General features: G+C 42.9%; 61 protein-coding genes (1 of these 61 running past the window's edge). 46 read left to right on the forward strand and 15 right to left on the reverse strand.

The annotated features are described in order from the left end of the window. Positions 1–631: 631 nt before the first annotated feature. From lexA to NO992_RS21595, 5 genes are all read left to right on the forward strand, one after another. Positions 632–1,246, forward strand: a complete 615-nt coding sequence (lexA, locus tag NO992_RS21575) for a transcriptional repressor LexA (protein WP_010378434.1) — start codon at positions 632–634, stop codon at positions 1,244–1,246. 360 nt (positions 1,247–1,606) lie between these two features. Beyond that, on the forward strand, positions 1,607–2,749 hold the full coding sequence (coxB, locus tag NO992_RS21580; RefSeq protein WP_017219465.1) for a cytochrome c oxidase subunit II: 1,143 nt from the start codon (positions 1,607–1,609) through the stop codon (positions 2,747–2,749). Then, positions 2,749–4,323, forward strand: coding sequence for a cytochrome c oxidase subunit I (gene ctaD, locus NO992_RS21585; protein ID WP_017219464.1), 1,575 nt, complete (start codon positions 2,749–2,751; stop codon positions 4,321–4,323). The genes coxB and ctaD overlap by 1 nt, the downstream gene beginning before the upstream one ends. Continuing rightward, on the forward strand, positions 4,323–4,901 hold the full coding sequence (locus NO992_RS21590) for a cytochrome c oxidase assembly protein (protein ID WP_010378437.1): 579 nt from the start codon (positions 4,323–4,325) through the stop codon (positions 4,899–4,901). The genes ctaD and NO992_RS21590 overlap by 1 nt, the downstream gene beginning before the upstream one ends. Further along, a complete protein-coding gene (locus NO992_RS21595; RefSeq protein WP_371380418.1) occupies positions 4,891–5,766 on the forward strand; it encodes a cytochrome c oxidase subunit 3 in 876 nt (291 codons plus the stop codon). The genes NO992_RS21590 and NO992_RS21595 overlap by 11 nt, the downstream gene beginning before the upstream one ends. Here the strand turns inward: NO992_RS21595 and NO992_RS21600 are convergent. Continuing rightward, positions 5,672–5,968 carry a DUF2909 family protein gene (locus NO992_RS21600; protein WP_081629166.1) on the reverse strand — a complete coding sequence of 99 codons (297 nt, stop codon included), beginning with the start codon at positions 5,966–5,968 and terminating at the stop codon, positions 5,672–5,674. The genes NO992_RS21595 and NO992_RS21600 overlap by 95 nt on opposite strands. A 12-nt stretch (positions 5,969–5,980) precedes the next feature. Here NO992_RS21600 and NO992_RS21605 point away from each other — a divergent pair, with 12 nt between their 5' ends. The 13 genes from NO992_RS21605 to NO992_RS21665 all read left to right on the forward strand — a co-directional run bounded on the left by NO992_RS21605 (position 5,981) and on the right by NO992_RS21665 (position 18,321). Further along, positions 5,981–6,709, forward strand: a complete 729-nt coding sequence (locus NO992_RS21605; protein ID WP_253107694.1) for an SURF1 family protein — start codon at positions 5,981–5,983, stop codon at positions 6,707–6,709. Then, positions 6,702–7,193, forward strand: a complete 492-nt coding sequence (locus NO992_RS21610) for a hypothetical protein (RefSeq protein WP_010378440.1) — start codon at positions 6,702–6,704, stop codon at positions 7,191–7,193. The genes NO992_RS21605 and NO992_RS21610 overlap by 8 nt, the downstream gene beginning before the upstream one ends. 9 nt (positions 7,194–7,202) lie before the next feature. Continuing rightward, positions 7,203–8,216, forward strand: coding sequence for a heme A synthase (locus NO992_RS21615; RefSeq protein WP_017219460.1), 1,014 nt, complete (start codon positions 7,203–7,205; stop codon positions 8,214–8,216). Beyond that, positions 8,200–9,099, forward strand: coding sequence for a heme o synthase (gene cyoE / locus NO992_RS21620; protein WP_019647585.1), 900 nt, complete (start codon positions 8,200–8,202; stop codon positions 9,097–9,099). Before NO992_RS21615 ends, cyoE begins: the two co-directional genes overlap by 17 nt. Then, positions 9,096–9,689 carry an SCO family protein gene (locus NO992_RS21625; protein WP_010378443.1) on the forward strand — a complete coding sequence of 198 codons (594 nt, stop codon included), beginning with the start codon at positions 9,096–9,098 and terminating at the stop codon, positions 9,687–9,689. Before cyoE ends, NO992_RS21625 begins: the two co-directional genes overlap by 4 nt. Positions 9,690–9,844: 155 nt before the next feature. Further along, positions 9,845–10,117, forward strand: a complete 273-nt coding sequence (locus tag NO992_RS21630; RefSeq protein WP_371380422.1) for an STAS domain-containing protein — start codon at positions 9,845–9,847, stop codon at positions 10,115–10,117. A 9-nt stretch (positions 10,118–10,126) separates the two neighbouring features. Continuing rightward, complete coding sequence (locus NO992_RS21635) at positions 10,127–10,489, forward strand: response regulator (protein WP_010378447.1); 363 nt, start codon at positions 10,127–10,129, stop codon at positions 10,487–10,489. 18 nt (positions 10,490–10,507) lie between these two features. Next, positions 10,508–12,592, forward strand: coding sequence for a chemotaxis protein CheA (locus tag NO992_RS21640; RefSeq protein ID WP_010378448.1), 2,085 nt, complete (start codon positions 10,508–10,510; stop codon positions 12,590–12,592). Beyond that, a complete protein-coding gene (locus NO992_RS21645) occupies positions 12,589–13,110 on the forward strand; it encodes a chemotaxis protein CheW (RefSeq protein WP_039490862.1) in 522 nt (173 codons plus the stop codon). The genes NO992_RS21640 and NO992_RS21645 overlap by 4 nt, the downstream gene beginning before the upstream one ends. Before the next feature lies 1 nt (position 13,111). Beyond that, positions 13,112–15,799, forward strand: coding sequence for a methyl-accepting chemotaxis protein (locus NO992_RS21650; RefSeq protein ID WP_371380425.1), 2,688 nt, complete (start codon positions 13,112–13,114; stop codon positions 15,797–15,799). 52 nt (positions 15,800–15,851) lie between these two features. After that, entirely contained in the window at positions 15,852–16,682 is an 831-nt protein-coding gene (locus NO992_RS21655; RefSeq protein WP_010378455.1) for a protein-glutamate O-methyltransferase CheR, read from the forward strand. Beyond that, the gene (gene cheD, locus NO992_RS21660; RefSeq protein ID WP_010378457.1) at positions 16,669–17,283 is read left to right on the forward strand and encodes a chemoreceptor glutamine deamidase CheD; all 615 of its coding nucleotides are present in this window, start codon (positions 16,669–16,671) and stop codon (positions 17,281–17,283) included. Before NO992_RS21655 ends, cheD begins: the two co-directional genes overlap by 14 nt. A gap of 9 nt (positions 17,284–17,292) precedes the next feature. Continuing rightward, complete coding sequence (locus NO992_RS21665) at positions 17,293–18,321, forward strand: chemotaxis response regulator protein-glutamate methylesterase (RefSeq protein WP_017219453.1); 1,029 nt, start codon at positions 17,293–17,295, stop codon at positions 18,319–18,321. A gap of 33 nt (positions 18,322–18,354) precedes the next feature. Here NO992_RS21665 and NO992_RS21670 read toward each other — a convergent pair whose 3' ends face one another. Continuing rightward, positions 18,355–19,398 (reverse strand): polysaccharide deacetylase family protein, encoded by a 1,044-nt coding sequence (locus NO992_RS21670; protein WP_371380427.1) that lies wholly within the window; start codon positions 19,396–19,398, stop codon positions 18,355–18,357. On the opposite strand from NO992_RS21670, the gene dinF reads away from it, so the two are divergent. Next, on the forward strand, positions 19,363–20,694 hold the full coding sequence (gene dinF / locus NO992_RS21675) for an MATE family efflux transporter DinF (protein WP_371380456.1): 1,332 nt from the start codon (positions 19,363–19,365) through the stop codon (positions 20,692–20,694). The two genes, NO992_RS21670 and dinF, sit on opposite strands and share 36 nt — an antisense overlap. A gap of 10 nt (positions 20,695–20,704) precedes the next feature. Here the strand turns inward: dinF and NO992_RS21680 are convergent, their stop codons facing one another. Beyond that, the gene (locus tag NO992_RS21680; RefSeq protein ID WP_130125765.1) at positions 20,705–20,983 is read right to left on the reverse strand and encodes a hypothetical protein; all 279 of its coding nucleotides are present in this window, start codon (positions 20,981–20,983) and stop codon (positions 20,705–20,707) included. Further along, on the reverse strand, positions 20,983–21,558 hold the full coding sequence (gene nfuA / locus NO992_RS21685) for a Fe-S biogenesis protein NfuA (protein WP_010378467.1): 576 nt from the start codon (positions 21,556–21,558) through the stop codon (positions 20,983–20,985). Before nfuA ends, NO992_RS21680 begins: the two co-directional genes overlap by 1 nt. A gap of 145 nt (positions 21,559–21,703) precedes the next feature. On the opposite strand from nfuA, the gene NO992_RS21690 reads away from it, so the two are divergent. Beyond that, the gene (locus NO992_RS21690) at positions 21,704–24,229 is read left to right on the forward strand and encodes a M14 metallopeptidase family protein (protein ID WP_371380429.1); all 2,526 of its coding nucleotides are present in this window, start codon (positions 21,704–21,706) and stop codon (positions 24,227–24,229) included. Positions 24,230–24,293: 64 nt separating this feature from the next. On the opposite strand, the gene NO992_RS21695 is transcribed toward NO992_RS21690, so the two are convergent. Then, on the reverse strand, positions 24,294–24,965 hold the full coding sequence (locus tag NO992_RS21695; RefSeq protein WP_253107700.1) for a ComF family protein: 672 nt from the start codon (positions 24,963–24,965) through the stop codon (positions 24,294–24,296). Positions 24,966–25,022: 57 nt separating this feature from the next. Here NO992_RS21695 and bioH point away from each other — a divergent pair, with 57 nt between their 5' ends. The 3 genes from bioH (at position 25,023) to NO992_RS21710 (ending at position 27,051) form a co-directional block, all read left to right on the forward strand. Then, on the forward strand, positions 25,023–25,754 hold the full coding sequence (gene bioH / locus NO992_RS21700; protein WP_010378473.1) for a pimeloyl-ACP methyl ester esterase BioH: 732 nt from the start codon (positions 25,023–25,025) through the stop codon (positions 25,752–25,754). Positions 25,755–25,858: 104 nt separating this feature from the next. Continuing rightward, complete coding sequence (locus tag NO992_RS21705) at positions 25,859–26,167, forward strand: hypothetical protein (RefSeq protein WP_010378475.1); 309 nt, start codon at positions 25,859–25,861, stop codon at positions 26,165–26,167. After that, the gene (locus NO992_RS21710; RefSeq protein ID WP_099031833.1) at positions 26,167–27,051 is read left to right on the forward strand and encodes a putative metalloprotease CJM1_0395 family protein; all 885 of its coding nucleotides are present in this window, start codon (positions 26,167–26,169) and stop codon (positions 27,049–27,051) included. Before NO992_RS21705 ends, NO992_RS21710 begins: the two co-directional genes overlap by 1 nt. Before the next feature lie 116 nt (positions 27,052–27,167). On the opposite strand, the gene NO992_RS21715 is transcribed toward NO992_RS21710, so the two are convergent. Both NO992_RS21715 and greB read right to left on the reverse strand, forming a co-directional pair. Then, complete coding sequence (locus NO992_RS21715) at positions 27,168–29,480, reverse strand: Tex family protein (protein ID WP_371380432.1); 2,313 nt, start codon at positions 29,478–29,480, stop codon at positions 27,168–27,170. A gap of 83 nt (positions 29,481–29,563) precedes the next feature. After that, positions 29,564–30,049 carry a transcription elongation factor GreB gene (greB, locus tag NO992_RS21720; protein WP_010378480.1) on the reverse strand — a complete coding sequence of 162 codons (486 nt, stop codon included), beginning with the start codon at positions 30,047–30,049 and terminating at the stop codon, positions 29,564–29,566. A gap of 214 nt (positions 30,050–30,263) precedes the next feature. Here greB and ompR point away from each other — a divergent pair, with 214 nt between their 5' ends. Genes ompR through NO992_RS21735 form a run of 3 tightly spaced genes read left to right on the forward strand, consistent with a single transcriptional unit; the run spans position 30,264 to position 33,056 of the window. After that, entirely contained in the window at positions 30,264–30,983 is a 720-nt protein-coding gene (gene ompR / locus NO992_RS21725; protein ID WP_010378483.1) for a two-component system response regulator OmpR, read from the forward strand. Between the two features lie 5 nt (positions 30,984–30,988). Continuing rightward, positions 30,989–32,302: a two-component system sensor histidine kinase EnvZ gene (gene envZ / locus NO992_RS21730; protein ID WP_235368855.1), complete on the forward strand. Its 1,314-nt coding sequence runs from the start codon at positions 30,989–30,991 to the stop codon at positions 32,300–32,302. Between the two features lie 25 nt (positions 32,303–32,327). After that, positions 32,328–33,056, forward strand: coding sequence for a hypothetical protein (locus NO992_RS21735; protein ID WP_371380435.1), 729 nt, complete (start codon positions 32,328–32,330; stop codon positions 33,054–33,056). A 41-nt stretch (positions 33,057–33,097) separates the two neighbouring features. On the opposite strand, the gene NO992_RS21740 is transcribed toward NO992_RS21735, so the two are convergent. From NO992_RS21740 to hslR, 4 genes are all read right to left on the reverse strand, one after another. Further along, positions 33,098–33,292 carry a hypothetical protein gene (locus NO992_RS21740; RefSeq protein ID WP_010378488.1) on the reverse strand — a complete coding sequence of 65 codons (195 nt, stop codon included), beginning with the start codon at positions 33,290–33,292 and terminating at the stop codon, positions 33,098–33,100. A 160-nt stretch (positions 33,293–33,452) separates the two neighbouring features. Next, positions 33,453–34,991, reverse strand: coding sequence for a phosphoenolpyruvate carboxykinase (locus NO992_RS21745; protein WP_010378491.1), 1,539 nt, complete (start codon positions 34,989–34,991; stop codon positions 33,453–33,455). 263 nt (positions 34,992–35,254) lie between these two features. Then, positions 35,255–36,100: an Hsp33 family molecular chaperone HslO gene (hslO, locus tag NO992_RS21750; protein WP_253107704.1), complete on the reverse strand. Its 846-nt coding sequence runs from the start codon at positions 36,098–36,100 to the stop codon at positions 35,255–35,257. A gap of 11 nt (positions 36,101–36,111) precedes the next feature. Continuing rightward, positions 36,112–36,522 carry a ribosome-associated heat shock protein Hsp15 gene (hslR, locus tag NO992_RS21755; protein ID WP_010378496.1) on the reverse strand — a complete coding sequence of 137 codons (411 nt, stop codon included), beginning with the start codon at positions 36,520–36,522 and terminating at the stop codon, positions 36,112–36,114. A 276-nt stretch (positions 36,523–36,798) separates the two neighbouring features. Here hslR and gspC point away from each other — a divergent pair, with 276 nt between their 5' ends. The 13 genes from gspC (at position 36,799) to NO992_RS21820 (ending at position 48,788) form a co-directional block, all read left to right on the forward strand. Continuing rightward, complete coding sequence (gspC, locus tag NO992_RS21760; protein ID WP_010378497.1) at positions 36,799–37,683, forward strand: type II secretion system protein GspC; 885 nt, start codon at positions 36,799–36,801, stop codon at positions 37,681–37,683. Positions 37,684–37,710: 27 nt separating this feature from the next. Beyond that, positions 37,711–39,777 carry a type II secretion system secretin GspD gene (gene gspD / locus NO992_RS21765; protein WP_371380438.1) on the forward strand — a complete coding sequence of 689 codons (2,067 nt, stop codon included), beginning with the start codon at positions 37,711–37,713 and terminating at the stop codon, positions 39,775–39,777. 91 nt (positions 39,778–39,868) lie between these two features. Beyond that, entirely contained in the window at positions 39,869–41,356 is a 1,488-nt protein-coding gene (gspE, locus tag NO992_RS21770; RefSeq protein WP_171039519.1) for a type II secretion system ATPase GspE, read from the forward strand. Next, positions 41,356–42,582, forward strand: a complete 1,227-nt coding sequence (gene gspF, locus NO992_RS21775; RefSeq protein WP_010378505.1) for a type II secretion system inner membrane protein GspF — start codon at positions 41,356–41,358, stop codon at positions 42,580–42,582. Before gspE ends, gspF begins: the two co-directional genes overlap by 1 nt. 64 nt (positions 42,583–42,646) lie before the next feature. Continuing rightward, positions 42,647–43,072, forward strand: a complete 426-nt coding sequence (gspG, locus tag NO992_RS21780) for a type II secretion system major pseudopilin GspG (RefSeq protein ID WP_026001105.1) — start codon at positions 42,647–42,649, stop codon at positions 43,070–43,072. Between the two features lie 3 nt (positions 43,073–43,075). After that, on the forward strand, positions 43,076–43,669 hold the full coding sequence (locus tag NO992_RS21785) for a prepilin-type N-terminal cleavage/methylation domain-containing protein (protein ID WP_010604370.1): 594 nt from the start codon (positions 43,076–43,078) through the stop codon (positions 43,667–43,669). Further along, on the forward strand, positions 43,666–44,043 hold the full coding sequence (gspI, locus tag NO992_RS21790; protein ID WP_010378513.1) for a type II secretion system minor pseudopilin GspI: 378 nt from the start codon (positions 43,666–43,668) through the stop codon (positions 44,041–44,043). The genes NO992_RS21785 and gspI overlap by 4 nt, the downstream gene beginning before the upstream one ends. Then, complete coding sequence (gene gspJ, locus NO992_RS21795) at positions 44,043–44,681, forward strand: type II secretion system minor pseudopilin GspJ (protein ID WP_371380441.1); 639 nt, start codon at positions 44,043–44,045, stop codon at positions 44,679–44,681. Before gspI ends, gspJ begins: the two co-directional genes overlap by 1 nt. Further along, positions 44,678–45,679: a type II secretion system minor pseudopilin GspK gene (gspK, locus tag NO992_RS21800; RefSeq protein WP_017219433.1), complete on the forward strand. Its 1,002-nt coding sequence runs from the start codon at positions 44,678–44,680 to the stop codon at positions 45,677–45,679. Before gspJ ends, gspK begins: the two co-directional genes overlap by 4 nt. Beyond that, positions 45,676–46,881: a type II secretion system protein GspL gene (gene gspL, locus NO992_RS21805; protein ID WP_017219432.1), complete on the forward strand. Its 1,206-nt coding sequence runs from the start codon at positions 45,676–45,678 to the stop codon at positions 46,879–46,881. The genes gspK and gspL overlap by 4 nt, the downstream gene beginning before the upstream one ends. Continuing rightward, positions 46,878–47,351, forward strand: coding sequence for a type II secretion system protein GspM (gspM, locus tag NO992_RS21810; RefSeq protein WP_010378522.1), 474 nt, complete (start codon positions 46,878–46,880; stop codon positions 47,349–47,351). The genes gspL and gspM overlap by 4 nt, the downstream gene beginning before the upstream one ends. 2 nt (positions 47,352–47,353) lie before the next feature. Then, entirely contained in the window at positions 47,354–48,112 is a 759-nt protein-coding gene (locus NO992_RS21815) for a type II secretion system protein N (protein WP_371380444.1), read from the forward strand. Between the two features lie 106 nt (positions 48,113–48,218). Beyond that, a complete protein-coding gene (locus NO992_RS21820) occupies positions 48,219–48,788 on the forward strand; it encodes a UPF0149 family protein (RefSeq protein WP_253107706.1) in 570 nt (189 codons plus the stop codon). A gap of 11 nt (positions 48,789–48,799) precedes the next feature. Here the strand turns inward: NO992_RS21820 and NO992_RS21825 are convergent, their stop codons facing one another. Together NO992_RS21825 and NO992_RS21830 are read right to left on the reverse strand one after the other, a co-directional pair. Beyond that, a complete protein-coding gene (locus tag NO992_RS21825) occupies positions 48,800–49,003 on the reverse strand; it encodes a hypothetical protein (RefSeq protein WP_010604378.1) in 204 nt (67 codons plus the stop codon). Next, a complete protein-coding gene (locus NO992_RS21830; protein WP_026001103.1) occupies positions 49,003–49,362 on the reverse strand; it encodes a hypothetical protein in 360 nt (119 codons plus the stop codon). The genes NO992_RS21825 and NO992_RS21830 overlap by 1 nt, the downstream gene beginning before the upstream one ends. Positions 49,363–49,611: 249 nt before the next feature. On the opposite strand from NO992_RS21830, the gene ccoG reads away from it, so the two are divergent. From ccoG to NO992_RS21855, 5 genes are read left to right on the forward strand one after another with little or no spacing between them, the layout of a single operon-like run. After that, complete coding sequence (gene ccoG / locus NO992_RS21835; protein WP_371380446.1) at positions 49,612–51,069, forward strand: cytochrome c oxidase accessory protein CcoG; 1,458 nt, start codon at positions 49,612–49,614, stop codon at positions 51,067–51,069. A gap of 49 nt (positions 51,070–51,118) precedes the next feature. Continuing rightward, positions 51,119–52,093 carry a serine/threonine protein kinase gene (locus tag NO992_RS21840; protein WP_371380448.1) on the forward strand — a complete coding sequence of 325 codons (975 nt, stop codon included), beginning with the start codon at positions 51,119–51,121 and terminating at the stop codon, positions 52,091–52,093. A 16-nt stretch (positions 52,094–52,109) separates the two neighbouring features. Further along, on the forward strand, positions 52,110–52,733 hold the full coding sequence (locus tag NO992_RS21845; RefSeq protein ID WP_017219428.1) for a thiol:disulfide interchange protein DsbA/DsbL: 624 nt from the start codon (positions 52,110–52,112) through the stop codon (positions 52,731–52,733). Between the two features lie 18 nt (positions 52,734–52,751). Continuing rightward, complete coding sequence (locus NO992_RS21850) at positions 52,752–53,381, forward strand: thiol:disulfide interchange protein DsbA/DsbL (protein WP_017219427.1); 630 nt, start codon at positions 52,752–52,754, stop codon at positions 53,379–53,381. Positions 53,382–53,429: 48 nt separating this feature from the next. Next, the gene (locus tag NO992_RS21855) at positions 53,430–53,894 is read left to right on the forward strand and encodes a DUF523 domain-containing protein (protein WP_010378542.1); all 465 of its coding nucleotides are present in this window, start codon (positions 53,430–53,432) and stop codon (positions 53,892–53,894) included. A 3-nt stretch (positions 53,895–53,897) separates the two neighbouring features. On the opposite strand, the gene trmA is transcribed toward NO992_RS21855, so the two are convergent. Further along, positions 53,898–54,992 carry a tRNA (uridine(54)-C5)-methyltransferase TrmA gene (trmA, locus tag NO992_RS21860; RefSeq protein ID WP_371380451.1) on the reverse strand — a complete coding sequence of 365 codons (1,095 nt, stop codon included), beginning with the start codon at positions 54,990–54,992 and terminating at the stop codon, positions 53,898–53,900. Positions 54,993–55,156: 164 nt separating this feature from the next. On the opposite strand from trmA, the gene NO992_RS21865 reads away from it, so the two are divergent. Then, on the forward strand, positions 55,157–56,284 hold the full coding sequence (locus NO992_RS21865; RefSeq protein ID WP_371380453.1) for a DUF5610 domain-containing protein: 1,128 nt from the start codon (positions 55,157–55,159) through the stop codon (positions 56,282–56,284). Positions 56,285–56,347: 63 nt separating this feature from the next. Continuing rightward, positions 56,348–57,124, forward strand: coding sequence for a glutamate racemase (gene murI / locus NO992_RS21870; RefSeq protein WP_010378550.1), 777 nt, complete (start codon positions 56,348–56,350; stop codon positions 57,122–57,124). On the opposite strand, the gene NO992_RS21875 is transcribed toward murI, so the two are convergent. Then, a protein-coding gene (locus NO992_RS21875) for an RNA-binding protein (RefSeq protein ID WP_010378552.1) crosses the window boundary here: on the reverse strand, positions 57,125–57,470 show its 3' portion. 122 nt of this gene lie beyond the right edge of the window; 346 of the gene's 468 nt are visible here — the last part of the coding sequence; its start codon lies off the right edge, out of view; its stop codon occupies positions 57,125–57,127.

Genomic DNA, 57,470 nt, shown 5'->3' on the forward strand with positions numbered 1-57,470 from the left:
CGACGGGTTTTTTGCTGTTTGGGGTATAGAGATTTGAGAAATAGAAAACCTCGCAAGCAATTAAAACCTCGCGAGGTGAACTCGCTCCCACCACAGTATCAGCGCAGCGCAATATGGTAGGGGGTGGTTCACCCACCGATAGGTTGCAATGAAAGTTTCCAGCCGATGATAGTGTGGAGCAGCCATGTGACTCTTTATTTAAAAAATGAGAACATCCTACTTCGTAGCAAATCAGGGCTAAATAAGAGGTTGATGAAAGCGTTCATCCATGAACTTCATTGACATTCGAACATCCATGTACTTCAAAACCCGTTGCAGTAATGCGGCGGTTTTTTTGTTGTTTGGGGTATAGAGGTTTTTCTATACCTAAGTGAATGCACTCCCAGCACAGTATTAGCACAATGCAACATGGTAGGAGGTAGTTTATCAGCCCAAAATCTTAATAATCTATTTCTTATTGCTTAGGGTCGTAGGTTATGCTTTGAGGCACAGACTTCGCTTCTTGTTAAATGCTGCTCTAATAATGCTATCAGCAAGTACACTTAAAATATGTCGAATAAAGAAACATTTGCGATTTTTTTTGAGCTGTATATACTTACAGTAAATAAACCACTGTATGGAACACCAGTTAATGCGTCCTCTAACAAAACGACAAGAACAAATCTTTGAATTAATAAAAGTATTCATAAAAGATACTGGCATGCCTCCAACTCGTGCAGAAATAGCTGATGCTTTGGGTTTTAAGAGTGCAAATGCAGCGGAAGAACATCTTAAGGCGCTTGCGAAAAAGGGAGTTATCGAAATGGTCCCTGGTGCAAGCCGAGGGATTCGACTTGTAGAGGATGAATCCGAACAACTTGGTTTACCTATTATCGGTCGTGTTGCTGCTGGTGAGCCTATTCTGGCAGAGCAACATGTAGAAAGTCACTGTAATGTAGATGCGAGTTTTTTTAAACCTAATGCTGATTATCTTTTGAGAGTTAATGGTATGAGCATGAAGGATATTGGCATTATGGATGGTGATCTACTAGCTGTTCACAGTACTCAAGTGGCTGAAAATGGCCAAGTGATAGTGGCTCGTGTAGAAGAGGACGTGACAGTTAAACGTTTTGAAAAGAAAGGAAAGAAAGTCTTATTGCATGCTGAGAATGAAGAGTTTAATGCGATTGAAGTGGATCTTGAGCATCAAAATTTCTCCATTGAAGGGTTAGCCGTCGGCGTTATCCGAAGTGCTGACTGGATGTAGTTTTTGAGAGCGAGCGTAGCGTTAAAGATAAAGTTGCGCTTGCTTTAACTATATTTTGTTTAAAAAGTGATAATTAACTTTTCTAACTATGTGAAAGTAGGATGATTAAAGTGACTTTAATCATTTAGTAATATTTTTAGTTTTCTGATCTTTATACACTATTTTTCATCATTCTTCGTTTTAATCCCTATAGTCCCCAGTTTTGATTCTAAAGTCGGTCTTCTCAAAAATCTTGCAATTTGTTTGTTTTTTGACTAATTGGTTAATAGTCGTGCAGTAAGTCTATGTACAAATAGACAATATGACAGTCATCCAATAATAACAAAAGACAACCACGAGTTGTCTTGAAGGAGACGTCAAATGAAAATTTGTCGATTAGTTGTAGCATTCATCGCAGTGCTAATCGCCATGCCCTCACTTGCTAACAGCGCTTATAATATGAGGCAAGGTGTTACAGACATTAGTCATCAAGTGTATGAGCTTCACATGACCATATTTCTAATATGTTGTGTCATAGGTGTGATTGTGTTTGGGATTATGTTTTGGGCGCTTATAAAACACAGAAAGTCAAAAGGCGTTGTTGCAGCGCAATTTCATGAAAGCACCAAAGTGGAAATACTTTGGACTGCAATTCCCTTCCTGATACTCATTGGTATGGCAATACCAGCCACAAAAACGCTTATTGCTATGGAAGACACGAGTAAAGCTGATCTGACCATTAAAGTCACAGGTTCTCAGTGGAAATGGCACTATGAGTATATGGGGCACGATGTTGAGTTCTATTCCTTACTCTCTACTTCGAAAGATGAAATTAGTGATCTTAAAGAAAAAAATGAAAATTACCTGCTTGAAGTTGATAAGCATTTAGTTATTCCCACCGATAGGAAAGTTCGCTTTTTGATGACCTCAGATGATGTCATCCATTCTTGGTGGGTGCCTGATTTTGCGGTGAAGAAGGATGCCAATCCAGGCTTTATAAATGAGGCATGGACAAAGGTAAACGATGAAGGAATTTACAGAGGCCAATGTGCTGAATTATGTGGCAAAGATCATGGCTTTATGCCAGTCGTCGTCGAGGCTGTAAGTCCTGATAAATTTGATAGTTGGCTTAACGATGCTAAAGCTGAAAAAGCAAAAGCAGAAGCTGAGTCACAAGCAGTTGCCCAACAAACTCTTTCGAAAGAGGAGTTAATGGAGGTTGGTGAACAAACTTACATGGCTTATTGCGCAGCTTGCCATCAACCAACGGGGCTTGGGCTACCAGGTGTCTTCCCTGCAATGAAAGGGAGTAAAGTCGTCACTGGAGATATTAAAGCTCATATAGATATTCTCCTTTTAGGCCGCCCAGGAACTGCGATGCAATCTTTCGCAAAGCAATTAACAATCAAGCAGATCGCGGGGGTTATCACCTATAAAAGAAATAGCTGGGGTAATGACACCGGCGATGTTATTCAGCCAAGTCAAATACAGCGTGAGATAGATGCATTAGAGGAGGGTAAGTAATGAGTGCCATCGTAGAAGAACATTCACACCATACAGCTCCCAAAGGCTTAAAGCGCTGGCTGTTTACCACCAATCATAAAGACATTGGAACACTGTATTTATTGTTCTCACTAAGCATGTTTTTAATCGGTGGTGCTATGGCGATGGTGATCCGAGCCGAGTTATTCCAACCAGGGTTGCAGCTTGTAGATCCGCATTTTTTTAATCAAATGACGACAGTACATGGACTAATAATGGTATTTGGCGCAGTCATGCCCGCATTTACAGGCCTTGCCAACTGGATGATCCCAATGATGATTGGTGCTCCTGATATGGCGCTACCTAGAATGAATAACTGGAGCTTTTGGATACTACCCTTTGCATTTGCAATTTTACTGATGTCGTTATTTTTGGAAGGCGGCGGGCCTGCTTTCGGTTGGACTTTTTATGCGCCACTATCTACAACGTATAGCAATGACAATACAGCATTTTTTGTTTTTGCGATCCATATAATGGGCATTAGCTCTATTATGGGTGCTATCAACGTTATCGTGACCATTGTCAATCTTAGAGCTCCAGGTATGACATGGATGAAGTTGCCTTTATTTGTCTGGACTTGGCTGATCACTGCATTTCTTCTGATTGCAGTTATGCCCGTACTCGCTGGCGCTGTGACTATGGTATTGACTGATAAGTTCTTTGGAACGAGCTTTTTTGATGCAGCAGGTGGTGGTGATCCTGTTATGTTCCAGCATATATTCTGGTTCTTTGGTCATCCTGAAGTGTACATCATGATATTACCTGCCTTCGGCATAATCTCTACGATAGTACCGACATTTTCAAGAAAGAAACTGTTTGGCTATGCATCAATGGTTTATGCAACCGCGTCGATTGCTCTGTTGTCGTTCGTCGTTTGGGCTCATCATATGTTTACTACGGGCATGCCTTTAGCTGGTGAGTTGTTTTTTATGTATGCAACTATGCTCATATCTGTGCCTACTGGCGTTAAGGTTTTTAATTGGGTAGCTACAATGTGGCGAGGTGCTATTAGTTTTGAGGTGCCGATGCTTTTTGCCATTGCGTTTATCGTACTTTTCACAATTGGTGGATTTTCCGGTTTGATGTTAGCAATTACGCCCGCAGATTTCCAATATCACGATACCTACTTCGTTGTCGCGCATTTCCATTACGTGTTGGTTACGGGTGCAGTATTCTCAATAATGGCCGCCGCATATTATTGGTTACCAAAGTGGACAGGTCACATGTTTGATATCAAATTGGCTAAATTTCACTTTTGGCTCTCTTTGGTTAGTGTGAACGTATTGTTCTTCCCAATGCACTTTGTTGGTCTTGCTGGCATGCCAAGGCGGATCCCTGATTATGCTCTACAGTTCGCTGATTTCAATGCGATCATTAGTATCGGAGGGTTTGCTTTCGGTCTTTCTCAACTGTTGTTTGTTGCAGTGGTTTATAAATGTATAAAAGGTGGAGAGCAGGCCCCAGGGAAAGTGTGGGATGGGGCTGAGGGATTAGAGTGGCAAGTACCATCTCCGGCTCCTTATCATACCTTTTCAACGCCACCGGAGATTAAGTAATGCAACATGGACGCCTGCTTAAGAAGCTTATTTTGTTGACGCTAGGTATGTTTGCTTTTGCCTTTGCACTGGTTCCTCTATACGACGTTTTTTGTGATGTCACAGGCCTAAATGGTAAGCCATCCATGGAAATCGCCAAGCAGAGCGAGTCAATTGCGCAAAGTCGACAAGTAGATGTGAGCTTCACAACGCATAGTCAAAGCCAGGCGCCATTTAAGGTCGATGCAGTCGAGCACTCGGTTAGAGTTCAACCCGGTAAGCTAACCGATGTCAAATTCATTGCAAAAAACTTGAGTGATAGTGAGCGTGTGTTGCAAGCGATCCCTTCAGTGTCTCCAGGGAAAGCGGCAAAGTATTTACACAAAATGGCCTGCTTTTGTTTTGATCAGCAACCAATGAAAGGCAAAGAAGAAGTTGAGTTTGTCTTGAGGTTCTATGTAGATACGGAGCTCCCAAGTGATGTTGAGGAACTCACGCTTTCATATACGTTGTTTGATATTACAGAGCGAGTTAGCAAACAAGACAGTGATGGACTGAATATGCTGGCCGCTCGAGAGGAGTTCAAATATGAACCATGAACAAGAAAAATATTACGTGCCTGAGCAAAGTCCATGGCCAATCGTAGGGGCTTTTGCGCTTTTCTTTATCGCGGTTGGCGCTGGCTTAACTATTATTCAACTTAAATCAGCCAGTAATAGTGGAGTAATGCTACTGCTCGTGGGTATTGCTGTGCTGATCTATATGATTTTTGGTTGGTTCAGGAATGTGATCCAAGAATCTCAAACTGGATTATATTCTGCCCAAATGGATCGTTCGTTCAAGCAAGGAATGGGATGGTTTATCTTTTCCGAAGTTATGTTTTTTGCTGCTTTTTTTGGCGCACTTTTTTATGCTCGAATGATAGCTGTGCCGTGGTTAGGCGGTGCAAGTAATAACGCCAGTACCAATAAGGTTTTGTGGCCTCAATTTGAAGCTGTATGGCCATTGCTCACAACTCCAGATGGAACTGTAACTCAAGCTATGGGTTGGCAGGGACTTCCGCTGATCAATACGATTATTCTATTAGCATCATCAGTAACCCTTAGCTTTGCTCACGTAGCTTTAGAAAAAGAGCAAAGGGCGAAAGTGAAGGCGTTCTTAGGATTAACAGTACTACTTGGCGTCGCATTCTTAACCTTGCAAGTGGAAGAGTATATTCACGCTTACCAAGATCTGGGGTTAACTCTCCAGTCGGGAGTTTACGGTAATACGTTCTTTTTGCTGACAGGATTTCATGGTTTTCACGTCACACTTGGCGCGATCATTCTTTTCGTTATATGGATAAGGGTATTAAAGGGTCACTTTACCGCTAAGAATCACTTTGCTTTTCAAGCTGGGGCTTGGTATTGGCATTTTGTTGATGTTGTTTGGTTGTGCCTGTTTGTATTTGTTTATGTGTTGTAACAACGGGTGAAGAGTGTAGCTTTATAAAGCCAAATTGAGCGGCAAGACAGATTAGAAGTACGACAGCTATTGATGCATAAACTCTTTGTTGCAATAGCCTCGCCATCGACTCTTGTTGCTCTGACTTGAGCATGACTAGCATAGCTCTAAATAGATTTAGAAAAACGAGTAGTAGCAATACAACAATAATAATTTTAATCATAAGGGGTGTCCGGTGGATTTAGGTGCACTTTTTAAAGGTAGATCAAAACCCCCCATATTGGCAGCATTAATCGTTGTTCTTTTATGTGGCTCGCTCTCTTATTGGCAGTGGCAAAGAGCGCAGCAAAAACATGTGTTGCAGCATAAAGTTGAGATTGAAAAATCGCTAGGCGTAGCTAATGAGCAGCAAGTAACATCCCAGCCGCTCACGCAATATGTTAATGCTGAAGTGTCGATTACAGGGAATTTTGTAGGCGATGCGGTTTGGTATTTAGATAATCAAGTCGTGAAAGGCCGAGTCGGTTTTGATGTAATTGGCATTATAAAAATTTCCGAAACTGATGAGTATCTAGCTGTTAATTTAGGTTTTGTGCCTCAGCAGGTTAGTCGCGTGCCTACCGTTTACTCTCTTCCAAGTGGCACCGTTTCTCTACCTGTCTATATCAAATCTAGTGCTAGTAAGCGGTTCACCTTAGCTAAGTCTGCGGCTGAGGAGACAACAAAACAATCTGTGATTCAGTATATTGATGTTGATTACTTGTCTGCGGAGTCAGGTAAACCTCTTTTACCTCTAATTGCCTACATGACTAAAAATAGACTTGCTGGGACTGAGCCCCATTATCAACCGGTCGTAATGTCACCGCAAAAACATGAAGCTTATGCATTACAGTGGTTGCTTATTGCCTTGGCCGCGGTAGTAATTGGCTGGAAACTTTCAAAAAAGGAGAATAAAGATGTCTAAAAGCGCGGCATGGTTTATAGGGCTGTTCGTATTCCCCTTACTATTGGCATTTGTTGCCTTGAAGGTCGGCTGGATACCACATAGTACGACTAATCACGGTGAATTTTTAAGTCAGGAGGTTCGCCAATCAGAGCTGGTTTTAGATACTGAGTGGAGTATCGTTTATCAGCGACCAAAGCAGTGTAATAAGCAATGTTCTTTACTACTAGATAGCTTACCTAATTTGTATTTAGCGCTGGGGAAAAACCAGCAGAAAGTATCGCTTGTGGTATTACAAGAGCGAAATGAAAAAGGTATTGAGTACGCTACTTCTTTGCCGATATACCTCAAGCAGTTAGACGACAACTATCTCTATTTGGTTGATAAAACAGGGTTATTTGTACTTAAATATGCACCAGTAGCAAGCTTAGAAGAAATGCGAAGTGTACAAAAAGGGCTACTGAGTGATCTGAAGAAATTATTGAACTACTCTCGTTCAAGTTAGGAGGTAAATATGTCCAAGGTAAGAATAAAAATCGCAATATTTGCCTGTTTCGTCGCAATAACGGTAGTGACACTTGGCGCCTTCACACGTTTAAGTGATGCGGGACTTGGGTGTCCAGATTGGCCTGGGTGTTATGGCTTTTTAACAGTACCAAATGAGACTCATGAACTATCTGCGGCGAAAGACAATTTTCCACATTTAGAAGTGGAAGCAGAAAAAGCTTGGATTGAAATGATCCATCGCTATTTTGCCAGCTTCCTCGGGTTACTTATTTTGGCACTTGCATGCATAAGGCTATTCAAGAAGCAAAAAACAAAAAACCCTAATCGTCACTACTACTTACTGCTATTGCTTGTGTTATTTCAAGGGGCTCTTGGGATGTGGACCGTGACGATGAATTTACAGCCAGTTATTGTGATGGGTCATTTACTAGGTGGGTTTAGTATTCTTGCATTGCTGGTGTTATTGGTTTTAAGGCTGAAATACACCACTATTACTGCTAGTGTAACTAGCCTTACCTGTCGTTTATGTTATGTGGCTCTTGGTGTGTTGATTATACAAATTGCGCTTGGTGGGTGGCTTGCAGCCAATTATGCTGCTCCACATTGTACAGGGTTGCCGCTATGTGACAATCTGCAACTTTTCTCTTGGCAGAGTTTATTTACGCTTCCTGAAGCTTCAGCGACTTATGAGTTTGGTGTTTTGCCATTCGAATCTAGAGTATCTATTCACTTTATCCATCGGATATGGGCAGTTATTACCGTTTTAATGTTACTTGCTGCATGCTGGCCACTGCTTAAAGCAAGTCAAAACCGAGTACTCCGACACTCAGCGCTTGTCGTTTTAGCTTTAATTTCTATACAAGTTTTGGTTGGGGCTGCAATAGTACATTTTCAGTTTCCTCTATTGTTGACACTATTCCATAACTTCATGGCAGCTATGGTGTTATTAGCAATGGTGAGATTGTGCTTTTTTATCAGCTTGGCGCAAAAAGTAGGGGTGAAATATGCTTCAATTAACTAATTTTTCAGAGCTTCAAAAAGCAACTACGCTATTACAAGCCTACTTTGGCATGTGTAAGTTCAAAGTAGTATGTATGTTAGTTATTACTGCTTGGGTCGGGATGATGTTAGCACCGCAAAGTGATAAAACATTATTGGCACAGTTAATGAGTTTGTTTGGCATTGGTTTACTTTCAAGTAGTGCAGCAGCTGTAAATCATATCGTGGATAGAGAAATAGATAAAAAGATGGCGCGAACACGAAACCGACCGTTAGCGACAGACTCCGTTTCTGTATCATCAGCTTTAATCTTCGCGACGGGCCTCGCAATTTCAGGATATGCTCTATTAACTATTTTCGCCAATCAGTTATGTGCGCTACTTACCTTAGCCGCGCTATTCGGTTATGCCGTGGTTTATACGTTATTGTTAAAGCGCGCAACACCTCAAAACATAGTAATAGGGGGGTTAGCAGGAGCGATGCCACCTCTGTTAGGTTGGGTCAGTGAGACTGGTCAGCTTGGTGCAGAGCCTTGGTTGTTAGTAATGATCATTTTTGCTTGGACACCTCCCCACTTTTGGGCATTAGCTATTGCTCGTAAACGAGATTACGAAAAAGCCGAAGTCCCCATGTTACCAGTAACGCATGGAAACGAATTTACAAAACTCTGTGTGCTATTTTATACCATCATTTTGACTTTAGTCTGTTTGCTACCTTACCTAGTGGGAATGTCTGGTTGGATCTACTTGCTGGTCTCCGGCATAGCAAATGTCGCTTTTATTTACAAAGCCACAAAGCTTATGAGAACAAATAGTTTAGAGTATGCTATGAGGGTATTCTATTTCTCGATCTGGCATCTTTTGATAGTGTTCATTGCACTCTTTGTGGATAAAGCATTTATATGAAAAAATTTTTCTTAATTATCTCTATGTTAATTCTGTTTGGTTGTGGGCCTGCGCCAGATGTGTCGGAAAAAGTGGTTTGGTACCCTAAGCCTAAGGACGTGAAAGCGTTTGAATTAAGGGATCAATACGGTGAGGTAGTCTCAAATCAAGACTTTACCGATAAATGGAACTTGCTGTTTTTGGGTTACACTAGCTGTCCCGACGTGTGTCCTATGACGCTGTTGAAGCTAACTCACGTATATCAATCCGTAAAAAACAAAAGTGACTTACAAGTATGGTTTGTATCGGTCGATCCTAACCGAGATACTGAAGAGAGGCGTTTAGCCTACATCAAGCACTTTGATCCTAATTTTAAAGCGGTATCTGCCGATCATTCGGCTTTATTTCCTTTTGTGAGAGATCTCGGTTTAATCTACGCAATAAATCAGGAACAGACAGAAGAGTATTATGTTGATCATAGTGCGTCTGTAGCATTAATTAACCCTAAAGGCCAGCTTGAGGCTATTTTCAAACCTACACATACAGCTGGAGCTGTCCCTACAATCGATGACAAACTACTTCTCGCTGACCTTGAGAAGATCATCAATTAGTCTTATATCGGCACTGGTCGACCCCAGTGTCGCTGTACTATCTTACCTCTAACGCTTTAATTATTTGCGGATTTTTAATCAATCTTTGTGGCATTTTTACCATCACGGTCTAAGCTAATTTTATTACTCATTTTTACAAGGATAGTCTTCAGCTCATGTTGAAACTTCCACCTGAAATGGCGATTAACCATGTGGAAAGCCTGTACCATCAGATTTTCCAAGACTCTATGGAAACATCAGACATCACGATTGATATTAGTGAAGTGCAAAGAGCCGACACAGCGTCTATACAACTGCTCTGTGCCGCACAGAAACACTTGCTCTCTTTAGAACATAAAATTGTATGGCATGGTGAAAGTGACGCTTTAGCGCAGGCGGTAGATGAGTTGGGATTAACCCATTATTTATTCCATAGTATTGAAAATTAAGAGGTGAATATGAAAAAGATTTTAGCTGTGGATGATTCGGCGTCAATGCGCCAAATGGTTGGCTTTACTTTGAAAAAAGCAGGTTTTGATGTCACGGAAGCCAAAGATGGCAGTGAAGCGCTATCTATTGCCAAGCAACAAGGGTTCGATGCCGTGATCTCTGATGTAAACATGCCTGTAATGGATGGGATCACTCTTATTAAAGAGCTGCGCAGCTTACCCAACTATAAGTTCACCCCTTTACTGATGCTGACAACTGAGTCGGGGTTAGATAAAAAAACAGAAGGTAAAGCGGCGGGAGCAACAGGTTGGATAGTGAAGCCATTCAACCCTGAACAACTACTAGCGGTATTGAAAAAAGTCATAAGATAGATACAGAGAGGCGTCGATATGAGTATTGATTTAAGCCAATTTTTTGATGTCTTTTTTGAAGAGAGCTTTGAAGGTCTAGACATAATGGAAGCTGAGCTGCTGAATTTACAGCCAGGCCATGAAGACTCAGAAACGATCAATACTATATTTCGCGCAGCACACAGCATTAAAGGTGGCAGTGGAACATTTGGTTTTACTTCTGTCGCTAACTTCACGCATGTTTTGGAAACCTTACTCGATCAGATCAGGGATGGGCGTCGACAGTTGACCGCTGAACATGTCAATTTGCTGCTCCAATCCGTTGATTGTTTAAGGGCCTTATTAACCGCATTACAAGCCGAAGAAGAGCCAGATCTTTCCAATGCGAATGAGTTGAAAGTTAAATTTGAAGAGATTTTAGGTGGTAAAGAGAGTGCTAGCTCAGATACTGCCGATAGCACACCTCAAGGGCAAGAATCTCAAACCTATCAAATAGACTTTAAACCGCTCCCTCATTTGTTTAAAACCGGTAACGAGCCGCTTTATATGTTAAGTGAGCTGTCAGAATTGGGGGATTTAGAAACTCATGCGTTTTGTGATGCTATACCTGAGATTGATGACTTCAATCCAGAGGATTGCTACCTCAGTTGGAGGTTATACTTAACAACCAGTCATCCAGAATCGGCGATTAAAGAAGTATTTGAGTGGGTTGAAGATGATGCTGAAATTTCTATTACCTTATGTGGTGGTTTATTTGAAGATGATGTGAGTGTCTCCACAACGCCAGAACCAGAGAGTGAGAAGAAAGAAGCGTCGAGCAACGACACTCAAAATATTGATGTACCAAAAACACCCTCAGCGACAAAAGCTAAGCCTGAGGCTAGCAAGAAATCAGCAGAATCGACTTCGATCCGTGTTGGGATTGATAAAGTTGATTCGCTTATCAATATGGTAGGGGAGTTGGTTATTACCCAAGCTATGTTGACTCAATTAGGCGAGCAAGAACCGACTGAAAATACGCTTGCTGCGATGCAAGAAGGCCTCGCTCAATTAGCCCATAACACGCGCGATTTACAAGAAAATGTAATGCGTATCAGGATGTTACCTATTAGTTTTGTCTTCAGCCGATTTCCCCGTTTAGTAAGAGATACGTCACAGAAGTTGAATAAACAGGTTGAGCTAAAACTGCTAGGAGAGCAAACAGAATTAGATAAAACCGTGATGGAAAAAATTTCCGATCCTATGGTTCATTTAGTAAGAAACTCTTTGGATCACGGCTTAGAAACACCGGAAGACAGAATAAAAGCCGGAAAAGATCCCGTAGGTACGGTGACACTGAATGCTTTCCACCAAGGTGGAAATATTGTGATTGAAATCATGGATGATGGCAGAGGTTTGAATACCGAAAAAATAAAAAGTAAAGCAATTGCCAATGGCCTAATTCAAGCAACTGATGAGCTGACTATTGAAGAGGTTAATGAACTTATTTTTAGGCCAGGGTTTTCAACAGCCGATGAAGTGAGTGATATCTCTGGTCGCGGCGTGGGTATGGATGTTGTTCGACGAAATATTCAAGCATTAAACGGCAGCGTTGAAGTGACTTCTGCAAAGGGGGTTGGCTCAACGTTTACAATCAGGTTGCCATTAACGCTGGCCATTCTTGATGGTCAACTGGTTAAAGTTGCAAAGCATACCTACATCATTCCACTTATTTCTATTGTTGAGTCTTTACAAATAGATATTAAAAAAGTGAGTAAAGTAGGTAATGGCTTAGAGGTGCTTCGGTTACGAGATGAATACATACCAATACTAAGGCTATATCAACTATTTAACCATGGTGGTGCAATAGAAGAGTTGGATAAAACACTGTTAGTAGTTGTAGAGAGTGATAATCACAAAGTGGGATTGTTGGTGGATGATTTACTAGCGCAACAACAGGTCGTTATTAAAAGTCTCGAAGCGAATTATCAGAAAGTAAATGGGATCTCAGGGGCGACAATTTTAGGTGATGGCAGAGTCTCTTTAATTGTCGATATTAGTGGTCTTATCAAACTGAGTGGCTTAAAGCGTCCAGGAACTCAAGAGTTATTAGTAGAACAAGAGTTAGATGAGGTGGTGTCATGATCACTGAAAAAGCCTCGATTAATGAACAAGTCATGCTTGCAGACAGAGATGACGATACACAATTTCTCACCTTTATGATGGCGGGCGAAGAGTATGGCATGGATATTCTGGCCGTACAGGAAATAAGAGGGTGGGAAGAAGTCACTGCAATTCCAAATGCTCCTATGTATGTAAACGGTGCGATTAATTTACGTGGCACGATAGTGCCAATCATAGATTTAAGGGTTCGATTCGGCTTACCACAAATCGAATATGGAGCGCTAACCGTGGTTATCGTTGTCTCCGTTGTAATAAAAGAGGCAACAAAAATTATGGGATTAGTTGTTGATGCGGTGTCTGACGTATACAGCATCAACGAAGAAACAGCGAAGGATGTTCCAGATTTTCAAGACTCGGAAAATAGTCAATTTGTACAAGGACTTGTAAATGTTGGTGAAAAAATGGTCGTACTTTTAAATTTGAAAAAGATATTAGATCTTGAAGTAAAGCAGAATGAGCAATTGGTTGTCGGGGGATAACATGAGCGATCAAGCATTAGCAAGTCAACTCAACAATAGAGTTCTGATTGCGGGTGCCATAATATTTGTGGGCTTGGCAATTAGTGTTCAAATGTTGAATATTAATATGTCTACACAAGCCTATGTGGCGATGGTTATAGCAGCTGTCAGTGTGGTGCTGGCAATTTTACTACTTAAGCAAAGCGCAAACATTCTGCTTTCTAAGTTGCAAGATGTTGAGGAAATTGTTCCCGCGATCGAGAGCAAAGATGCTAGCTTGCTCAATGCAAGTAATGCGTCACGTCAATCATCTTTATACAAAGCAGTTGCTAATTTATTAAGTGGTGACGCGGTAGATAGTCAAGACCATAGCCATAGTTTGTTGCTAGCTTTAAAGGTCTGTCAGGCCAATGTTATGCTTGCAGATGCCTCTCTCAACATTGTGTATTTGAACGACTCCGTAACCAGTATGCTGCGTAAAAATCAGGCTAAGTTACAGCAAGAGTTACCTGGTTTTAATGTTGATAGCTTGATTGGTGCCAACATTGATACGTTCCATAAAAACCCGAGCCATCAGAGAGGCATACTAGCTAATTTGACCCGTCCATATGTCACACAAATCAAAGTGGCAGGTTTGACCTTTGATCTTATTGCCACGCCTGTTTTCGATGATGAAGGACAAAGGATCGCGACTTTAGTTGAGTGGAAAGACCTTACAAGAGAATTAGCGTTAGAGAAAAAGCAGGCGGATTTGGCGAGCCACAATGCTCGTATATCGAGCGCGCTGGACGTTTGTCAGGCAAACGTAATGCTAGCGGACGAAGGGTTGAATATTATTTATGTTAATGATTCGGTTGTGCGAATGCTCAGAGACAATCAAACGCAGCTTAGAAAATCATTACCGAACTTTGATGTGGATACACTTGTAGGGCAATGTATTGATGTATTTCATGCAAACCCCAGCCATCAAAGAAACCTCCTTGAGAAGCTGAGCGATGTATACAGCACAGATATCAAAGTTGCTGGCTTTACCTTTGGCTTAATTGCGACCCCGGTGTTTGATGAAGAGAAAAAGCGGATTGGTACCGTCGTTGAGTGGGACGACAAAACAGAGCGTTTAGTTCGTGAAGAGGAAGAAAAAACTGCCGCAGCTGAAAACTTGCGCGTCCGAAGAGCATTAGACAACGTTTCAACGAATACGATGATAGCAAATGAGCAGTTTGAGATCGTTTACTTGAATCGTGCAGTGAAAGATATGATGAGAAATGCTGAAAGCGATTTAAGGCGTGACCTGCCTAATTTTGATAGTAACCACCTTATGGGAGCGAATATTGATGTATTCCACCGTAATCCAAGTCACCAACGCAGTATGCTCTCTCGACTTGAAACCGAGTATAAAACGGAAATCGTTGTCGGCGGAAGAACCTTTGGCCTAGTCGCTAATCCGATATTTGATGGTAATAACGAACGCGTAGGCACCGTTGTCGAATGGGAAGATAGAACCAAAGAAGTCACGATTGAGAAAGAGGTGAATGGCCTAGTTCAGTCGGCTAATGCCGGTAATCTTAGTGTTCGTTTATCAGAAGATGGGAAAGATGGCTTCTACTTACGACTAACCAAAGGGTTAAATAGTTTAGTGTCTACAGTTGATGAAACAGTTACAGATATGGGGGACATGTTAGACGCCTTAGCAACTGGTAATTTAACCAGACGTATTGAAGGCGATTATCGTGGGGCTTATGAAAAGCTGAAAAAAGACGCAAATACTACAGCTGAGAAGTTAACTGAGGTGTTAGGTCGGATCCGTACTTCTGCAAATTTAGTTGCCAGTGGTGCTGATGAAATTTCCCAGGGTAACGCTGATTTGAGTCAGCGAACTGAAGAGCAAGCCTCCTCACTAGAAGAAACAGCTTCTAGCATGGAAGAAATGACGAGCACAGTTAGACAAAATGCAGATAACGCGAAAGTAGCTAATGAGTTGGCCGAAGAGACTTGTGATAAGGCGACCAAAGGCGGTGAAGTAGTCACACGCGCAGTTGAAAGCATGTCTGAAATTAATGATTCAAGTAAGAAAATTGCCGACATTATAGGCGTTATTGATGAAATCGCTTTCCAGACAAACCTATTGGCATTAAACGCAGCCGTTGAAGCTGCCAGAGCCGGAGAACAAGGTAGAGGCTTTGCAGTGGTCGCGGGTGAGGTCCGTAATCTAGCTCAGCGTTCTGCAGCAGCGGCGAAAGAGATTAAAGATCTGATCAGAGACAGTGTAAGTAAGGTTGAAGATGGTACGTTACTGGTTAATGAATCTGGTGAAACGCTAAAAGAAATAGTTGAGTCTGTTAAGCGGGTGACAAACATGATTTCTGACATTGCTGAAGCGTCGATTGAGCAGAGTTCAGGTATTGAGCAGGTTAATAAAGCAGTGTCACAAATGGATGAAATGACGCAGCAAAATGCTGCCTTAGTTGAAGAAGCGTCAGCCGCAGGGGAGTCGATGGCTGAGCAAGCAAATGATATGAGAAGATTATTAAACTTCTTCACTCTTGATGAATCTTCACACCGTAGCTTAGAAATGTCTGAGTCACCGAAGAACTATAAAGCGCCAGAAAAGCAATTACCAAAACGGACAATGAACTCTAATAAGCCCCCTCAGCAAAACACGAAAAGTAATCAGTTTGCAGATGACTCGGAAGAGTGGGAAGAGTTTTAGGGTTAGGCAATAGATCAATTCCGTAGTGGGGGTTGGCTGAAGGAATACGACGATGCGAGAGTTTCTGTTGACCGATAAGGATTTTTCCGAAATTTCGGCTCGAGTCTATGACACATGCGGCATAGTACTCGGGCCGCATAAAAGGGAAATGGTTTACTCAAGGTTGGCAAGGCGCATAAGAGCCAATGGGCTAAAATCATTTGAGGCGTACTTGTCGTTTTTGGAAGAAAATCAAGATGTTGAATTTAGTCATTTTATCAATGCAATTACGACCAATTTAACCTCATTTTTTCGGGAAAATCATCACTTCGAATTTCTAACAAAGAAAATAGTTCCCGAAATTATTGCCAGACACAAACACGACAGAAGAGTCCGGATCTGGTCTGCCGGGTGCTCCACAGGTGAAGAACCCTATAGTATTGCGATGACCATTGCGAATGCTTTTCCTAATGGTTGGGATGTCAAAGTACTGGCAACAGATTTAGATTCCAATGTCTTGGGCAAAGCGAGTCTTGGAGAATATACGGCAAATAACGTCACGGGTTTAGACGAAGATAAGCTCAAAAAATGGTTTCTTAGAAGTGCTGATGGAGCAATGTATAAAGTGAAGCCTAAATTGCAATCCTTCATCCATTTTAAACGACTTAATCTTCTAGAACCATGGCCAATGAAAGGGCCCTTTGATGTTATTTTCTGTCGTAATGTTTTGATTTATTTTGATAAAGAAACAAAAGATAAATTGTTTGAGCAATATCATGACATGTTAGTTCCCAATGGTTACTTACTTATAGGGCACTCCGAAACGATGGGAAAAGAGCACCTAGAATTTAAAAATTTAGGTAAAACCATTTATCAAAAAGGCCAGTTGAATGAGAGAGTTTAGACCCGTTCTCAGAGGCTTCGAGCATGTAAAACGCTTTTGGGATTCAGGGCGTGCCAAAGTCGTTGCAAAAGTACTTCCGGGGGAGTTTTATGTATCTAAGCAGGATGAACTGATTTCGACTGTACTAGGTTCCTGCATTGCCGCTTGCGTATATGATGAGAAATTGGGGATAGGTGGTATGAATCACTTTATGTTACCCGGAGCAAAGGCACTAAGAGAAGTGCATGCGGATGACCTAAATTGCCGTTACGGTAACTGGGCGATGGAGTATCTGATAAATGAAGTACTCAAAAATGGGGCGTCTAGAAGCAATTTAAAAATTAAACTTTTTGGCGGCGGAAAAATTATTAGCGCTATGACTGATATCGGAGAAGGTAATATCAGGTTTGCTCAAGCCTATGTGGAAGAGGAAAGTTTAAATTTGATTTCACAGGATGTAGGCGGCCCCTGGCCAAGAAAAGTTATCTTTCATCCTCAAAGTGGCAAAGCGCAAGTGAAAAAGTTACGAACCATGCACAATAACACAATTGAACAACGTGAAGTGCGTTACTTACATGACATTGAGGCTCAAGACAATAAAACGGATATTGAGCTATTTTAGGTGTGAAATATGATCAAAGTTCTGATTGTTGACGACTCGCCGTTAATTCGTGGGTTGTTAAAAGAAATTTTAGGTCAGGCGGATGGTATTAAAGTCGTTGGCACCGCGGAAGACCCTTATGAAGCTAGAGAGCTCATTAAGTCTACTTCGCCTGACGTATTAACTTTGGATATAGAAATGCCAAAAATGAATGGCATTAATTTTCTTAAAAATTTAATGCGCTTAAGGCCTATGCCTGTTGTGATGATCTCTACGTTGACCCAAGAGGGCTCACCCGCCACGATAGAAGCACTAGAATTAGGTGCCGTTGATTTTATTTCTAAGCCCACCAGCAATGTTGCTGATACCTTAATGTCTTATTCCGATTTGCTGGTTAAGAAAATTAGAGTAGCGGCCGGTGCAAGAGTGAGGGCTTTTAAAGCACCAAAACAGGAAAGCGAATTAGAAATTGGCCGTAATTATACATTTTCTCGTAATACTATTTTAGCCATAGGCGCCTCAACTGGAGGAACTGAAGCTATCAGAGAGGTGCTTATGCGATTACCAACACACGCCCCTCCTGTTGTTATCACCCAACATATCCCACCAGTTTTCAGTACCTCATTCGCGCAAAGAATGGATCGCACCTGTGCGGTATCAGTCAAAGAAGCGGAAGATGGTGATGTTTTATTACCTGGTCATGTTTTCATAGCACCGGGAGACAAACATCTTAAGGTGGCACACACTGCAACCGGATATGTTTGCCGATTAGATGATACTGAGCCTGTTAATCGTCATAAACCCTCAGTTGAGGTGTTATTTAACTCCCTAGTGCCAATGGGGAAGCATGTTTGTGCTGCTATGCTTACGGGAATGGGTAGTGATGGAGCAAAAGCAATGCTAGCTTTGAAAACCGCTGGTGCCAATACATTTGCACAAGATGAACTTAGCTGTGTGGTATGGGGAATGCCTAGAGCGGCGTACGAGCTTGGCGCAGTGCAAAGCCTAGTACCTTTGAGTAAAGTGACTGAAACCATGCTGAGCGCGGTTAAAAAGTAGGGGTAAGAGCTAATTTACTCCTACCCAAAGCTGTCATTTTTCAATAACCCAAGGTTGTGAAAACCAATAATATCGTCCTGTGTCTTTGATTGAAGGTGCCGTACAGTTATATCGAGACCGTCCCATGGATAGTGCTTTCGGGGTTTGGATACGTACGCTGGTTTCTGATAGCCACGTCAGCTCAGCTTGTCCAACACCTGAAACGTAGCATGCAAATTGACTCTGATGAAAATCCTTATTGTTAAAATGCAACGTGATTGCTGGGGTTTTATTGTTCGTAACGCTATCAAGGTAATCTAATTTTTGTAGAGAGAACGCTTTGGTCTCGAGCTTAGTTTTTAATGTTTCTAAGTTGCTGTAGTTTCCTGATGCGGGAAAGCGAGCGATACGTGTAAAATCTGAAGAAACACCAACCGCACCAGAGTGTTGGCCAATACCAATAAGTCCAAGCTCTGCTACTAGCTTTTGCAATTCATGGTTAAACTCACCGTAAGGGTATGCGAGGTAGGGGTAATCGTGGCCAATTTCTTCTTTAATACGCTGTTGTGACCATGTGATATCGTGCTCAACACGTGCACGCCACTGCGCCGCTGTTTCATTTTTTAGTTTGAGGTGGAGGTAATCGTGCTTAGCACTATGATTTGCGATAATAGCCCCGCGTTTTGCTAATGACCTCAGTTCATCCCACGTCATGACATAGCTTTTCTTTTCGTCAATAAGTTGAGGGTTGACGAAAATAGTATAGGGAAAGCCAAAAGATTCCAGGATCGGGGCCGCCGCAGTGATATTATTTTCATAGCCATCATCAAAGGTGATAGCTAACGTCTTTTCTGGTAGAGACTTACCCGACTTTAGGCTATCTAACAATTGTGGTAAAGGTATCACCGAAAAACCATGTTCTTTAATGTGGTTAAGATGAGATTTAAAGGTTTCTTCACTCACGCTGGTGACCGCTGGGAGTTTCTCACTCACGTGATGATACTGTAAGATAACCGCACCCCAACTATTTGCTGAGAATAGGGCCAAACCAAAAATAATATGTTGTATCAATTTCTTAAATGCCATAAAGCGCAACATCTGAGCCTCTTACTACTTGCAGGTCCGATGATACTATCAAATATTACGGTGCCACTGTTAGGATTAGTCGATACAGCAGTCATTGGTCATATGGGGGATGCGCATTTTTTGGCTGGGATAGCGCTAGGCTCTAGCGCTATCTCGGTACTATTTTGGCTTGCAAGTTTTCTGCGAATGAGTACTACAGGAGTGATCGCTCAATCAAGCGGCCAGCAAGACCATGACAAGCTAGCACGTTCACTATTTACCAGCATGCTCATTGCGCTGCTCTTTGCCGTGAGTTTGATTCTATTATCTCCTCTGCTGGTCCAAGTTATTGCTCAACTTTCAAATGCTTCTAGTGAAGTATTTGAGCAAGCAAAATTATATTTTCAAATCCGTGTATTTAGCGCGCCTGCAGCAATGTTAAATCTTGTGTTGCTGGGCTTTATGCTTGGAATGCATTACGGGCGAGGGCCATTCTATCTAGTGTTGTTCACGAACATAGTGAATATAGCTTTGGATATTTTATTTGTTGTCGGATTTGAGTGGGGAGTAGCAGGCGCAGCTTGGGCTTCACTGATTGCAGACTATTCGGCATTAGGCTTATCTTTGTTTTTGAGCGCATTGGTCGCAAAGCGCTACGGTATTTCGTTGAAATTCACTCCACCAAAGCGCGCGCAGTGGCTCAGTTTACTCACCTTGAATCGTGATATTTTTATTCGTTCCTTGATCTTACAACTCTGCTTTAGTTTTATGACTTTCTATGGCGCAAGACTTGGTGAGATCACGCTAGCGGCCAATGCTGTCTTACTGAATTTTTTGATGTTAGTTAGCTTTGCGATGGACGGTATCGCTTATGCTGCCGAGGCAAAGGTCGGCAGAGCAAAAGGACAAGGCTCGTTGGGGCAATTGCAATTATGGGTAAAAGTAAGCCTGTTTTGGGGGGCCGCATTTGCGCTTTTATACAGCGCTATTTTTTATCTAGCTGGTGGCTGGATCGTTAGCTTATTAACCAATATCGCCGAAGTGATAACATTGGCAGGTACTTACTTACCTTGGTTGGTGCTATTACCTTTGATTGCCATGAGTTGCTTTTTGTTTGACGGCATCTTTGTTGGGCTTACTCGTGCTAAAGAAATGCGAAACAGCATGTTAGTTTCTGCGGTATTCGGTTTCTTCTTGCCGTTTTTGATTGCTTTGCCACTCGGTAACCATGCACTCTGGCTTGCAATGAGTTGTTTTATGGGGTTGCGTGGATTGACCTTGGCATATAAATATCATCAGCTCACTCGACAGGCTGCTTTACTCGAATAATGGGGCTATGTTAAGCAAATGGGTCGTTATCTTTTAGAGTTTGGCGGCGTTTTTCTCTAGCTTCGATAACTTGAGAAAAGCGATTAGCAAAAATACCAATATAACCGTAAAAGGCACAGCACAAACCAGGAACTAAAAGCACTAAACCTGCGATTTGAAAGCGATGATCTTGATAATAACCCAGCGCGATAAAAGCACCAGCGAGTAACACAATAACAAGGCCAAAAAGGAAAAATTTGAGGCTTCGCTTAGGGTGAGACCCTAAGCGATAAATGAGGGTTTTGCTCATTAATAGTAAGAGTGTTCGCCGCGAGCGTGCTCCGTGATGTCACGTACGCCGTTGATTTCTTCAAACTTAGCGATCATCTCTTTTTCGATGCCTTCTTTTAATGTGACATCAATCATTGAGCAGCCGTTACAACCACCGCCGAATTGAAGTACAGCAATACCATCTGCGGTAATTTCTACTAGGCTAACTTGACCACCGTGATTGGCCAGTTGTGGATTTACTTCTGTCACAAGCATGTGCTCTACGCGCTCAGCAAGGCTCGCATCATCACGTAATCGTTTAGCTTTGGCATTTGGTGCCTTAAGCGTCAACTGACTCCCCATTTTATCGGTAACGAAGTCGATATCGGCTTCTTCTAAAAATGGTGCGCTTTCTTCATCAACGATGGCTTCAAAACCATTAAACGGTAAGCGGATATCGCTTTGTTCAACGGCATCTGCTGGGCAATATGACACGCCACACTCAGCTTGAGAGGTGCCTGGATTAACCACGAAAACTCTAATATTAGTGCCTTCAGCCTGATCGGCTAATAGTTTCGCGAAATGGCTTTGGGCAGAATCTGAAATATGGATCATAATTCGCTCTATACTTGACTAAATTACTCGGTTAATACGTATCATACTCTCCTCGTCGTGTTGTCGCTAGTGTTCGGCGTAAAAATTTGGCAATCGACGGTGCGCTTGTTAGCTTGAAAAGTAATCGGAATTAAAGGACATTATCATGCGGTTAATAAGCTGTATTATCGTGCTGTTGAGCTTTAGCTTGCAGGCCAAGCCCATTGCCTATTATTTTGGCGATGAAGTAAAATTTGATCCTACAATAACTACGCCAAAACAAGCATTTGGATATGAAGTTGGGCCGTGGCATTTGCGCCACGATCAAATCGTTAATTATCTACATACCCTTGCAAGTGAAAGCCCAAGGTTGAGTGTCGAAACAATCGGGTTTAGCCATGAGCGACGTCCTTTGTTACTCCTAAAAGCGAGCTCGCCACAAAACCAACAAAACTTGGCACGTATTCAGCAAGATCATATTGCTTCATTGAGCAGTAGCCAAAACCGTTCAGACCAGCCTGTTGTGATGTGGATGGGCTATAGCGTGCACGGTAATGAGTCTTCAGGCAGCAATGCCGCGGTACTCATGGCATATTATTTAGCTGCGGCGCAGGGCGAGTCAGTTACGCAGCTCCTTGATAATGCGGTGATATTGTTAGATCCAGCTTTGAACCCTGATGGCTTATCACGTTTTGCTACATGGGCAAACGCCAATAAGAGCATGTCGCTATCAACCGATCCTGCACATCGTGAGCATAATGAGTCTTGGCCTTCTAGTCGCACTAACCATTATTGGTTTGACCTCAATCGTGATTGGTTACTACTACAGCATCCTGAATCAAAAGCACGGATCAAAGCGTTCCATCGTTGGAAACCTAACGTACTGACCGATTTTCATGAAATGGGACCAAATAGTACGTATTTTTTCCAACCAGGGATCCCATCAAGGACTCACCCAATTACCCCATTACAAAACGTAGCGCTAACCAACGAGATTGGTAAGTTTCATGCCAAAGCCCTTGATGCGCAAGGGGAGTTATATTTTACTCAAGAGAGCTTTGATGACTTTTATTATGGCAAAGGTTCTACGTACCCCGACGTAAATGGTGCGGTTGGCATTTTGTTTGAACAAGCAAGTAGTCGAGGGCATGCACAAGAAACTCAGTATGGCGTGTTGAGCTTTCCTGAAACGATTAAAAATCAGGTTACGACGAGTCTCTCGACATTTCAAGCCAGCACGACACATAGACGCGCTTTACTTGACTATCAGCAGCAGTTTTATCAACAAGCGAACGAGCTTGCGAGTAAAGATGAAATCAACGGTTACGTTGTTGCTCGCGGCAAAGATAACTACAGTTTTCAAGCGTTTGTGGATTTATTGAAACAGCATCAGATAGAGGTGAAATACCTCTCAAAAGCCAAAGAAGTTGATAACACCGAATATCAGCAAGGGGATTTATACATTCCACTAGCCCAGCCGCAATATCGCTTGATAAAAGCACTATTTAGCACACAGACGCATTTTAAGGACAACACGTTCTACGATGTTTCAGGTTGGACGATGCCGTACGCTTATGATTTAGATTTTGCCGCAGTAAAAAGTGGCTGGGGTTTAAAGCTTCAAGGTGAATCGAGCACTGAATCAAATATATTGGCTCCCGTTGCAGGAAGTTATGCCTACACCATAGAATGGCATCATTACCTGGCGCCACAATTAGCAAATCGCCTCTTACAGGCTGGAGTGAAAGTGGCAGCTGCAATGTCACCATTTTCAGCATCAACCACCTCAGGCTCTCATGACTTTCAGGCTGGTACATTGGTGATAGCAAGTGGTATTCAACAGCAAGCGGACTGGTTTACTCAGCTTGAAACAATCGCCAGAGAGCTTTCACTTCCAGTATATAGTGTGACTACAGGCATGACCCAAAGTGGCGTCGATTTTGGGTCAAGACAAATGCTGCAGCTGCAAAAGCCAGAAGTCCTCATCATAGGTGGTGCAGGTGTAAGTCAATATGAAGCGGGTGAGCTTTGGTATCATTTGGATAGACATTTAAAACTTGCTCCTTCAATTGTGGAAAAGCAGCATATCGAGAAACTCGATCTTACGCGCTACACCCACATTTTATTGGCTGATGGTAAATATGGAGATTTAAGTGACAAGAGCAAAGCTAAGCTCTTGAGCTGGGTCGCTAAAGGCGGTGTGATTTGGGGGCAAAAGCGTGGTGCGCAGTGGCTAATCGAACAGCAGCTACTAGACGCTGAAATGGTTTCAAGCAAAGAAATGCGAGCCCAGTTTGACAGCAAAAATCTCACCTTTGCAGATCAAGATAGCCTTTCGGCAAAACAGCGGATTGCCGGCGCGATTTTTGATGCGCGTTTGGATTTAAGCCATCCTTTGTCTTTTGGCTTTGAGAACCGGGAATTACCTGTCTTTAAAAATAGCACTTGGGTGATGCATCGTAATAATAAGCCATTTATCGAGTCGTTGACGTATACTAAAAAGCCTTTATTGGCAGGGTATGCTGATAATATTAACGTTGAACAGATCGCAGGTTCCTCTGTCTTGATAGCGTCAACGTCTGGACGTGGGGTGGCTGTAGGAATGACTGACAATCCTGTATTTCGTGGCTTTTGGTTCGGTTCTAGCCGACTGCTAAATAACGCGTTGTTCTTTGCACACGGCATAAGATAAGGTCCAGAACATTTAGCAAGTTGATTGATATCTGTTCTAGCTATATCAATCAAATAATACGCTTTTAAGCGTCGAATGGTGTGAGGCTGATAGCCATCGCCCACACCATTTTTGCCCCATTTTGTTTACACACTTTTGCCGCTGCATTCATGGTCGCACCCGTTGTGATCACATCCTCAAGTAATACTATATTTTTTCCTTCAACAGATTGGTTGAGCACAAAGGCATTGTTTAAGTTACGTTTTCGTTTAGCTTTGGTCAGCTCCGATTGTGGCTTGGTGTGTTTTGCTCTTTTGAGTATTGTCTGGCTGAGTGGTAGCCCTTGCCAAATTTGCTCAACTTGATTGTAACCTCGTCGGATTAACCGTCTTCGGTGTAGTGGCATACAACAAACAAGGTCTACGGGGAAAGCATCCTCTTCACTGAAGCGCTGCCATAGTGTTTGAGCCAGCAGGTTCAAGGCACATTGATACGCTTTGCTATGGTTAAACTTTACTCCTTGCAACCATGTGTTTATAGGCGTACGGTACCAACTCGCCACGGTTAACCCATCGCAGTCTTCAAGGCTAACCATGCGTTGGATATTGGGGTAATTAAGTAAATTTATCTCTTTATCCATAAAGTCTAAACAGGCTTGTAAGCAGTATGAACAAAGCAAGGTTTCTGTTGTGCTTTGTTCACAGCATACACAAGGCTGACACCACTTTTTAGGTAATAACCGATTAAGTTGGATCATTGCTTTCCATCCCGGGTTAGCTATCATGGCGTCAAGTTTGGTATAGAGAACAGATAAATGCAAAATGAAGTTGTGCTGCTCCATGGTTGGGGGATGAACAAAGCGGTGTGGCAGTTATGCGAGGAAGCTTTAGCACCTACAACACCAATTAAAGCGGTCAATCTTCCTGGGTTTGGTGGTACACCAAGCGCGGAGGGCGATTATTCTCTTGAGCGTAACGCTTTACTTATTGCTGAGCAGCTGATGCCACAAAGCGTATTGATAGGCTGGTCTTTGGGGGGCTTATTTGCATTGTATTTAGCTGCTCATTTTCCAGACAAAGTTAGCAAGGTTATTTTGGTCGCTTCAACGCCATTTTTTTGTGAGCAAGCTGATTGGCCCGGAATAGCCCCTAAGGTGCTAAACAACTTTGAGACTCAACTGCAAACCAATAGCGCAAAGACGATAGAAAGATTTTTAGCTATTCAAGCGATGGGCAGTGAATATGCCAGAGAAGACATCAAACAACTCAAAGCGCTACTAGGCACACTGCCGGAAGCGGAGGCGAAAGCACTAGCTGGTGGACTGGAGATATTGAAATCGCAGGACTTACGTGATGAATTTTCACGGCTGCAACTCCCCACAATAGGCATATTCGGCCGTTTAGATTCTCTTGTTCCACAAACGGCTGTAGAAAAAATGCAGGTACTCAATCCAAATTTTAAGGCTCATACGCTTGCAAAGGCCTCTCATGCGCCTTTTATCTCTCATAAAGAAGCTTTTTTATCACTCCTTAAATCAATTATTTAGAAATTTAGAATAATAAAGCGGCAAAAAATTGCCGCTTTTACTTTTCTTTGTTGATATTTTGCGCAATAATTAGTCAGTAAGAAAAGGTTTATCTAGGTGCGAATATGCCAATAGGTGATGTGTTAAATAATGGAATTGACGGTTATAACCGCGCTGCTCAGGGGATTGCCCAAGCAAGTGCTGATATTAACCGCGCTGCCATCGATCAACAAAGTGATTCTGAACGTGCATCTGGGCGGCAGTTGCAGGGTGCCAGTGCCGGTGAAGCTGTGACGGCTCCAGTGAGCGAAACCCCAAGCTTGACCGAATCAGTGGTAGCCTTAAAAGTTGAAGAGTTTAACGCGAAAGCCAATGTGCAAACTATTCGCACTGCAGATGAAGTGCTAGGTACGTTGATTGATATTAAAGTGTAATGAACATAGTAACGCCACCACCGGCGATGAATTTAAACACTGCCAACGTGTACACCGAAACGGTTGTACGCGATAATCAGCTGCGTGAAGCGATCCCAAAACCTGCACCAACTAATCCCTCATTTACTGAAAACCGCAACCTTTCCGATTCTGAAAAAGGCCGCTCTTCTAACGTAGACGATGCAAAAGTTTACGGTTCTGATGGTAAAACAGAGCAAAGCAAAACCATTCAAGGCAAAGAGGAAGGTGAAAAAGGCGAAGGCCAAGAAAAAGAAAAGAATGAACAAGAGCAGCAACAAACAGAGCAAGATGAGCAGGTCGTTCAAGAATTAAAATCTCGAGATAGAGAAGTAAGATTACATGAGCAGGCTCATGCCAGAGTAGGTGGGCAATATGCCGGATCACCGAGTTATGAATATCAGCGCGGTCCTGATGGCAATAACTACGCTATTGGCGGTGAGGTGATGATCGACGTTGCGCCGCTTGAAGGTGACCCGCAGGGCACGATTGAAAAAATGCAAACGGTGAGAGCGGCAGCGTTAGCACCAGCAGAACCATCTGGCGCTGACAGAGCCATCGCAGCAGATGCGACTCAAAAACTCTCGGCGGCGCAGGCTGAGTTGGCAAAAGCTTCTATCAGTGGTGAAGAGCAAAGTGATAGCAAGCGGGTACAAAACATTCAAACTCGCCGCTTGAGTGGTGAGCAGGCAAAAGCAGAGAGTGAAGAGGAGCAAGCCAAGCTTAAGCAGGATGCAGATCCTTACGCTGTTGCGATGCCAATTGAAGCTGACCCTGAAATCCAAGCAAGATCGCTCAGGATCTCAAATTTTTATCAACATGTAGCGATGCCTAACCAACCCGCATCGCTATCAGTGCAAATTTAACCGTAGGTATTGGCCTTCTCCTCCGCGGGTCATTGCAGTGAAAACGAGTTAAAACCCCCGACAAACGAAAAGCGCGACCAAGGCCGCGCTTTTCTTTGTTCACTGTTCTGTTGAGATTACTTCTTCAGCTTTGCGAAGGCTTCAGCAAAAGCATTACCCATCGCGGCGTTACCTGCATCTCGTGACTTTGGCTTAGAAGACTTAGGCACCGGTTTTCCTTTGTGCGGCTTAGCGTTTTGTTTTTGCGCTGGAGCTTGAGATATTTCATCGTTTAAGCGCATGGTAAAGCTAATGCGTTTACGAGGCACATCAACCTCAATCACTTTGACCTTAACGATATCTCCCGCTTTAACGACTTCACGTGGATCGGAAATAAACTTATCCGTGAGTGCTGAAATGTGAACAAGTCCATCTTGATGTACACCTACATCCACAAAAGCCCCAAAATTGGCAACATTAGAGACCACACCTTCTAAAATCATACCGACTTTAAGATCTGTGATTGTCTCAACACCAGCTTTAAACTGCGCTGTTTTAAATTCTGGGCGAGGATCTCGGCCTGGCTTATCTAACTCTTTGATAATATCAGTGACCGTTGGTACCCCAAACTTATCATCTACATAGTCGTTTGCCACAAGGCCATTCAAGACTTCGCGATTACCGATAAGGGTATTCACTTCTAGATTTTGCTTTTTACAAATCGCTTTGACAACAGGGTAAGCTTCTGGATGCACTGCTGATGCATCCAGTGGATCGTCGCCATTGGCGATACGTAAAAAACCAGCCGCTTGTTCAAATGCTTTAGGTCCTAATCGCTCAACTTTTTTAAGCGCCTTGCGATCCGTGAAAGAACCATTTTCGTCGCGGTATTTTACGATGTTACTGGCTAACGTTTTATTCAAACCCGAGACGCGCGTTAATAATGGTATCGATGCCGTGTTCACATCGACACCTACTGAGTTTACGCAGTCTTCGACCACAGCAGTTAGCGTTTGTCCTAACTGGCTTTGAGAAACATCATGCTGATATTGGCCAACACCGATTGATTTAGGTTCGATTTTCACAAGCTCTGCTAACGGATCTTGTAATCTTCTTGCGATAGAAACTGCGCCACGTAGAGATACATCAAGATCAGGAAATTCGTTTGCAGCAAATTCAGAAGCAGAGTACACCGATGCGCCAGCTTCACTCACCATGATTTTGTTGAGCTTTAATTCGGTAGCACTTTTTAGCAGTTCTGCGGCCAGTTTGTCGGTTTCGCGAGACGCAGTCCCGTTACCGATAGCAATAAGCTCAACTTTGTATTGGCGGCACATTTGCTCTAGTGTCTTCAGCGACTTATCCCACTGGTTTTGAGGGGCATGAGGGTGGATAGTACTGGTTGCAATCAGTTTACCTGTGGCATCGACAATGGCGACTTTACACCCAGTACGTAATCCCGGATCAATACCCATTGTCACTTTTGCACCAGCAGGCGCAGCCATCAGCAGATCTTTTAGGTTTTTCGCGAAAACTTCGATAGCGTCTAGCTCTGACTTTTCACGCATTGACCCTAAGAATTCGTTTTCCAAGTGCAGGGCGATTTTAATCTTCCATGCCCACTGGACCACACCCATTAACCAATCACTGGCAGCTTTACCAGAGACGGCTAGGCGGTAATGATCAGCAATGATCTGTGCACAAAATTGAGCAGGGTCCTCTGCGCTTGGTTCCGGGTTGATAGATAACTGCAAAAAGCCTTCGTTACGTGCTCTTAGCATCGCCAGCGCGCGGTGCGATGGAATTTTATTTAGCAGCTCATTATGTTCAAAGTAGTCACGGTATTTGCTTCCTGCTTCTTCTTTACCGGCAATGACTCTTGCTTCGATTTGCGCGTTGTCTTTAAGGTGTGCACGGAGTTTAGCAAGTAGCTTTGCGTCTTCTGCAAAACGCTCCATGAGAATAAACTTAGCGCCATCTAAAGCCGCTTTGCTGTCTGCAACGCCTTTGCTTTCATCAATGAAAGGAGTCGCTTGTTGTTCTGGGTTTAATGTTGGATCTGCAAATAAAGCGTCAGCTAAGGGTTCCAACCCTGCTTCTATCGCGATTTGACCTTTTGTTCTGCGCTTTGGTTTGTATGGGAGATATAAATCTTCGAGTACGGTTTTGCTGTCGGCGGCTTGTATTTCTGCATTTAACTCAGCAGTGAGTTTACCCTGCTCATCGATGGTTTTTAAAATAAACTCGCGACGTTCATCGAGCTCTCGTAAGTAACCTAACCTTTGCTCAAGCAAGCGCAGTTGAGTGTCATCTAAGCCACCCGTTACCTCTTTACGGTAACGTGCAATAAATGGAACGGTTGCCCCTTCGTCTAGCAAACTAATAGCAGCATTAACTTGCTGTTCTCTGGCGTTAAGCTCCGTTGCTAAACGTTGTGTGATATTGCTCATGCAAAATCCTTATACTCTTCTTAATCGGTCTTTGTTGCCTAGATTATATTCACCTCAGGCAAACAAAATTTAGCTCAATGTTATCATTGTTCGGTGTTTCTGCGATATTCGATTTGGTTGATATACCAAAGTCTTCGGCCGTGCGGTGTGGTGACCGTAATTTCATCATCGACCTGTTTGCTTAGTAAGGCCCTAGCCATTGGCGCATCAATGGAGATGTAGTCATTGCGTTCGTATATTTCATCAGGTCCAACAATCCGAAATGCGCGAACCTCGCCTTCTTCGCTTTCCACTTCTACCCAAGCGCCAAAAAATACTTTACCTTCTTGTTCGGGGCTGTATTCCACGACTTTTAGTTCGGGCATACGCTTTCGTAAAAAGCGCACCCGTCTATCTATTTGCCTTAATAAACGTTTATTGAAGGTGTAGTCGGCATTTTCGGAGCGATCGCCTAAACTCGCTGCCCAATTCACAATTTTGGTGATCTCTGGGCGCTTTTCAAACCACAGGTGATCATGTTCTTGCTGCAGTTGGCGGTATCCTTCGGGCGTGATCAAATTCGTTTTCATGTTTCTCAGGTGTTTTGGGTTAAACCCTTGTAATGTTCGGTAACAATCTAGTATCAATGTATGGTGTCGAAAAGCACCAAATTCAATTATATTTAAGCATAATAATATCATGGTCCATTATCGCCATGAGCGTTAAATGAACAGGATGATGATTTGTGCACGAAATGTCGCAGATCAGCAAGCTTTAGTAAATTAATAAATAGAAGAAATATAAATGGGAAATGAAACCACCAAAGTGCTCGTAGTTGACGACGATATGCGTTTGCGCAGTCTTTTAGAGCGTTATCTCGTAGAGCAGGGATTTATCGTCCGCAGTGCAGCCAATTCTGAACAAATGGACAGACTACTTGAACGCGAAAACTTTCACTTGATGGTGTTAGACTTGATGCTTCCTGGAGAAGATGGTCTTTCCATCTGTCGTCGTTTAAGACAAAAAGAGAATGAGATCCCAATTGTCATGTTGACGGCGAAAGGTGATGAAGTTGACCGTATTATTGGTCTTGAGCTTGGCGCGGATGATTACATTCCAAAACCTTTCAACCCAAGAGAACTGTTGGCGCGAATAAAAGCCATTCTTCGTCGTCGTGCCAAAGAAGTACCAGGTGCGCCTGCTGCAGAAGAAAATGAAGTGAGCTTTGGTAACTTTACCCTTAATTTAGCGACGCGAGAGATGCAACATGGGGAAGCGACGATTTCACTTACCTCAGGTGAGTTTGCGGTACTTAAAGCACTGGTGAGTCACCCTCGAGAGCCGCTTAGTCGAGATAAGTTAATGAACCTTGCTAGAGGGCGTGATTATAGCGCACTTGAGCGTAGCATTGACGTTCAGGTTTCGCGCTTGCGTCGTATGATTGAAGATGACGCCTCTAATCCTCGCTATATACAAACGGTGTGGGGTCTTGGATACGTATTTGTGCCTGACGGCGTGAAGTAGCCAGCATGTTACCTCGTAGTGCATTCGGGCAAACCGTCTTCTTTGTCGGCGCGTTACTATTAATAAATCAAGTCGTGTCTTACATTACCGTTACCTTATATGTCTTCAAACCAACTTTTGAACAAGTGAATCTGATGCTTGCTAAGCAGGTTAAAACGGTTTTCATTGATTGGGAAGATGGTGTTGAAGTCGACAATACGCTATCTCGCAAATTTTTCGAGATAACGGGTATTGAGGTGATGACGCAAAGAGAGGCCTATGTAAATGGGCTGGGGCAGGCCAAAGAATATACATTGCTGTCTCGTAGTATGTCGGAGCAACTAAATGGTTCTGCGCGAGTCAGGATAAGCCAAGGAGATCCGGTTGTTTATTGGGTCGAAGCACCGCAAGCGCCTGGGTATTGGGTAAGAGTACCGCTTAGCGGACTCAGTGAAACAAAAATGGAGTTTTTAGTTTTTTACCTCTCCAGTATTGGTTTTTTAAGTGTGTTAGGGGGGTGGCTTTTTGCTAGGCATCTAAACAAACCGCTAAAATCTCTACAAATTGCAGCTAGTCGAGTAGGCGTCGGGGACTTTTCAACACGTCTTGTCGAAGAAGGGTCAACAGAAGTTATTGAGGTGACTCGGGCATTTAATAAAATGTCTAAGGGGATCGCAGACCTAGAAAGTGATAGACGACTGTTAATGGCTGGTGTGTCGCACGATTTACGTACGCCCTTAACCCGAATTCGTCTAGCAACTGAAATGATGTCGGATGAAGAAGACTACCTGCGCGAGGGGATAATCGACGATATTGAAGACATGAATGCGATTATCGACCAATTCATTGAATACCTCCGTCATCACAACGGTGCGGAAATGTCGGCAGACGACGTTAACACGGTTATTGAAGAAGTCGTTCATGCAGAGCAGCAGCATCAGCGACCAATTCACTTGCAAGCAGAGGAATACTTACCAGCTGTGATGATGAATGCCGTCGCGTTAAAGCGAGTATTCACTAATATGATTGAAAATGCGATCCGTTATTCTGAACAAGATATTGAGGTGACGACAGAGTATAGCCCCAAGCACCGTGCTGTTATCGTAAAAGTAATGGACAGAGGGCCAGGTATCCCAGAGTCAGAGTTGGAGTCTGTATTCGAACCATTTAAACAGGGAGATCAGGCTAGAGGGAGTGAAGGGAGTGGCTTAGGGCTTGCCATTATCAAACGTATCGTGACTACACACGGCGGTAAAGTAAGACTACGAAATCGAGATGGTGGTGGTCTGATCGCGGAGGTATCACTGCCAGCTTATCGGGGAAAGCTTGAGGAAGCATGATTTTCAAAAAGAGTAGGCGAGCAAGTTGAGCACAATAAAGCATAGGGATTTAAGCTATCAAAAGGGAATGTTAGATACACCGTATTTAAACCAATTGAAGCGAGTGATAGCGACAAGCTTTTCCAATGTCGAGGTAGAGCATTACTTTGCTCTGTACTTTGAAAAAGGCGAAAACACAAAGCGCAGACTCCGGTTGTTTTTATCAGGCGGTGACATTGTCGGCTATTGCTTATTGACCTTTGATGATAGCAACAAGGATGTTTGCATTGTTGGCGCTTCAGCTGCTTTTTTACCTGACTTTAGAGGGAAAAACAGTACCTTTAGGTTTTCTCTTATCGAAGTATTAAAACGTTATATACGTAACCCACGTAGAAAACTGTTATATGCAGATACCATGCTCAGTCCCGCCATGTTCAGGGCCATGGCAAAAAATATCGCCGAAGTTTATCCAAATAACTTGCCTCAAAATAGCGCGATAGCAACGCTCTATAACACCATTAACCCGAGTGGCTTGGTAAGTTCCTATAACGGTCTAAGATGTTTGAAGGCTGTTGGACGCAAAACCAATTACAGCGAGGCTGAAATTACACGCTTTAGAGAAAGCAGCAAAACTGAGATTGCACTTTACTGTAGTGTTAACCCTGACTTTGATAAGGGGATTGCGCTTGTGACTATCATTCCAATCACATTGAAACAATTTGTTTTAACCTTTAAAAAGTTGGTGCTAAATAAGCTTTGGAATACGTCGGAATAGGGCTAATTTTCGCCCTATTGAGGGACTTGGCAATCGCTTTATTAGCAGATATCTACTGAACGACAAAGTCCCATTGACTCACAAATCGCAGGGTGAGTATCACAAATTTGCCAACTGCCACAATCAACTCTAGAGCCAAAAGTCGCGCCCGCGGCAGCAATTTTTCTGGTCGCCTGGTTGTTTAGATCTTTCGCTTGCAGCGATTTTAGTTGTTTCTTTTTTAATTGTAATTTCATGGTTTTCCTTATACGTACTGTTTGAATTATCAGCAATATATAAGCATGTATGTACCTAAATGTTAATACTAAGTTTGTTGAAAGATATTCATGTGTAAAAAATTAGGCACAAAAAAACGCCCAAACAAGGGGCGCTTTTGATAAAGGAATCTTTCTTAGATTAGCCGCGAGGACCTGCCGCTTTGATTGCTTCAGAAACATCGTATTTAGCGAAGTTTTCTTTGAAGTCAGCCGCAAGTTTAGCTGCATATTCAGCATACTTAGCTTGATCTTGCCATGTATTTACTGGATTAAGTAGCTTGCTATCAACACCTTCCACTGCCACTGGTACATCTAAATTTAGTGCCTCAATGTGCTGTGTCTCAACGCCCTCTAATGTATCGTTTACGATTGCATCAATCACGGCGCGAGTTGTTGGAATGTCAAAACGCTTACCAATGCCATAAGGGCCACCAGTCCAACCTGTGTTTACTAGGTAAACTTTAGCGCCAAACTCACGCACACGCTTCATTAGTAGCTCAGCATACACGCCTGCTGGACGAGGGAAGAAAGGAGCACCAAAACAAGTTGAGAAAGTTGATTCGATATCAGAGGTTGAACCAATCTCAGTTGAGCCTACTTTCGCCGTGTAACCACTAAGGAAGTGATAAGCCGCGGCTTCTTCGCTTAGGATTGAAACTGGAGGTAATACGCCGCTCACGTCACAAGTTAAGAATACAACAGCACGAGGCTCGCCCGCGCGGTTTTCAACTTTACGCTTTTCAACATGCTCAAGAGGGTAAGCTGCACGCGTATTTTGCGTTAAGCTTGAATCGGTATAGTCAGGAGTACGCGTTTCATCTAGCACGACGTTTTCTAAAATAGTACCAAAACGGATTGCATCCCAAATAACAGGCTCGTTCTTTTGTGACAGGTCGATACATTTCGCATAACAACCGCCTTCAATGTTGAATACGCTACCAGGCGCCCAACCGTGCTCATCATCACCGATAAGAAAACGCTTAGGATCCGCAGAAAGAGTAGTTTTACCTGTTCCTGATAGACCAAAGAATAACGTTGTGTCACCAGCTTCACCTACGTTTGCACTACAGTGCATAGGTAGCACACCTTTTGCTGGTAGTAAGAAGTTTTGTACAGAGAACATCGACTTCTTCATTTCACCGGCGTAATGCATACCTGCGATTAGCACTTTGCGCTGTGCAAAGTTGATGATAACGGTACCATCGCTGTTTGTGCCATCACGCTCAGGATCACAAACAAAAGAAGGAACGTTCATCACCTGCCATTCAGGTAAATCAGTTTTGTTATAAGAGTTAGGTTCGATAAACATGTTTTTAGCGAAAATGTGATGCCAAGCAGTTTCAGTCGTTACAACGACTGGTAAATAGTGCTCTGGATCCGCACCGACTTCTAAGTGAGAGACGAAGTGGTCATTTTCAAGAACGTGCGCTTCTACGCGAGCCCATAAAGCATCAAACTTAGCACCTTCGAATGGGCGGTTTACGTTACCCCATTGGATGTCATTTTCTGTGCTTGATTCTTTTACGATGAAACGGTCGTTTGGTGAACGTCCAGTACGGCGACCAGTTTTTGCAACAAAAGCTCCATTTGCGGCTAAAGTGCCCTCGCCACGACGGATAGCGTGTTCGACAAGTTCAGCTGCGGTTAAATCGACAAAACGAGTAGCGCTTGAAGTCATGTTTATACCTAAAAAGTGAGAGTTGAACGGGATAGCTCTGGGGTACTCTTGCCCTTAGCTAAATTTATAGTAACAGATGAAATTGAGATATTCGAGCCTTTAGAGTGCTTAAAATTACATAAAAACGTCAAAAAACTTGAATAATTTCAATGATACCGGTGTCATAACTTTTGTATGTTTTATGACACCGGTATCACCCAATAGCCATAAAAAAACCGCCAAAAATGGCGGTTTCATTTTGTAATTAAGGGCTAAAGCGCAACTTAATTAAATAACGATTTAATATCTTGCTCGTTAAAAACGTAGTTTTTCAAGCAGTAATGACAGCTAATATTTACTTCGCCGTGTTTTTGCAAGTCTTCCATCAAGGCCTCTAATCCGACATTGGCCAGCGCATTCTCGGTTTTTTCACGGCTACATCCACATACAAACGAGATGGCTTGTGGTTCAAAAAGTTGAGGATTGTCTTCGTGATACAGTCTTGTTAGTACGGTATTGGCGTCTAAATCTAGTAGCTCTTCATCTTTAATCGTGTCGCTTAGTGCTTCAAGATGTTGGAAATCGGCGACAGACTTTTCCTTATTGACGGGCAGTACTTGTAAAAACAGACCTGCCGCTTTCACTTTATCGCCAACTAGGCTTGTTGCGAACCATAGGCGGGTTTTCAATTGCTCAGATTGTTCGAAGTATTCTTCTAAACATTCGGCAAGTGATTCTTTAGAAAGAGGAACTATGCCTTGATAGCGTTCGCCTTTTGTCGGTGTAATGGTGATAACCATATACCCTTTGCCCATTAGCTCAGGTACAGATGATCCTGAAACCTCAGATTGCAGCCTTGCCACGCCGCGCATCTGTTGTTTGTGATTACCATTGATCACCGCATATTTTACTGGACCATCACCTTGAAGCTGAACCGCAATGTCACCTTCAAATTTTAACGTAGCGGTCAGCAAACTTGTTGCAACTAATAACTCGCCTAATAGCTGTTGCACAGGCTCTGGGTAGTTGTGACCGCTAATGATGTCAGTAAAAGTCTGTTCTATTTGTACAAGCTCACCACGTACGTCTAGCTTGTCGAAAATATAACGATGAAGTAAATCAGTCTGCATCAATGAAAATCCTAGTTTGATTTCAATTTAAGTAATTCACGGCGTTGTTTCTTGTCCGGCTTAGTGGCAGGACGAGGCGCAAACAAGCTATTGTTTTGGCGCGCCAACGCGTTTTGCGTTCGTTTTTCAATACTTGCTTCAGACTCTTCATAAAGAGTTTGAGCAATAGGAGCCGCTTGTCGCTTTTCCATGATTTTGAGTATGGTTACTTCTTTCTCTTCATATCCTTGGGCCAACTTCACTACTGCGCCGACTTCAACCGTTTTACTTGGTTTACAGCGCTGACCGTTGTAATGTACTTTGCCACCTTGGACCATATCGCGAGCAAGCGCTCGTGTTTTGTAGAAGCGAGCAGCCCATAACCACTTATCAATACGAACTTTCTGTTCAGATTGGTTGTTTTCCTGCTGGAGTTTTGTCACAATTCGTTAACTATTTGCTAGTGTGAAATTTAACCTAACAAATTTAGCATATTTCGTTATGCAAACAAAGTAGATGACAGGCACTAAACTTGTGAGTTAATCGCACTTTACCTAAAAAATGAACTAATATGTGTGTCTATGTTCCAAGGTTAAGTTTAGATTCAGTTAATTGGCCTACGGTGTACCTATTTAATTAAAAGTTTAACAAATGCACGCTTGTTGAAAAAATTTCGAGGCGGTACACTGGGGCGTTCAAGAGAATAAGAAAAGTATTATATGGAATTACAGTTACAACAGCTTCAGAAGTTTTGGCTTGGTTTGCCTCATGCAAAATTGAGTCGTATCATTGTTGTCCTGTCGGTTGTTTACGTTGCGTTTCTCTTTTCGCAATTATTTTGGTTGTTATGGCCTGTGCCACAAACTCAACCCTTGCTCCCTGCATCACAACTGTATAGTCAATCAAATAGCGGTATCACAAGCCAAGGAATTGTCGCTCAAAATTTGTTTGGTGAGGCAAATGCTAAGCTTGATACCAAACCGCAGCCCGTGGTTTCTGATGCTCCGGAAACAACGCTTAACGTTAGGCTAACTGGTATCGTCGCTGTCAGCCAAGATGATGGTGCAGGCCTTGCTATTATTGAATCTCAGGGGCGTCAAGAGACCTATTCTGTTGACGCGCCAATCACAGGCACTCGCGCAAAGCTTGCTCGGGTACTACCTGATCGTGTGATTTTAGATGTTAGTGGGCGTTTTGAAACGCTGATGTTAGATGGCATAGAGTTTAGCCGCACTGTGGCGATGCCAACTAAGCCAAAGAAAATCGTCAACAGCACAACTTCACCTACCTCACCTCGAAATGAATTAGCTAATCGTCGCCAGGAATTGCTCAGCGATCCAGGTAAATTATTTGATTATATTAAGATTGCTCCGGAACAGCGTAACGGCGAAGTTATTGGCTATCGTCTCTCACCTGGAAAGGATCCTGAATTGTTCGAACAGGTGGGGCTTAAGGCGAATGATTTAGCAATCGCAATTAATGGGTTTCAGCTCACGGATATGAAACAGGCTATGTCAGCTATTAATGAACTTAGAACGAGCACAGATGCGAACATCACGATCGAACGAGACGGTCAGGTGATGGATGTGCAGTTTAGCCTGTAAAGTTACTAATTTTGGAGTTTTAGAATAATGGGTAAAAAGCTACACCTCACAAAAACCAAAAAAGGGTTAGCTAAGTATGCAACGCTCTTGATTGCTGCTGGTATTTCACTTTCTGTTTCTGCGGTTGAATATGCCGCGAACTTCAAAGGTACCGATATTAATGAATTCATTAATATCGTTAGTGATAAGCTGAATAAAACTATCATCATAGACCCTAACGTGCGCGGTAACATCAATGTTCGCAGTTATGAGCTGATGGATGAAAAGCTGTATTATCAGTTCTTTTTAAACGTGCTTGAAGTATATGGTTATTCAGTTATTGAAATGGATAGCGGTGTGCTTAAGGTGGTTCGTAGTTCTGATGGTAAAAAGTCGAACGTGCCTTTGGTATCTGGTGAAGAACTAGGAAATGGTGACGTAATGGTAACACGCGTTGTGCGCGTGAAGAACGTTAGCGTGCAAGAGCTTGGTCCACTTATTCGTCAATTCAGTGACCAAAAAGATGGTGGTCACGTAACTAATCTAAATTCAGCAAACGTGATGATGCTAACCGGCCATGCGTCCTCGGTGAATCGTCTTGTTGATATTATCAAAACGGTTGACCAAGCAGGCGATAAGCGTGTTGATATCGTTAAGCTGAAGCATGCCACTGCTGAAGATGTTGTTAAAGTTGTTGAAAAGATTTTCCAAGACTCAGGGAAAGGTGGTGTACCAGACTTCCTTATTCCGAAAATTGTGTCAGATACCCGTACCAACAGCGTCATTGTTAGTGGCGAGTCACAGGCACGTAGCCGCGCGGCTGAACTCATCAAGCGTTTAGATGATGAACTACAATCTCAAGGCAATACTCAGGTTTTCTATCTGAATTACGCAAAAGCGGAAGATCTGGTTAAGGTTCTTCAAGGCGTGAGTAAATCGATTGAAGAAGAACAAGCTGCAGGTCAGCAAGCAAGAACTCGCAGTAGTAGCAAAAATGAAACCAGTATTGAGGCGCACGAAGACTCAAACTCGCTGGTGATTACCGCACAACCAGACACGATGCGATCTTTAACTCAGGTGATTAAAAAGTTAGATATTCGTCGAGCTCAAGTACTGGTTGAAGCAATCGTTGTTGAGGTTTCTGAAGCCGATGGTATTAATCTTGGCTTACAGTGGATCTCTGAAAAAGGCGGGATGCTGCAGTTTAATGATGGCAACACCGTTCCGATCGGTTCACTAGCTGTTGCAGCACAACAAGCTCGCGATATCGAAGTGAAAGGTACGATAGTAGGAAGTGACGATAACAAAGTTTCTAATACAACAGAGACTCAGCGCGGTGATTATAGCGGTTTGGCAGGCCTACTGCAAAATATCAATGGTCTGGCGGCTGGTATTGTGAAGAATGATTGGGGTGCAATCATTCAAGCGGTAACCACGGATACCAACTCAAATATTCTAGCTACACCGTCTGTTACCACTATGGATAACGAAGAAGCGTCCATGATCGTCGGTGAAGAAGTACCTATCGTGACTGGTTCTACTGCAAACGACAATAACTCAAACCCGTTCCAAACGGTAGACCGCCAAGAAGTGGGTATCAAATTAAAAGTAACCCCTCAGATTAACGATGGCACTGCGGTTCAACTGACGATTGAGCAAGAAGTATCAAGCGTGAAAGGTGCGACGTCGGTGGATATTCGAGTGGCTAAACGTGCTATCAATACCACGGTTATCGCTGATGATGGCGGCATGGTTATCTTAGGTGGTCTGATTGACGAAACCGTTCAAGAAAGTGTTTCTAAAGTACCATTATTAGGTGATATTCCAGTGTTAGGTCACCTATTTAGATCAACAGGGACTAAGAAGGAAAAGCGTAACTTACTCGTCTTTATCCGTCCGACTATTGTACGTGATAGTCGCAGTATGAACGAGATTAGCCATTCAAAATATAACTTTATCCGTGGTGAGCAGCATAAACAAAGAGAAGATGGTATCGAGTTAATGCCATTTGAAGATACGCCAATCCTTCCTAAGTGGGACGACAAGCTTACTTTGCCACCGACGTATGAAGAGTTCTTGAAAGAACAAAACAGAAAAGAGCGTGAAAATGATTGATGAAAAAGTCACGCCAGATTTAGGAGCTGAGGCTGAAGAGATGGCAGCGCAGCTACAAAGCGCTGAGCCAATAGTAGGCGAAGTAGCTGAAATGCCTGTCGTACCGACGATTTCATTGCGTTTACCATTTTCATTTGCACGTCGAAAAGGGGTGTTACTCAGCCCTGATGGCGATCAGGCTAAGCTTTTTCACAAAGGCACGCTTGACCTTGAAACGCTGATGGAAGTACGCCGTGTTGCAGGCAAAACATTACGTCTAGAGGCGTTAGATGAAGACCGCTTTGAGCATATGCTTGAAGCGTCTTATCAAAGAGACAGCTCAGAAACACAACAGATGATGGAAGACATCGGCAACGAGATGGACTTGTTCTCGCTTGCTGAAGAATTGCCACAAACAGAAGATCTGCTTGCTGCGGATGATGATGCGCCTATCATCAAGCTCATTAACGCCATGTTGAGTGAAGCGATAAAAGAAGGTGCATCGGATATCCATATCGAAACCTTTGAGCAAGAACTGGTTATTCGCTTTAGGGTTGATGGCGTACTGAAAGAAGTATTGAAGCCAAATCGTAAATTGTCTTCATTATTAGTGTCTCGTATCAAGGTAATGGCTAAGCTCGATATCGCAGAAAAACGTGTACCGCAAGATGGCCGTATTAGTCTGAGGATTGCGGGGCGAGCTGTGGATGTGCGTGTATCGACGATGCCATCAAGCTTTGGTGAGCGAGTGGTGCTGCGTCTATTAGACAAAAATAATGCGCGATTAGATCTCGAAGATTTGGGGATGACCCAAGCAAACCGCGATGCGTTTGCAGAGATCATTGCCAAGCCTCACGGCATCATACTAGTTACCGGTCCAACTGGTTCAGGTAAGAGTACGACCTTGTACGCTGGTATGACACAAATCAATTCAAGAGACCGTAATATTTTAACGGTTGAAGATCCGATTGAATATGAGATCCCAGGCATCGGCCAAACACAAGTAAATCCAAAAGTAGATATGACATTCGCTCGAGGTTTACGTGCGATCCTACGTCAAGATCCCGATGTGGTGATGGTTGGTGAGATCCGAGATTTAGAAACCGCGCAAATTGGTGTTCAAGCATCTTTGACTGGCCACTTGGTATTATCCACACTACACACGAATACAGCCGCCGGTGCTATCACGCGTATGGAAGACATGGGTGTTGAGCCGTTTCTTTTGAGTTCATCATTGCTAGGCGTGCTTTCACAGCGATTGGTAAGAACGCTTTGCCCTAACTGTAAAGAAGCGCATTTAGCGGATGAACGAGAATGTGAACTGCTGGGGGTGGCCAAAGACAGTGGCACGCAAATCTTCCGTGCAGTCGGCTGTGAAGAGTGTAACTTCAATGGTTACAAAGGTCGTACGGGTATTCATGAGCTTCTCATCGTTGATGAGCCTATCCGTGAACTTATTCATAACGGTAAAGGTGAGCAAGCGGTAGAGAAGTATATTCGTAAGCGTACGCCAAGCATCCGACAAGATGGCTGTTCGCGAGTACTTGCTGGTCAAACAACCTTAGAAGAAGTAATGCGTGTAACGCGTGAGGAAGGCTAATGGCAGCGTTTGAATACCGCGCCTTAGATGGTAAAGGCAAAGAGAAGAAAGGAATTTTAGAGGCGGATACGGCGAAGCAAGTTAGGCAGATGCTAAGAGAAAAAGCCATGATGCCACTTGAGGTTTTGCCTGCTGCTGAGAAAGATAAAAACCAAAGTAGTGGTGGTTTTACGCTTTTTAAAGGCTACCGTCCCTCGGTATCAGACCTTGCCTTGATCACGCGCCAGTTGGCGACCTTGATCCAATCTTCTTTACCTGTTGAAGCTGCGGTGATGGCTGTAGCTGAGCAATGTGAAAAGCCAAGATTAAAGCGTATGCTGATGGCGGTAAGATCAAAAGTCGTTGAAGGTTACACACTGGCAGATGGTATGTCGGAGTTTCCTCACGTATTTGATCACTTGTACCGCTCAATGGTTGCTGCTGGAGAAAAGTCAGGGCACTTAGATGAAGTACTAAATCGCTTGGCCGATTACACTGAGCAGCGTCAACATATGCGTAGCCAAATTACGCAAGCGATGGTGTATCCCATTATTTTGGTCATCTTTGCTATCGCAATTGTTTCCATTCTATTGGGGACGGTAGTACCAAAGATCTTGAAGACCTTTGAGAAATCTAAGCAAGCACTGCCTTGGACAACTGAGTGGGTTATGGCTGCCAGTAATTTTGTACAAAACTACTGGATGATCACGTTGGCAGTGGTTGTCATTGGCACCTACGCGATTAAAAAAGCATTACAAAAACCTAAGATCCGCTTTTGGTACGATAGCAAGCTGCTGAGTTTACCGGGTCTTGGAAAGGTAACTCGCAGTGTGAATACTGCACGATTTGCACGTACCTTAAGTATTCTCTCATCGAGTTCTGTTCCGCTACTTGAGGGTATGAAAATATCAGGCCAAGTACTTGAGAACGAAAAAATCAAAGCCTCCGTTGCAGAAGCGGCGACTCGGGTGAGTGAAGGTGCAAGCCTTAGAGCGTCGTTGCAACAGACCAAAATGTTCCCACCTATGATGCTGCACATGATTGCCAGCGGTGAAAAGTCGGGTGAATTAGAACAGATGCTTGAGCGTGCAGCGAATAACCAAGAAAGAGAATTTGAAAGTATGGTAAATGTCTCGCTGAAGTTGCTAGAACCTGCGATGATAGCGACGATGGCAATTATTGTACTGTTTATAGTTATGGCGATTCTTCAGCCTATTATGGCGATGAACAAAGCCGTAGGATTGTAGTCAAAAAGGAAAGGCCATCGCATGTTTTTGCATGGTCATCAATAACAGCATTGAGGTAAACATTGTGAAAAAACAATCAGGTTTCTCACTACTAGAAGTGATGGTGGTACTTGTTATCATCGGTATGATCTTATCTATCGTTGCGCCTAACGTGATGGGTCAACAAGAAGAAGCAGCAAAAGAAAAGGCACGTCTAGATATTCGTCAGATTGAAGACGCAATGAAGATGTACAAGCTAAAAAACAAACGCTATCCAACCACAGAGCAAGGCTTGGAAGCTTTGGTAACGCAAACCAATATTGACCCGGTACCAAAACGTTTCCCTGAAGGTGGTTTTATTTCTAAGCTTCCAGAAGATCCATGGGGCAATCCTTACCAATTAGTCAGCCCAGGCGAAATGAGCCAAATCGATATCTTTTCAATGGGTCCGGATGGCGAAGTTGGAACTGATGATGATATCGGTAACTGGGATACGGAAGACGAACGTTAATCTATGTTAGCACCTCTGCATAAACCGGCATTAGCTAAGGTAAAGGGCTTCAGTTTACTTGAAGTCCTTATTGTCTTGGTGATCATTGCTTTTTCAGTAAACCTCATTACTTATACTGTCAGTGATAGTGATGAGGAAGAGCTCGAAACCATGGCTATGCGTGTGCAGGGGACGATTAATCTTGCGTCAGAATTTGCAGTACTAAATCAGGTTGAGCTTGGTTTTCACCTAGATAAAGGTGTGATTGAGTTTTTGGTTTTTGACGGTGAGAAGTGGCGAACTTTCGAAGCGGACGATATCTACAAACCAATTGAACTGCCAGAGCAGTACAAAGTGGAATTGATCTTAGAAGATCTGCCGTGGTCTCAAGATAACTTACTTGAGCAAGCAAATTGGCGAGAATTGATGAGTGGCGGTGACGACGACAATTTACTTGAACTTAAAAAGCTCAAGATCCCGCAAGTACTTATTTTATCTTCCGGTGAAGTCAGCGCATTTAGATTAAGTGTGGAAAATAAAGAGCTGCAGGAGCCAATATTTTTTGTCGAAGGCGAATTTATGGCGCCGGTGGGGCTGAAGCGGGAACCTGAAGAATGAGCGCTAAAAAAAGCTTAGGCTTTACCTTACTTGAAGTCATGGTTGCGCTAAGTATTTGTGCTGTCGCTGGTATTGCTGCAATGCAAGCAACAAGCGAACATATAAATCATATCAGCTCGCTTGAAGAGCAGACCTATGCGTCGTGGGTGGCAGAAAATCGCTTGGTATTTTTGCGCGCGCAAGGCGATGACTGGCATGGGAAGAATGGTAACAAAGGCGAAGAGGAAATGGCCGGGGTCACTTGGTATTGGCAACAGCATATCCAACAAACGGCAGATCCTAGCTTTGTAAAGCTCACCGTGCACGTTTTCCGCGAGCCTGAACTCAAAAACTCAGTGTATGACATCACCACTTTTATGTACCGGAGTAAGTAGTGACAGTGCATACACCTCAGCGTGGTTTCACGCTAATAGAAGTATTGTTAGCACTGGCTATTTTAGCGGTAGTGGTGACAGCGACTCATCAAATTTTAGATTCAACGTTGAAGGCCCAAGCGGCTTCAGTGGAAAAAATTGCCGAAATTGAAGGTCTACAAACGACTTTCCGCTTGATGGATCAGGATTTTAATCAGATCACTAAGCGAGAAGTCAGAAATGAAGCAGGGGATTTTAGCCCAACTTATATCATCCATGGCCGGTATGAGCTTGAGAGCCAATATGATGGTATCGCTTTTGTTCGTGATGGTTGGACTAACCCTATTAGTTTATTGCCACGTTCTGAACTGCAGGCCGTGGGCTATCGGGTTATCGATGACAAGCTTGAGCGTATTTATCGAGTATATGTTGACCAGCTTGATGGAACAGAGCCCCGCGCGCAGGTCATCTTGGAAGATGTAGAAGAGTTAAAGTTTGAATTTTTGGATGACAAACTAAAATGGCAAGCTGATTGGAAGTCTAAATCGTTACCTAAAGCGGTTAAAGTGACGTTGCAAAGAAAAGACTCGGATCCAATAAGCCGTTTATTTTTAACGCCAGGCAGTGGTGTCGCTGATGATAAGGGGCAACAGCCATGAAGCAGCAAGGTGCAGCACTCGTCATCGTACTTTTCATCGTTGCATTGGCAGCGACAATTGCCGCTGAAATGGCGAGTAGTTTAATGGTGCAGGTACAAAAGGCCTCGAATATTCAAACTCAGCAACAAGCCAAGTGGTATAGCTATGGTGCTGAGGAATTAGTCAAAAGAGCGTTGATACAAGCAAAAAAAGATGATCCTGATACCGTTAATCTAGACCAGCCTTGGGCTCGTGAAGAAGTGCCTTACCCTGTTGATCATGGTACGTTGAGCGGCAAAGTTACAGACTTACAGGCATGCCTAAACCTGAATGCCTTGAGAGCAAAGTCACAAACAAATGGAAATAACCAAGGTGGTCAGCAGATTGGTGGAAAGAATACAAACCCAGCCCATGCAGCGCTATTGGAACTTTTGAAGAATATTGAGGATTTGCCGAGTAACGAGAGCGAGGAAGCCCTTGCTGATAGTGTGTACGATTGGCTTGATGAAGATAGCATTACTTATCGCTCAGGGGCAGAAGAAGACGAGTATATGTCTAATCAGACTCCTTATTTAACGGCTAATAATTTGATGGCGTCTGTTAGTGAGTTACGCGTGATTAAGGGCTTTAACCCGCTGGTGATGGAAAAGATTAAGCCTTATGTTTGCGTGATCCCTGGAAGTGAGGAGCTCGCGGTAAACGTCAATACGATATTGCCAGAACAAGCGCTTTTACTCAGTGCGCTTATACCTGGTTTATCGAAGTCAGGTGCTGAAGCTATTATTTCTGCAAGACCAAAAAAAGGTTTTACTGATATTAATGAATTTTACACGGAAGTCGCGAATCAAGGGGTCAAAGACCCTAATAAGACTTCCAAAACTTTTACGATTAACAGCAATTATTTTCAGTTGCGAGCAACAGCTGTGTTTGATGAGCGACGCTTTTCTCTCACATCAATTATAGAAACAAAAGATGGTAAAGCGTACGTGCTTGCTCGTAAATTTGGAGGCGTAGAGTGACAGAACAATTATTGATCCGTGTGGATCAGTCACACCAGGCGACAATACACTGGTTAGTGTGGTCAACAGAACAACAACAAATTATTGCCAGTGGTGAACTAGAAGGGAGTGAACAGCTTGGTAGCCTTGCCGAAAAAGCGCAAACGAGACCGGTTGTATTGTTACTACCAGCGACTGCGGTACAGTTACGCACGCTAGAATTACCAGCAAAATGGAATAGGAAACTAGAGCAAGCCTTACCGTTTATGCTTGAGGAACATGTTGCGACCGACATCGATGCGCTATTTATCGCGATTGGTAAACCGGGCATGAAAGCCGACACACATACTATAGATGTTGCGATTTGTGATAGCAGTTGGCTACAAAGCTGGTTTAGTGCCTTCGATGATGCAGGGATCAGTGTAAGTAAAGCGCTACCGGATGCTCTATGTTTGCCGCTTCATGAAGAGATGACTAGTGCCGTGCAGTTAGGTCAGCAATGGCTATTCAAACACAATGCTTGGCAAGTTGGCACTGCTGAACTTAGCTGGGTCAACGAGTACCTCACCATTGCCGGTGTTAAGCAGCTGGCGCATTTTAGCCCGGCAAGCGATTTCTCAGAAACGATAACGCTTACAGCGCAACAACAAGATTACGATTTACCTTTAGCCATCTTCGCGAAATCGCTATCAAACATTGATTTTAATTTGCGTCAAGGTCGGTTCGCTGCGAAGAAAAAGCAGCCGCAGTGGTGGCGTGACTGGCGCAGTGGACTAATAGCGGCGAGTGTGGCAGTAGTGAGTTTTATCGCAATTAAAGGCACACAGCTGTATGTGATAAGTCATCAAGCTAATCAGCTAGAAACCCAAGCGGTCGCTATGTATCAACAGGCATTTCCAAATAAAGTAGTACGTCCGCACTTATTGAAAAAACAGATCCAAAATGAGCTTGATGCGTTATCTGGCACGGAGCAGGGCGGTTTGCTCGAATTAACTAATCACTTTGTGGCGATTTATGAAGAGGTCGATGCTTTCGCTCCTGAAACGCTGCGTTATGACAAACGTAGGAATGAGCTCAGAATTAGAGCGCGCGCAAAAGAGTTTCAGGTATTTGGTCAGGTCAAAGCAATTTTAGAGCAACGCGGTGTAAGTGTTGAACAGGGCGCCCTGAACAATGATGGTGACTTTGTGGTGGGTGAAATTCGCATTCGAGGTGCAGCATGAAGCAGCAAGTAGTGAACTATTGGCGTGGTTTAAAAGAGCAAGAACAAAAGCTGTTGATTGTTGCTGGCGTTATTTTTGTCGTTTTTGTTCTAGTAATGGGTATATTCAAACCTTTGAATCAGGCTGTCAGCGATGCCGAAGCTAAGCTAAAACGTAACCACGAACTCGTAAATTGGGTTGGTCAAAGCGTGAGTAAGCTGAAATCTAGCAGTCCCGCACAGGTGATTAGCGGCGGCAATATCAGCCAGATAGTCAATAACACCCGTGGCCGCTTTCAAATTGATATCAGCAAAATGCAACCTAGTGGCGAAAGCTTGCGTTTAACCATCGATGATGTGGAATTTAATAAACTTGTTGCTTGGATAGATGAACTGACAAATAAGCATGGAGTAAAAGTAGAAAACCTAGACCTTACACAAGGGAATTTACCTGGCTTTGTGCGTGTTAGTCGCTTGGTTTTAGAGAAATAATTATGAAAAAAACACTATCTCTACTCATTATATTTTTACTCGCATTTATTATTTTTAGTGCTTTTACTATGCCTGCAGCGGTGTTGCTGCAAGTTTTTAAAGGCCAATTGCCAGCTAATTTGCAGCTAGGTGCAGTAAATGGTTCTGTTTGGCATGGTCAAGTGAGCGGTGTGAGATTTAATAACATTCAATTGAATCAGGTTAAGTGGGAACTTGAACCGTCGTCATTACTACTCGGTGAGTTGGCAGGCAATGTACAGTTTGGTAATGCGAGAGATAAAAATGAGATCTCAGGAAAAGCTAATTTCTCATCGAATTTAGTAAGTAAATCCGTGACGGTAAATAATGCCTCACTTCGTTTCAGTGTTGAGCAGGCTATGGACCAAATAACTCTGCCATTGCCGGTTGATGCCAAAGGGCGCGTTATTGTCAATGTGAAGGAGTACCAAAGTGGTGCACCGTACTGCGAAGGACTAAATGGTGAGATAAGTAGTCCAAATATTGATGTTAAAGGCATGAATGGTTGGTTTAGTATCGGCGACCTTAGCGGTCAGCTCGATTGTAAATCAGGAGATATTGCCGTGGTTGTTGACCCTGAAAACCGCTTGGGCTTACAGGCTGATGCGACACTAGCTGCCAATTTCCAGTTTCGCGTGTCTGGTAATATCAAGCCAGATGCGAGTCTACCAAAAGAAGTACACGATGCGGTTAAGTTTTTGGGTAGACCGGATGGCGAAGGTCGTTACCCAGTAAATTTATAATATACTTCTGTCATATCAGACTTTAGTTAATCTAATCTCAGGTTAGTTATTAATATAAAAGCATTTTTGTAGGCGCTGAGACGGCGCCTAAGTTCAAGGCAACACTATGCACGACTTCTCTTTTACTGCAGCTGATCAGCTGAATTTAGAAAACTACTTTTCTGCGCGCAAACTTTCTATTGATATTGCTTTTTTACAAGGGTATTTATTTGCTACCTGTATAGACCCAAACGGTATTGAGGTTGATAAGTGGCTTAAGACTTTAACCAACGCAGATCCCGAACTAGATGAGAGTATTGCATTTGCATTGATGGCTTTACATCATGAAATTTCTGAGCAGGTATACGAAACTGAATTTCAATTGCCTTGGAATGGTGAAACACCACTTGAGCAAAAAATTAATTGGGCCGAAGGGTTTTTAATGGCGGCGACGCCCTTTTACGAGCAATTGATGTCCAGTCCGCTCGCCGACGATATTAAACAAGCTTTGCAAGTGAGCACAGAACAACTGGGGCTTTTTGCACTTGGTGAGCAACAGTTAACGATTTACTGTGAGAAAGTAGGACAGTCACTGACCGAGTTTCAACTAACTCAAGCGCAATTGGCTGACGAGTTTGCTGCTTCTTATGCTGAGTTAGTCGAAGTTGCCGCAGTGAATAGCGGACTATTTGAATAATCAAAAATGCTTTACGCGAGATCTAGCTCGATAAATGTGCAACCCTGTTGGCATTGTGCCACAGCTCTATTTGATGTCGATTGGCTTAAACTGAGAGCAATGGGTTGCTGACAGCTTGGGCAATTGACAACACGTCCCTGACTAAGCTTTTTGATGAGTGCTTTTTGATCATTAAAGGATTTTGCCGACTTTTTATTTAATTGACTAAAGTCCATTATAATCCCTTCGCTTCATGTATGGCTTGCTCTGCAATTTCACAGATTTTGACAAGATCGGGGCCGTAAAAATACAAGTTATAGTCGTTTTCTTTACAATACTTGAGGTGGAAAAGCCTTACTTTTTCATCTGTTGCAAGGGCTTCATCAATATAGCGCTTTTCGTCATCTGTCATGGTAATTGCTTTTACGACGTTGGCTCTGGCGATTCTTGCGGCCGTACTGCGTTGTACTTTGCTGGACTCGCTTAGCACTTCAACGCCTTGACCGAGTAATCTATCTCTTGGCTCTTTAATCAATGGATGATCCACAGTAAACAGAGCAACGACTATAATGGCTAATACTAAGAATTTTTTCATAATCTGACGCTGATTTGATCTAGCTAACAAAAATCTTGTTCCTAGTGTAATAAACTTGTCTGTCAGGTCGCAACAAGTCTCTCATCATTTAAGGTGGGTTTTAGCTCAACTTACTATTAATCATAGAGTTTCAAAGCGTATAATAGTAAGCGCTAAACTATGTCATGGGGCACATTGCAATAGTTTAGCCTGTATTTTTCAAGGTCACTGTAGCAAGTGCATCTCGTTCCAAAGCACTAAGGAGCTTCCATGGAGAACGAAAGAATCAAGGTTAAAAACATACCGTCTGAAGTAAAAATTCAAAAGCCAATAGGTGGCACTGAAGGGAAATCGCTCAATAGCTCTACGCCCGATCGTTTTAATCCTCGTAATCGCATATATGTCCGGGCGGTGTCTGGCCTACATCAACTACTAAGAAGGCGTATCGGCTTTATTGGTATGTTGGCATTTATGGCTTTACCTTGGTTAAACTTTCACGGCCATCAAGCGGTGTTGTTCGATATTTTTGAGCAGAAGTTTAATATTTTTGGCATGACACTATGGCCACAAGATCTGACTATCTTTGCTTTTATTCTGATGATAGCGGCATTTGCTCTGTTCTTGGTGACCACCTTCTATGGCCGGGTATGGTGCGGCTACACCTGCCCACAAACCGTTTGGACGTTTATTTTTATTTGGTTTGAAGAAAAGTTTGAAGGAACTGCAAACCAACGGAAAAAGCTAGATCAGAGAGAGATGGATTTTGACAAGTTTTGGCGAAAAACGGCAAAACATGGTAGCTGGATACTCTTTTCACTGTATACCGCAATCACTTTTGTTGGTTACTTTACCCCAATCCGCTCGTTGATCCCTGATTTACTTACTTTCTCTGCTGGCTTTTATTCCGTCATTAGCATTATCGTGTTTACCATTTGTACTTATGGTAATGCCGGTTGGATGAGGGAAATCATGTGTTTACACATCTGTCCTTACTCTCGTTTCCAATCAGCCATGTTTGATAAGGACACATTTACCGTCGCCTATGATAGCGAACGAGGTGAAAGTCGAGGTCCTCGAGGACGCAAGCAAGATCCAAAAGCGCTAGGTTTAGGAGATTGTATTGATTGCAACCTGTGCGTTCAGGTGTGTCCTACCGGTATCGATATTCGTAATGGCTTGCAATATGAATGCATCAACTGTGGTGCGTGTATTGATGCCTGCGATGGTGTTATGGATAAGATGAACTACCCGCGTGGATTGATTGCTTACACTACAGAGCGCAATTTAGAATCATCTAGCGAAAAGACCAAACCAGTACGTGGTAAATTAATCGGTTATTTAATGATTCTGCTCGTTATCACGGGTGCATTAGTTGCGAACATTGCGATGCGTAAGCCGATGGATCTTGATATTATTCGGGATAGAAATCAGCTTTATCGTGTCAATATTGAGGGATTGGTAGAAAATACCTATACCTTGAAAGTGATAAACAAAGCGCAAGTTGAGCAGAAATTTTCTATTGCAATAACAGGTCTAAGTAATTATCAAGTGATCGGTAAGCAAGAGGTGCACTTAGCTGCAGGCACGACATTAGATGTGCCACTCTCTGTTGTGATTGATCCATATGATTTGAAAAAGCCAGTCACTGAATTTGAGTTTGTGCTTATTAACCAAGACGATCCTGAAGAGCGGCTGGCGCAGCCGACCAATTTCTTCAAAGGAAGATAATAGAGTAAGGTAAAAGCGAGGTATAAAACCTCGCTTTTTTATAAACATTATGAACGATTTTAGTTTTAACGCGTTGACACCGGATCTTATTTTAGATGCGATTGAGGCACTTGAGATATATCCGACAACGGGATTATTGGCCTTAAACAGCTATGAAAACCGTGTTTATCAATTTGGTGCTGAGGACGGCAAGCGTTATGTGGTGAAGTTTTACCGCCCAGCGCGTTGGACGGATGAACAAATTCTAGAAGAGCATGAATTCGCATTGGCAGCGAAGGAAGCTGAAGTGCCTGTTGTAGCACCTTTACTTATTACTGGGCGTAGTCTGCATTTTTATGAAGGTTATCGCTATACGTTGTTTCCAAGCGTTGGTGGACGCCAGTTCGAGCTCGATAATCTAGATCACTTAGAAATTTTAGGTCGCTACCTTGGGCGCTTGCATTGTCTGTCGGCCGAGCGAGCATTCGAGCATAGACCACGGCTCAATACCCAGCGTTTTTTGGTTGATGCGCAACAAACACTGCTAAAAAGCCAGTTAGTGCCTAGTCATCTACATACTCCATTTGTTACTATTCTTGAGCAAGTTATTAACAAAGCAACCTCAAAGTATCAAGTTGCCAAAACACTTCGGCTTCATGGGGATTGTCATGCTGGAAATTTATTGTGGTCTAGAGAGCAATTGATGTTGGTGGATCTTGACGACTGTCAGCAAGGCCCAGCAATACAAGACTTGTGGATGATGTTAAATGGCGACCGCAACGAGCAATTGGTACAGTTAGACACCCTACTTATGGGTTACGAAGAATTTATGCCGTTTGATTCAAAAGAGCTTGCGTTAATTGAGCCGCTACGTGCTATGAGAATGGTGAATTATATGGCCTGGTTGGCACAGCGCTGGCAGGATCCTGCATTCGAACGGAACTTTTCTTGGTTTGCGACAGACAAATACTGGGAACAACAGATCTTAGCGTTAAAAGAGCAATTTGCTGCATTAGATGAACCAAGTTTGAGCCTATTTCCTTAAAATTAGAGAGAGTAACATGCTAAAAAAATTAAAAATCGCACTTATTGCATTACTTTTGCCCATTGCTGCGATGGCTTCAGACTTTACCGAAGGTGAGCACTACACAACCTTAACAACCGAACAGAGTGAATCAGAGAAAGTTACCGAGTTTTTCTCTTTTTACTGTCCTCACTGTTTCCGCTTTGAGCCAATTGCAAAAGCGATTGAAAAGAACTTACCTGAGGGGGCGTACTTTGAAAAAAGCCATGTGAACTTCCTGCGAGGCGTTCCTACAGAAACGCAGAGCAACCTAAGCTATGCCTATATTATTGCTGATCAAGCAGGCAAAGCGGATGTGATTGCTGAGAAGATTTTTAATGCTATTCATGTTGAAAGAAACAAACTGTTAGACATTAAAGATTTGAAAACGCTAATGGAGTTAAATGGGATTTCTGCTGAAAAGTTTGATCAGGCTGTAACGAGCATGCCAGTAGTGAGTGCTGAAAATAACATGCTTAAAGCACAAGAAAAGTTTTCTGAAGCGGGTGCGCTTACAGGCGTTCCAACTTTTATCGTAAACGACAAATACAGAATCGAAATGAAAGGTATCAAGAGCCAAGAGCAGCTTGATGAATTGATCGCATATCTATTAAAAAAATAAGGACTGGAGAAAGTTAGTATGTTGAAAGTATTAAAAGGCTTAGCGGTTGCACTAATGCTTCCTCTTCTTGCTCAGGCTGCGCCATTTGAAGAAGGTGTACATTATGAAGTTATTGCCGAGCGTGGCACGAAAAAGCCTGAGGTAATGGAGTATTTTTCTTTTTATTGTCCAGCCTGTAACGCAATGGAAAATTTAATCGTTGACGTTAAACCAAAGCTAGATGAGGGCGTTAAGTTTAAAAAGAGTCACATAGATTTTGTTGGTCCAAGGGAGCCTGAGATCCAACAGGTGTTGGCGCAAGCACTTGCAACTGCAGAAGTGCTGCCTCAAAAAGACAAGATAATTGCAGCCATGTTTAATCACATTCATGGCAAGCGTGCAAAAATCAATGAACTTGCTGATGTAAAAGATATCTTTATTGCGCAAGGTGTTGAAGAAGAGAAATTTGATAAACTTTATGCTAGTTTCTCCGTTCGTACCAAAACATCAAAAATGCAGCGTATGCAGAAGACCCTTTCTGATAAAGGCGCGCTAACAGGGGTACCAATGTTCGTGGTAAACGGTAAATACAAGCTATTGCTTCGTGAGTCTGGTACGACTAAGCCTGAGCAAATTGCTGCTTTGGTGAATTATTTAGCAAAGAAATAAAACCTAATTTGTATTAGACTAGCCCTGCAATTGTTGCGGGGCTTTTTTATGTTTAAGATTTTAGTTTCTAGTTGTTTATTAGGTTATCCGGTGAGGTATGACGCCTCTTCACAAAGCCTTCAAGACAATACCTTGCAGTATTGGCGGCAAAAAAATTGGGTCTTACCGCTATGCCCTGAAGTATCAGGTGGTTTACCAACACCTCGTCCATCGGCTGAAATAGTAGATGGTAAAGTTTTGAGTAAACAAGGGGATGATTTTACCTCTGCGTTTGAACTCGGTGCTAAAAAAGCGCTAGCGGCTTGTCTTCAGCACGATATAAAGTTTGCGTTGTTAAAAGAGTCCAGTCCGTCTTGCGGTAGCAATCTGATTTACGATGGTAGTCATACAGGTAAAAAAATAGTAGGGCAGGGGCTGACGGCGTCTTTATTGCAGCAATCCGGTATTCAAGTCTTTAGCGAAACTCAACTGCCAGCACTTATCAAAGCGATGGCAGCCAGTCGTAATCGTTAGAGATCACTTTCGCACTAAGTAAACGCCAGATTCAATATGATGGGTATAGGGGAACTGATCGAAAATCGCCATACGTGCGATTTTATGTGTTTCACATAACAAGGCTAAATCACGCTCTAACGTGTCTGGATTGCATGAGATATAAATAATGTTGTCGTAGTTGCTAACTAAGCGACAGGTCAATTCATCCATACCAGCACGAGGCGGGTCGACAAGAATCGTTTGGCAATCATAGGACTGTAAATCAATACCATCTAATCGAGAAAACTTCTGCCCTTTCATGGCTTGTGTAAACTCTTCACTCGACATGCGAATAATATCTAAGTTATCGACTTTATTTGCTGCAATATTAAATTGTGCAGACTTTACTGATGATTTAGAGATCTCAGTAGCCAGCACTTTATTGAATGAGCCTGCCAATGCGATTGAAAAGTTACCGTTACCACAATAAAGCTCTAATAGGTCGTTGCTTAGCGGTTCACTAATGGACTGCGCCCAAGCTAGCATTTTCTGATTCACTTGTGCATTCGGTTGCGTAAAGCTGTTCTCAACCTGCTGATAAATATATTCTTTACCGTCAACGCTTAGCTTTTCAGTTACATAGTCATTGCCAAACACAATCTTTTGTTTTCTAGCACGACCTATAAAATCAACTTTGTAGGTTTGTTGCAACTCGGTTCTTAATGTCTGCATGGCAGTTTGCCACGCTTCATCTAACTGCTTGTGATAAAGTAAGCTGATCAGTACTTCACCGCTCAGCGTAGTGAGATAGTCGATCTGAAACAGTTTACGACGCAATATTTCGTTGCCTTTCAGCTGATGTATCATCACCTGCATCATTTCATTGACAAGCAGCGCACCAGGATCAAAGCTATCAACACGGATCTTTTCTTTTGTTTGCTGGTCAAACATGATGTGAAACAGATCTTCACCCTCATGCCATACTCTAAATTCACAGCGCTGGCGGTAATGGCGAGTTGCAGACTCATACACTTCAAGTGCTGGTGCATTAAACTGTGCAAATTGTGTTGTGATACGCTCAGCTTTATCTGCTAACTGTTGCTCGTATGCTGAATCATCAATTTTTATTACTGCCATGCTAAAACCATCTATGTTGAATTAAGAGGCGCTATTTTAGGGAGCGTTGCTAATTTGTCCAGTCTAGCATCACTGATGCGTCTGGTTTGCTGTTTTTTTAATCATTATACTTTAGCTTTGCGCAAATATGCCGATAATCTAACTAATATATTGGAGGGCATACCATGAAAATCGGGCAATTAAATCAGTTGCTCAATCCAGCGATGCAGCATAAGCCTGGAAAGAGCAAAGGGATAGGACCAAACATCCAAATTAATTCAGACAGCTATGCGGGGAATAAATCTAAGCTAGCGGCTAAAATTCTTGATGATAAGCTAGCAGAAGCGTTGGGGATTGAGAAACCGACACAAGATAAAAAAGACAAGCCACTATTTGATTTTGAATCTATTGTCAAAAATGTACTCGATTTTGTTCAGGGTGCAGTGAAGAAAGCCAAAGTCGACGGCAAAAATGATGACGAATTGAAATCCATGCTCGATGGGGCACGTAAGGGCGTGTTACAGGGGATTGATGAAGCCAGCGAAGAGTTAAAAGGCATGGGCGCTTTCAATCCCGACATCGAAGATGGTATTGAAAAGTCACGAGAAGGGATTTTTAAAGGTTTAGATGATTTTGAAAAAGAGCTGTTTGAAGAAAAATCGCCAAAGGCATTAGCGATCAGTGCCGCACAGTTTGCGAGTCTCTCTAATCAGGCTGAATATGCATTTACAACTGCTGAAGGGGATGAAGTCGTTATTTCATTCTCCGATGCGTATTCTCAGGGAGCCGCTGCGAGTGTTGCACAAAAAGGTAATGATTATGGCATGGCATATGGCACTAAGTCCTCTCATGAGGTCAGTTTCTCAATTAAGGTAAATGGTGAGTTGAACGAAGAGGAGCAGCAGGCAATTAACGATATGATGGAAGATATCCGCAATGTCAGTGACTCTTTTTTCGGTGGCGAATACGATGAAGCTTTCGATTTGGCAAAGTCGCTTAGCTTAAACTCTGATCAGATCACTAATTTCACGATGGATCTAAGACAAAGTAAAACGTCAGCTGCGATTGCTCAATATCAGCAAGGCAATCCAATGAAGGAGTTAGAGAAGGCATTTATGCCACTCAATAAGCAGTTAGCAGATATGCAAGAACAAGCTAAGGGACTCAATGCCGATAAGGAGTTGCCAAACCTGCTTGCTTGGATGAATGAAGGTCGGTCGAGACTAAATGAGTTTCTGGATTATGCTAGTAGCTTTTTTAGTAAACTGAATGAACTAAATAAAGAGCAAGTAGAGCAAAAACAAACAAGCTAAGCCAGTTTATTTTCGCGAGGACTCATGGCAAACTTCATACTTCTTTGATTTGAGGTATGAAGTTTGTCGCATATTTTGGTTTTCGATTCAGGGATCGGTGGCACCAGTGTGCTGTCGCACTTAAAGGCATGTTTGCAGGGTGTTTCATTTAGTTATGTTATGGACAACGCTTTTCTCCCATATGGCCTTCAGCCTCAAGAGCTAATCAAATCACGTATCAAGGGGCTTATTTGTTGGCAACAGCAATGCTTGGGCAATGTTGATCTTATCGTTATTGCATGTAATACCGCTTCAACATACGCATTAGAAGAAGCCAGAAAACATACCCATATTCCAATTATAGGCGTTGTTCCCGCTGTTAAGCCTGCTGCGTCTAGTTCAAAGACCAAGCACATCGCACTATTGGCAACACCTGCAACGTCAAATAATGCTTATACGCATAAGCTCATCATGGATTTTACCTCAGGTTGTAAAGTTGAAACTCTGCATTCAACGGAGCTTGTAAGGATCGCTGAGTACTTTTATTGGCATAACGAGTTGGATAAAGATGCACTTTGCGCGGAAATAGCTCGGCTTAACATTCCTGCCACTGTTGATAGGCTAGTGTTGGGATGTACACATTTTCCTTTGATAGCTCACGATATCAAGAATTGCTTACAGAAGCATGTTGAGCTGGTTGATTCAGGCAAAGCAATAGCCAATCGCGCAGTGTCATTGCTGGGAAGTCAAATAGTAGTAGGGGAAAAGGTGCCGAGTGCATCGGAAGTACGTTTCTATGCAACGGCACCAGTAATAGGTAATAAAGAAGCAATCTCTATTATTAATTTAAATAAAGATTAATTAAGCGGGTGAGTGATCCATCTCACTTTCAGGCTTTTGCTTTGCTTCTCTTACTTTTAATGTACGCTGTTGAAATTCACGTTCATTGAGTTGAGTAATCGCCTTTTCTGCATCTTGCTTAGACATCTCAACAAAACCAAAACCACGTCGTTTGCCTGTGTTTTTATCCTTAAGTAGACGAACTGAAAATACTTGCCCTTGCTCTTCGAAAAGTTCGCGGACAACATGTTCGTTGGCTCGATATGGTAGATTACCTACATATAATGTAGTAGTTGATAAGTTTGATTGTTTTTCTTGTTGTGTATCACTTTTTAAAAACTGGCTTACTACACTACCGATGATAATA

It is taken from the genome of Pseudoalteromonas sp. DY56-GL79 (assembly GCF_041414765.1).
GTDB classification, from domain to species: domain Bacteria; phylum Pseudomonadota; class Gammaproteobacteria; order Enterobacterales; family Alteromonadaceae; genus Pseudoalteromonas; species Pseudoalteromonas piscicida.

Coding starts and splice junctions, on each gene's coding strand:
- lexA (WP_010378434.1), top strand. CDS start 632: ATGCGTCCTCTAACAAAACGACAAGAACAAATCTTTGAATTAATAAAA.
- coxB (WP_017219465.1), top strand. CDS start 1,607: ATGAAAATTTGTCGATTAGTTGTAGCATTCATCGCAGTGCTAATCGCC.
- ctaD (WP_017219464.1), top strand. CDS start 2,749: ATGAGTGCCATCGTAGAAGAACATTCACACCATACAGCTCCCAAAGGC.
- NO992_RS21590 (WP_010378437.1), top strand. CDS start 4,323: ATGCAACATGGACGCCTGCTTAAGAAGCTTATTTTGTTGACGCTAGGT.
- NO992_RS21595 (WP_371380418.1), top strand. CDS start 4,891: ATGAACCATGAACAAGAAAAATATTACGTGCCTGAGCAAAGTCCATGG.
- NO992_RS21600 (WP_081629166.1), bottom strand. CDS start 5,968: ATGATTAAAATTATTATTGTTGTATTGCTACTACTCGTTTTTCTAAAT.
- NO992_RS21610 (WP_010378440.1), top strand. CDS start 6,702: ATGTCTAAAAGCGCGGCATGGTTTATAGGGCTGTTCGTATTCCCCTTA.
- NO992_RS21615 (WP_017219460.1), top strand. CDS start 7,203: ATGTCCAAGGTAAGAATAAAAATCGCAATATTTGCCTGTTTCGTCGCA.
- cyoE (WP_019647585.1), top strand. CDS start 8,200: ATGCTTCAATTAACTAATTTTTCAGAGCTTCAAAAAGCAACTACGCTA.
- NO992_RS21625 (WP_010378443.1), top strand. CDS start 9,096: ATGAAAAAATTTTTCTTAATTATCTCTATGTTAATTCTGTTTGGTTGT.
- NO992_RS21630 (WP_371380422.1), top strand. CDS start 9,845: ATGTTGAAACTTCCACCTGAAATGGCGATTAACCATGTGGAAAGCCTG.
- NO992_RS21635 (WP_010378447.1), top strand. CDS start 10,127: ATGAAAAAGATTTTAGCTGTGGATGATTCGGCGTCAATGCGCCAAATG.
- NO992_RS21640 (WP_010378448.1), top strand. CDS start 10,508: ATGAGTATTGATTTAAGCCAATTTTTTGATGTCTTTTTTGAAGAGAGC.
- NO992_RS21645 (WP_039490862.1), top strand. CDS start 12,589: ATGATCACTGAAAAAGCCTCGATTAATGAACAAGTCATGCTTGCAGAC.
- NO992_RS21650 (WP_371380425.1), top strand. CDS start 13,112: ATGAGCGATCAAGCATTAGCAAGTCAACTCAACAATAGAGTTCTGATT.
- NO992_RS21655 (WP_010378455.1), top strand. CDS start 15,852: ATGCGAGAGTTTCTGTTGACCGATAAGGATTTTTCCGAAATTTCGGCT.
- cheD (WP_010378457.1), top strand. CDS start 16,669: ATGAGAGAGTTTAGACCCGTTCTCAGAGGCTTCGAGCATGTAAAACGC.
- NO992_RS21665 (WP_017219453.1), top strand. CDS start 17,293: ATGATCAAAGTTCTGATTGTTGACGACTCGCCGTTAATTCGTGGGTTG.
- NO992_RS21670 (WP_371380427.1), bottom strand. CDS start 19,398: ATGTTGCGCTTTATGGCATTTAAGAAATTGATACAACATATTATTTTT.
- NO992_RS21680 (WP_130125765.1), bottom strand. CDS start 20,983: ATGAGCAAAACCCTCATTTATCGCTTAGGGTCTCACCCTAAGCGAAGC.
- nfuA (WP_010378467.1), bottom strand. CDS start 21,558: ATGATCCATATTTCAGATTCTGCCCAAAGCCATTTCGCGAAACTATTA.
- NO992_RS21690 (WP_371380429.1), top strand. CDS start 21,704: ATGCGGTTAATAAGCTGTATTATCGTGCTGTTGAGCTTTAGCTTGCAG.
- NO992_RS21695 (WP_253107700.1), bottom strand. CDS start 24,965: ATGATCCAACTTAATCGGTTATTACCTAAAAAGTGGTGTCAGCCTTGT.
- bioH (WP_010378473.1), top strand. CDS start 25,023: ATGCAAAATGAAGTTGTGCTGCTCCATGGTTGGGGGATGAACAAAGCG.
- NO992_RS21705 (WP_010378475.1), top strand. CDS start 25,859: ATGCCAATAGGTGATGTGTTAAATAATGGAATTGACGGTTATAACCGC.
- NO992_RS21710 (WP_099031833.1), top strand. CDS start 26,167: ATGAACATAGTAACGCCACCACCGGCGATGAATTTAAACACTGCCAAC.
- NO992_RS21715 (WP_371380432.1), bottom strand. CDS start 29,480: ATGAGCAATATCACACAACGTTTAGCAACGGAGCTTAACGCCAGAGAA.
- greB (WP_010378480.1), bottom strand. CDS start 30,049: ATGAAAACGAATTTGATCACGCCCGAAGGATACCGCCAACTGCAGCAA.
- ompR (WP_010378483.1), top strand. CDS start 30,264: ATGGGAAATGAAACCACCAAAGTGCTCGTAGTTGACGACGATATGCGT.
- envZ (WP_235368855.1), top strand. CDS start 30,989: ATGTTACCTCGTAGTGCATTCGGGCAAACCGTCTTCTTTGTCGGCGCG.
- NO992_RS21740 (WP_010378488.1), bottom strand. CDS start 33,292: ATGAAATTACAATTAAAAAAGAAACAACTAAAATCGCTGCAAGCGAAA.
- NO992_RS21745 (WP_010378491.1), bottom strand. CDS start 34,991: ATGACTTCAAGCGCTACTCGTTTTGTCGATTTAACCGCAGCTGAACTT.
- hslO (WP_253107704.1), bottom strand. CDS start 36,100: ATGCAGACTGATTTACTTCATCGTTATATTTTCGACAAGCTAGACGTA.
- gspC (WP_010378497.1), top strand. CDS start 36,799: ATGGAATTACAGTTACAACAGCTTCAGAAGTTTTGGCTTGGTTTGCCT.
- gspD (WP_371380438.1), top strand. CDS start 37,711: ATGGGTAAAAAGCTACACCTCACAAAAACCAAAAAAGGGTTAGCTAAG.
- gspE (WP_171039519.1), top strand. CDS start 39,869: ATGCCTGTCGTACCGACGATTTCATTGCGTTTACCATTTTCATTTGCA.
- gspF (WP_010378505.1), top strand. CDS start 41,356: ATGGCAGCGTTTGAATACCGCGCCTTAGATGGTAAAGGCAAAGAGAAG.
- NO992_RS21785 (WP_010604370.1), top strand. CDS start 43,076: ATGTTAGCACCTCTGCATAAACCGGCATTAGCTAAGGTAAAGGGCTTC.
- gspI (WP_010378513.1), top strand. CDS start 43,666: ATGAGCGCTAAAAAAAGCTTAGGCTTTACCTTACTTGAAGTCATGGTT.
- gspK (WP_017219433.1), top strand. CDS start 44,678: ATGAAGCAGCAAGGTGCAGCACTCGTCATCGTACTTTTCATCGTTGCA.
- gspM (WP_010378522.1), top strand. CDS start 46,878: ATGAAGCAGCAAGTAGTGAACTATTGGCGTGGTTTAAAAGAGCAAGAA.
- NO992_RS21815 (WP_371380444.1), top strand. CDS start 47,354: ATGAAAAAAACACTATCTCTACTCATTATATTTTTACTCGCATTTATT.
- NO992_RS21820 (WP_253107706.1), top strand. CDS start 48,219: ATGCACGACTTCTCTTTTACTGCAGCTGATCAGCTGAATTTAGAAAAC.
- NO992_RS21825 (WP_010604378.1), bottom strand. CDS start 49,003: ATGGACTTTAGTCAATTAAATAAAAAGTCGGCAAAATCCTTTAATGAT.
- NO992_RS21830 (WP_026001103.1), bottom strand. CDS start 49,362: ATGAAAAAATTCTTAGTATTAGCCATTATAGTCGTTGCTCTGTTTACT.
- ccoG (WP_371380446.1), top strand. CDS start 49,612: ATGGAGAACGAAAGAATCAAGGTTAAAAACATACCGTCTGAAGTAAAA.
- NO992_RS21840 (WP_371380448.1), top strand. CDS start 51,119: ATGAACGATTTTAGTTTTAACGCGTTGACACCGGATCTTATTTTAGAT.
- NO992_RS21845 (WP_017219428.1), top strand. CDS start 52,110: ATGCTAAAAAAATTAAAAATCGCACTTATTGCATTACTTTTGCCCATT.
- NO992_RS21850 (WP_017219427.1), top strand. CDS start 52,752: ATGTTGAAAGTATTAAAAGGCTTAGCGGTTGCACTAATGCTTCCTCTT.
- NO992_RS21855 (WP_010378542.1), top strand. CDS start 53,430: ATGTTTAAGATTTTAGTTTCTAGTTGTTTATTAGGTTATCCGGTGAGG.
- trmA (WP_371380451.1), bottom strand. CDS start 54,992: ATGGCAGTAATAAAAATTGATGATTCAGCATACGAGCAACAGTTAGCA.
- NO992_RS21865 (WP_371380453.1), top strand. CDS start 55,157: ATGAAAATCGGGCAATTAAATCAGTTGCTCAATCCAGCGATGCAGCAT.